Annotated in this window: 60 protein-coding genes and 1 pseudogene (1 of these 61 running past the window's edge); 28 read left to right on the top strand and 33 right to left on the bottom strand. The window is 33.1% G+C overall.

Features of this window, described 5'->3' with window-relative positions:
• The 5 genes from AC23MC_RS07595 to AC23MC_RS07575 form a co-directional block, all read left to right on the top strand.
• A protein-coding gene (locus AC23MC_RS07595; RefSeq protein WP_487567801.1) for an LNS2 domain-containing protein crosses the window boundary here: on the top strand, positions 1-91 show its final stretch. It extends 356 nt beyond the left edge of the window; only the last 91 of its 447 coding nucleotides appear in the window; its start codon lies beyond the left edge, outside the window; it ends in the stop codon at positions 89-91.
• A gap of 100 nt (positions 92-191) precedes the next feature.
• The gene (locus AC23MC_RS07590) at positions 192-983 is read left to right on the top strand and encodes a (Fe-S)-binding protein (RefSeq protein WP_487567800.1); all 792 of its coding nucleotides are present in this window, start codon (positions 192-194) and stop codon (positions 981-983) included.
• Between the two features lies 1 nt (position 984).
• Positions 985-1,596: a hypothetical protein gene (locus AC23MC_RS07585; protein ID WP_487567799.1), complete on the top strand. Its 612-nt coding sequence runs from the start codon at positions 985-987 to the stop codon at positions 1,594-1,596.
• Between the two features lie 12 nt (positions 1,597-1,608).
• A complete protein-coding gene (locus AC23MC_RS07580; RefSeq protein WP_487567798.1) occupies positions 1,609-2,091 on the top strand; it encodes an ABC transporter ATPase in 483 nt (160 codons plus the stop codon).
• Positions 2,092-2,215: 124 nt separating this feature from the next.
• On the top strand, positions 2,216-5,221 hold the full coding sequence (locus tag AC23MC_RS07575) for a serine hydrolase domain-containing protein (RefSeq protein WP_487567797.1): 3,006 nt from the start codon (positions 2,216-2,218) through the stop codon (positions 5,219-5,221).
• On the opposite strand, the gene AC23MC_RS07570 is transcribed toward AC23MC_RS07575, so the two are convergent.
• The 3 genes from AC23MC_RS07570 to pyrE form a co-directional block, all read right to left on the bottom strand.
• Positions 5,218-6,573, bottom strand: coding sequence for a M28 family peptidase (locus tag AC23MC_RS07570; protein WP_487567796.1), 1,356 nt, complete (start codon positions 6,571-6,573; stop codon positions 5,218-5,220). The two genes, AC23MC_RS07575 and AC23MC_RS07570, sit on opposite strands and share 4 nt — an antisense overlap.
• Before the next feature lie 72 nt (positions 6,574-6,645).
• Positions 6,646-7,038, bottom strand: coding sequence for an SRPBCC family protein (locus AC23MC_RS07565; protein ID WP_487567795.1), 393 nt, complete (start codon positions 7,036-7,038; stop codon positions 6,646-6,648).
• Positions 7,039-7,172: 134 nt separating this feature from the next.
• Positions 7,173-7,820, bottom strand: a complete 648-nt coding sequence (pyrE, locus tag AC23MC_RS07560; RefSeq protein ID WP_487567794.1) for an orotate phosphoribosyltransferase — start codon at positions 7,818-7,820, stop codon at positions 7,173-7,175.
• Positions 7,821-7,827: 7 nt separating this feature from the next.
• Between pyrE and AC23MC_RS07555 the strand changes: the two genes are divergently transcribed.
• A complete protein-coding gene (locus AC23MC_RS07555) occupies positions 7,828-8,424 on the top strand; it encodes an NUDIX hydrolase (protein WP_487567793.1) in 597 nt (198 codons plus the stop codon).
• On the opposite strand, the pseudogene AC23MC_RS07550 reads toward AC23MC_RS07555, so the two are convergent.
• Positions 8,425-10,151, bottom strand: a pseudogene (locus tag AC23MC_RS07550) (M14 family metallopeptidase).
• Positions 10,152-10,232: 81 nt separating this feature from the next.
• Here AC23MC_RS07550 and AC23MC_RS07545 point away from each other — a divergent pair.
• On the top strand, positions 10,233-11,579 hold the full coding sequence (locus tag AC23MC_RS07545) for a DEAD/DEAH box helicase (protein WP_487567792.1): 1,347 nt from the start codon (positions 10,233-10,235) through the stop codon (positions 11,577-11,579).
• A gap of 63 nt (positions 11,580-11,642) precedes the next feature.
• Here the strand turns inward: AC23MC_RS07545 and coaD are convergent, their stop codons facing one another.
• Both coaD and AC23MC_RS07535 read right to left on the bottom strand, forming a co-directional pair.
• Positions 11,643-12,095, bottom strand: a complete 453-nt coding sequence (coaD, locus tag AC23MC_RS07540) for a pantetheine-phosphate adenylyltransferase (protein ID WP_487567791.1) — start codon at positions 12,093-12,095, stop codon at positions 11,643-11,645.
• 7 nt (positions 12,096-12,102) lie between these two features.
• Positions 12,103-13,077 (bottom strand): D-alanine--D-alanine ligase, encoded by a 975-nt coding sequence (locus tag AC23MC_RS07535; RefSeq protein WP_487567790.1) that lies wholly within the window; start codon positions 13,075-13,077, stop codon positions 12,103-12,105.
• Positions 13,078-13,182: 105 nt separating this feature from the next.
• Between AC23MC_RS07535 and AC23MC_RS07530 the strand changes: the two genes are divergently transcribed.
• Entirely contained in the window at positions 13,183-13,797 is a 615-nt protein-coding gene (locus AC23MC_RS07530; RefSeq protein ID WP_487567789.1) for a PASTA domain-containing protein, read from the top strand.
• On the top strand, positions 13,790-14,830 hold the full coding sequence (locus AC23MC_RS07525; RefSeq protein WP_487567788.1) for an RluA family pseudouridine synthase: 1,041 nt from the start codon (positions 13,790-13,792) through the stop codon (positions 14,828-14,830). Before AC23MC_RS07530 ends, AC23MC_RS07525 begins: the two co-directional genes overlap by 8 nt.
• A gap of 72 nt (positions 14,831-14,902) precedes the next feature.
• Here the strand turns inward: AC23MC_RS07525 and AC23MC_RS07520 are convergent, their stop codons facing one another.
• The gene (locus tag AC23MC_RS07520; protein WP_487567787.1) at positions 14,903-16,240 is read right to left on the bottom strand and encodes a hypothetical protein; all 1,338 of its coding nucleotides are present in this window, start codon (positions 16,238-16,240) and stop codon (positions 14,903-14,905) included.
• 163 nt (positions 16,241-16,403) lie between these two features.
• Between AC23MC_RS07520 and AC23MC_RS07515 the strand changes: the two genes are divergently transcribed.
• On the top strand, positions 16,404-17,468 hold the full coding sequence (locus AC23MC_RS07515) for a sialidase family protein (protein ID WP_487567786.1): 1,065 nt from the start codon (positions 16,404-16,406) through the stop codon (positions 17,466-17,468).
• Here the strand turns inward: AC23MC_RS07515 and AC23MC_RS07510 are convergent.
• The 4 genes from AC23MC_RS07510 to AC23MC_RS07495 form a co-directional block, all read right to left on the bottom strand.
• On the bottom strand, positions 17,465-17,917 hold the full coding sequence (locus tag AC23MC_RS07510; protein ID WP_487567785.1) for a sensor of ECF-type sigma factor: 453 nt from the start codon (positions 17,915-17,917) through the stop codon (positions 17,465-17,467). The genes AC23MC_RS07515 and AC23MC_RS07510 overlap by 4 nt on opposite strands.
• 12 nt (positions 17,918-17,929) lie before the next feature.
• Positions 17,930-18,343: a hypothetical protein gene (locus AC23MC_RS07505; RefSeq protein WP_487567784.1), complete on the bottom strand. Its 414-nt coding sequence runs from the start codon at positions 18,341-18,343 to the stop codon at positions 17,930-17,932.
• Positions 18,344-18,373: 30 nt separating this feature from the next.
• The gene (locus AC23MC_RS07500) at positions 18,374-18,916 is read right to left on the bottom strand and encodes an RNA polymerase sigma factor (protein ID WP_487567783.1); all 543 of its coding nucleotides are present in this window, start codon (positions 18,914-18,916) and stop codon (positions 18,374-18,376) included.
• A 75-nt stretch (positions 18,917-18,991) separates the two neighbouring features.
• Complete coding sequence (locus tag AC23MC_RS07495; RefSeq protein WP_487567782.1) at positions 18,992-20,053, bottom strand: GyrI-like domain-containing protein; 1,062 nt, start codon at positions 20,051-20,053, stop codon at positions 18,992-18,994.
• 282 nt (positions 20,054-20,335) lie between these two features.
• On the opposite strand from AC23MC_RS07495, the gene AC23MC_RS07490 reads away from it, so the two are divergent.
• On the top strand, positions 20,336-20,839 hold the full coding sequence (locus tag AC23MC_RS07490) for a YybH family protein (protein WP_487567781.1): 504 nt from the start codon (positions 20,336-20,338) through the stop codon (positions 20,837-20,839).
• 75 nt (positions 20,840-20,914) lie between these two features.
• Here the strand turns inward: AC23MC_RS07490 and AC23MC_RS07485 are convergent, their stop codons facing one another.
• From AC23MC_RS07485 to AC23MC_RS07475, 3 genes are all read right to left on the bottom strand, one after another.
• The gene (locus AC23MC_RS07485) at positions 20,915-21,751 is read right to left on the bottom strand and encodes an OmpA/MotB family protein (protein WP_487567780.1); all 837 of its coding nucleotides are present in this window, start codon (positions 21,749-21,751) and stop codon (positions 20,915-20,917) included.
• A gap of 74 nt (positions 21,752-21,825) precedes the next feature.
• Positions 21,826-22,821 carry a glycosyltransferase family 2 protein gene (locus tag AC23MC_RS07480; RefSeq protein WP_487567779.1) on the bottom strand — a complete coding sequence of 332 codons (996 nt, stop codon included), beginning with the start codon at positions 22,819-22,821 and terminating at the stop codon, positions 21,826-21,828.
• Positions 22,822-22,823: 2 nt separating this feature from the next.
• The gene (locus tag AC23MC_RS07475) at positions 22,824-23,279 is read right to left on the bottom strand and encodes a type I restriction enzyme HsdR N-terminal domain-containing protein (RefSeq protein ID WP_487567778.1); all 456 of its coding nucleotides are present in this window, start codon (positions 23,277-23,279) and stop codon (positions 22,824-22,826) included.
• Between the two features lie 45 nt (positions 23,280-23,324).
• On the opposite strand from AC23MC_RS07475, the gene holA reads away from it, so the two are divergent.
• The 4 genes from holA (at position 23,325) to AC23MC_RS07455 (ending at position 28,554) form a co-directional block, all read left to right on the top strand.
• A complete protein-coding gene (gene holA / locus AC23MC_RS07470) occupies positions 23,325-24,329 on the top strand; it encodes a DNA polymerase III subunit delta (RefSeq protein WP_487567777.1) in 1,005 nt (334 codons plus the stop codon).
• A gap of 59 nt (positions 24,330-24,388) precedes the next feature.
• On the top strand, positions 24,389-24,571 hold the full coding sequence (locus tag AC23MC_RS07465) for a CAL67264 family membrane protein (RefSeq protein ID WP_112085772.1): 183 nt from the start codon (positions 24,389-24,391) through the stop codon (positions 24,569-24,571).
• Between the two features lie 20 nt (positions 24,572-24,591).
• Positions 24,592-26,286 carry an energy-dependent translational throttle protein EttA gene (gene ettA, locus AC23MC_RS07460; RefSeq protein ID WP_487567776.1) on the top strand — a complete coding sequence of 565 codons (1,695 nt, stop codon included), beginning with the start codon at positions 24,592-24,594 and terminating at the stop codon, positions 26,284-26,286.
• A 261-nt stretch (positions 26,287-26,547) separates the two neighbouring features.
• Positions 26,548-28,554: a tetratricopeptide repeat-containing hybrid sensor histidine kinase/response regulator gene (locus AC23MC_RS07455; RefSeq protein WP_487567775.1), complete on the top strand. Its 2,007-nt coding sequence runs from the start codon at positions 26,548-26,550 to the stop codon at positions 28,552-28,554.
• Here AC23MC_RS07455 and AC23MC_RS07450 read toward each other — a convergent pair.
• Both AC23MC_RS07450 and AC23MC_RS07445 read right to left on the bottom strand, forming a co-directional pair.
• Positions 28,551-29,798: a DEAD/DEAH box helicase gene (locus AC23MC_RS07450; RefSeq protein WP_487567774.1), complete on the bottom strand. Its 1,248-nt coding sequence runs from the start codon at positions 29,796-29,798 to the stop codon at positions 28,551-28,553. The two genes, AC23MC_RS07455 and AC23MC_RS07450, sit on opposite strands and share 4 nt — an antisense overlap.
• A 75-nt stretch (positions 29,799-29,873) precedes the next feature.
• A complete protein-coding gene (locus AC23MC_RS07445) occupies positions 29,874-30,914 on the bottom strand; it encodes a formimidoylglutamase (RefSeq protein ID WP_487567773.1) in 1,041 nt (346 codons plus the stop codon).
• Between the two features lie 105 nt (positions 30,915-31,019).
• On the opposite strand from AC23MC_RS07445, the gene AC23MC_RS07440 reads away from it, so the two are divergent.
• On the top strand, positions 31,020-31,910 hold the full coding sequence (locus AC23MC_RS07440; protein ID WP_487567874.1) for a hypothetical protein: 891 nt from the start codon (positions 31,020-31,022) through the stop codon (positions 31,908-31,910).
• A gap of 63 nt (positions 31,911-31,973) precedes the next feature.
• Here AC23MC_RS07440 and AC23MC_RS07435 read toward each other — a convergent pair whose 3' ends face one another.
• Positions 31,974-32,321 (bottom strand): hypothetical protein, encoded by a 348-nt coding sequence (locus tag AC23MC_RS07435; RefSeq protein ID WP_487567772.1) that lies wholly within the window; start codon positions 32,319-32,321, stop codon positions 31,974-31,976.
• Positions 32,322-32,332: 11 nt separating this feature from the next.
• Positions 32,333-33,568, bottom strand: coding sequence for an imidazolonepropionase (hutI, locus tag AC23MC_RS07430; protein WP_487567771.1), 1,236 nt, complete (start codon positions 33,566-33,568; stop codon positions 32,333-32,335).
• Positions 33,569-33,637: 69 nt separating this feature from the next.
• Between hutI and corA the strand changes: the two genes are divergently transcribed.
• Entirely contained in the window at positions 33,638-34,714 is a 1,077-nt protein-coding gene (gene corA / locus AC23MC_RS07425) for a magnesium/cobalt transporter CorA (RefSeq protein WP_487567770.1), read from the top strand.
• On the opposite strand, the gene AC23MC_RS07420 is transcribed toward corA, so the two are convergent.
• From AC23MC_RS07420 to AC23MC_RS07385, 8 genes are all read right to left on the bottom strand, one after another.
• Positions 34,711-35,286, bottom strand: coding sequence for a hypothetical protein (locus AC23MC_RS07420; RefSeq protein WP_487567769.1), 576 nt, complete (start codon positions 35,284-35,286; stop codon positions 34,711-34,713). The genes corA and AC23MC_RS07420 overlap by 4 nt on opposite strands.
• An 11-nt stretch (positions 35,287-35,297) precedes the next feature.
• Positions 35,298-35,867, bottom strand: coding sequence for a DUF3575 domain-containing protein (locus tag AC23MC_RS07415; RefSeq protein ID WP_487567768.1), 570 nt, complete (start codon positions 35,865-35,867; stop codon positions 35,298-35,300).
• A 78-nt stretch (positions 35,868-35,945) separates the two neighbouring features.
• Entirely contained in the window at positions 35,946-36,878 is a 933-nt protein-coding gene (locus AC23MC_RS07410; protein WP_487567767.1) for a transglutaminase, read from the bottom strand.
• 21 nt (positions 36,879-36,899) lie between these two features.
• Positions 36,900-37,751 carry a substrate-binding domain-containing protein gene (locus tag AC23MC_RS07405; RefSeq protein ID WP_487567766.1) on the bottom strand — a complete coding sequence of 284 codons (852 nt, stop codon included), beginning with the start codon at positions 37,749-37,751 and terminating at the stop codon, positions 36,900-36,902.
• A 2-nt stretch (positions 37,752-37,753) separates the two neighbouring features.
• Positions 37,754-38,302: a GNAT family N-acetyltransferase gene (locus tag AC23MC_RS07400; RefSeq protein ID WP_487567765.1), complete on the bottom strand. Its 549-nt coding sequence runs from the start codon at positions 38,300-38,302 to the stop codon at positions 37,754-37,756.
• Positions 38,303-38,388: 86 nt separating this feature from the next.
• The gene (locus tag AC23MC_RS07395) at positions 38,389-39,258 is read right to left on the bottom strand and encodes a nucleoside phosphorylase (protein WP_487567764.1); all 870 of its coding nucleotides are present in this window, start codon (positions 39,256-39,258) and stop codon (positions 38,389-38,391) included.
• Positions 39,259-39,362: 104 nt separating this feature from the next.
• Complete coding sequence (locus AC23MC_RS07390) at positions 39,363-39,695, bottom strand: translation initiation factor (protein ID WP_487567763.1); 333 nt, start codon at positions 39,693-39,695, stop codon at positions 39,363-39,365.
• A gap of 134 nt (positions 39,696-39,829) precedes the next feature.
• Positions 39,830-40,780, bottom strand: a complete 951-nt coding sequence (locus AC23MC_RS07385; RefSeq protein ID WP_291094275.1) for an isopenicillin N synthase family dioxygenase — start codon at positions 40,778-40,780, stop codon at positions 39,830-39,832.
• Between the two features lie 189 nt (positions 40,781-40,969).
• Here AC23MC_RS07385 and AC23MC_RS07380 point away from each other — a divergent pair, with 189 nt between their 5' ends.
• The 11 genes from AC23MC_RS07380 to AC23MC_RS07330 all read left to right on the top strand — a co-directional run bounded on the left by AC23MC_RS07380 (position 40,970) and on the right by AC23MC_RS07330 (position 51,147).
• Positions 40,970-42,946: an alpha-ketoacid dehydrogenase subunit alpha/beta gene (locus AC23MC_RS07380; protein ID WP_487567762.1), complete on the top strand. Its 1,977-nt coding sequence runs from the start codon at positions 40,970-40,972 to the stop codon at positions 42,944-42,946.
• A 175-nt stretch (positions 42,947-43,121) separates the two neighbouring features.
• Positions 43,122-43,532 (top strand): methylmalonyl-CoA epimerase, encoded by a 411-nt coding sequence (gene mce / locus AC23MC_RS07375; protein ID WP_487567761.1) that lies wholly within the window; start codon positions 43,122-43,124, stop codon positions 43,530-43,532.
• A gap of 10 nt (positions 43,533-43,542) precedes the next feature.
• Positions 43,543-45,102 carry an acyl-CoA carboxylase subunit beta gene (locus AC23MC_RS07370; RefSeq protein WP_487567760.1) on the top strand — a complete coding sequence of 520 codons (1,560 nt, stop codon included), beginning with the start codon at positions 43,543-43,545 and terminating at the stop codon, positions 45,100-45,102.
• 1 nt (position 45,103) lies between these two features.
• A complete protein-coding gene (locus AC23MC_RS07365; RefSeq protein ID WP_487567759.1) occupies positions 45,104-45,493 on the top strand; it encodes an OadG family protein in 390 nt (129 codons plus the stop codon).
• Between the two features lie 6 nt (positions 45,494-45,499).
• Positions 45,500-45,940 carry a biotin/lipoyl-containing protein gene (locus tag AC23MC_RS07360; RefSeq protein ID WP_487567758.1) on the top strand — a complete coding sequence of 147 codons (441 nt, stop codon included), beginning with the start codon at positions 45,500-45,502 and terminating at the stop codon, positions 45,938-45,940.
• A gap of 6 nt (positions 45,941-45,946) precedes the next feature.
• The gene (locus tag AC23MC_RS07355) at positions 45,947-47,101 is read left to right on the top strand and encodes a sodium ion-translocating decarboxylase subunit beta (RefSeq protein WP_487567757.1); all 1,155 of its coding nucleotides are present in this window, start codon (positions 45,947-45,949) and stop codon (positions 47,099-47,101) included.
• Between the two features lie 120 nt (positions 47,102-47,221).
• The gene (locus AC23MC_RS07350) at positions 47,222-47,839 is read left to right on the top strand and encodes a matrixin family metalloprotease (protein ID WP_487567756.1); all 618 of its coding nucleotides are present in this window, start codon (positions 47,222-47,224) and stop codon (positions 47,837-47,839) included.
• A 28-nt stretch (positions 47,840-47,867) separates the two neighbouring features.
• Positions 47,868-48,395, top strand: a complete 528-nt coding sequence (locus AC23MC_RS07345; protein WP_487567755.1) for a methylated-DNA--[protein]-cysteine S-methyltransferase — start codon at positions 47,868-47,870, stop codon at positions 48,393-48,395.
• 44 nt (positions 48,396-48,439) lie between these two features.
• On the top strand, positions 48,440-49,054 hold the full coding sequence (locus AC23MC_RS07340) for a hypothetical protein (RefSeq protein ID WP_487567754.1): 615 nt from the start codon (positions 48,440-48,442) through the stop codon (positions 49,052-49,054).
• Positions 49,055-49,418: 364 nt separating this feature from the next.
• Entirely contained in the window at positions 49,419-50,702 is a 1,284-nt protein-coding gene (locus AC23MC_RS07335) for a mechanosensitive ion channel family protein (RefSeq protein WP_487567753.1), read from the top strand.
• 88 nt (positions 50,703-50,790) lie between these two features.
• Positions 50,791-51,147, top strand: coding sequence for a bleomycin resistance protein (locus tag AC23MC_RS07330; protein WP_487567752.1), 357 nt, complete (start codon positions 50,791-50,793; stop codon positions 51,145-51,147).
• Positions 51,148-51,343: 196 nt separating this feature from the next.
• Here AC23MC_RS07330 and AC23MC_RS07325 read toward each other — a convergent pair whose 3' ends face one another.
• The 7 genes from AC23MC_RS07325 to AC23MC_RS07295 form a co-directional block, all read right to left on the bottom strand.
• The gene (locus AC23MC_RS07325; protein WP_487567751.1) at positions 51,344-52,093 is read right to left on the bottom strand and encodes a maleate cis-trans isomerase family protein; all 750 of its coding nucleotides are present in this window, start codon (positions 52,091-52,093) and stop codon (positions 51,344-51,346) included.
• A gap of 87 nt (positions 52,094-52,180) precedes the next feature.
• Entirely contained in the window at positions 52,181-53,089 is a 909-nt protein-coding gene (locus tag AC23MC_RS07320; protein ID WP_487567750.1) for a fumarylacetoacetate hydrolase family protein, read from the bottom strand.
• Positions 53,090-53,142: 53 nt separating this feature from the next.
• On the bottom strand, positions 53,143-54,327 hold the full coding sequence (locus tag AC23MC_RS07315) for a retropepsin-like aspartic protease (RefSeq protein WP_487567749.1): 1,185 nt from the start codon (positions 54,325-54,327) through the stop codon (positions 53,143-53,145).
• A gap of 10 nt (positions 54,328-54,337) precedes the next feature.
• The gene (locus AC23MC_RS07310; protein WP_487567748.1) at positions 54,338-55,447 is read right to left on the bottom strand and encodes a cupin domain-containing protein; all 1,110 of its coding nucleotides are present in this window, start codon (positions 55,445-55,447) and stop codon (positions 54,338-54,340) included.
• Positions 55,448-55,536: 89 nt separating this feature from the next.
• Positions 55,537-56,025, bottom strand: coding sequence for a hypothetical protein (locus AC23MC_RS07305; RefSeq protein ID WP_487567747.1), 489 nt, complete (start codon positions 56,023-56,025; stop codon positions 55,537-55,539).
• 7 nt (positions 56,026-56,032) lie between these two features.
• Entirely contained in the window at positions 56,033-56,962 is a 930-nt protein-coding gene (locus AC23MC_RS07300; RefSeq protein ID WP_487567746.1) for an NAD-dependent epimerase/dehydratase family protein, read from the bottom strand.
• A 62-nt stretch (positions 56,963-57,024) separates the two neighbouring features.
• Entirely contained in the window at positions 57,025-57,543 is a 519-nt protein-coding gene (locus tag AC23MC_RS07295) for a nuclear transport factor 2 family protein (protein ID WP_487567745.1), read from the bottom strand.
• Positions 57,544-57,671: the final 128 nt, after the last annotated feature.

Here is a 57,671-nt window from a genome sequence, read left to right as displayed (position 1 = left end):
AGTGAAAGCAACCCGATATAGAGGAAAGTTCACCGATTTGGTTGAAAAAGAAGTAACAATTCAAGTTTTTGATGACGAACACCATGAATAAAAACGATTTTTAGATAATTAGATTTTTGGATTTTTAGACTTTTCGAACAATCCAAAAATCCAAAAATCTAATAATTGAACAATCCAACAATCATAAAAATATGGCAGAAAATCTAACAGTGCCAACCATGGCAGAAATGATGGCTCAAGGCAAACAACCCGAAGTTTTATTTTGGGTAGGATGTGCCGGAAGCTTTGATGACAGAGCAAAAAAGATAACAAAAGCATTCGTCAAGATTCTAAATCGTGCCAATGTTCCTTTTGCTGTTTTGGGTACAGAAGAAAGTTGTACCGGAGATCCAGCCAAAAGAGCCGGAAACGAATTTTTGTTTCAAATGCAAGCCATGATGAACATTCAAGTAATGAATGCGTATGAAGTGAAAAAGATTGTGACTGCTTGCCCGCATTGCTTCAATACGATCAAAAATGAATATCCCGAATTGGGCGGATTGTATGAAGTTATGCATCATACCCAATTTCTAAAATCATTGTTAGATGATGGCAGATTAACTATTGAAGGTGGACAATTTAAAGGAAAACGAATCACCTTTCATGACCCTTGCTATTTAGGAAGAGCCAATAATGTCTATGAAGCTCCTCGTGATTTAATTCAAAAATTAGATGTCGAGTTAGTCGAAATGAAACGTTCCCGTGCCAACGGATTGTGTTGTGGAGCCGGTGGAGCACAAATGTTTAAAGATGCCGAACCTGGGAACAAAGAAGTAAATATCGAACGAACAGAAGATGGTTTAGAAACAAAACCCGATATCATTGCTGCAGGTTGTCCGTTTTGTAATACGATGATGACCGACGGAGTTAAAAACAAAGAAAAAGAAGCATCGATAAAAGTTATGGATGTGGCAGAATTAATTGCAAACGCTCAAGATTTATAGTATGAAAATTAAACACATCCTTTTTTTATTTTTATTTACAACCTCTCTTTTTGCACAAAATACTGATGCAATTTATGACATAATTGCAAAAGAAACTTGTTCATGTATTACCAACAAAAAAATAGACTTGCAAAATGATAATTATGAAAAAATTCAATTAGAGTTTGGTTTTTGCATCATTAATAGTTACTCAAATCACAAAAATGATTTTGATCAACCAACGGATTTAAACTTCAGTGATGGTGAACTCATGGAAAAATTTGGAGAAGATATTGCAATAAAGATGGTAAATCACTGTCCGGATTTTATAATAGCATTGGGCAGTAGAGTTGAAGATACCGAAGAAGTTGAAGAGGAACCAAATCTTTTTGTAGAGGCAGTTTTTATCGAATCAAAAAAGAATGATTTTCAAACAATTACAATCAAAGAAAACAATGGAAGAATTCACACATTAATTGTTTTAACTTTCTTTGAAGATGTAAATTTGATTACAGAAAATCTAATTAAAAAGAATGAAAAAGTTATAGTTGAGTATTTTGAACAAGAATTTTACGATCCAAAAGTAAATGACTTTAGATACTATAAAGTAATTCAGGGAATTAAAAAACAATAATTATTATCAAAAATGTATATACCATTTGAAAATCTTCCTGAAGAATCAAGAATTTGGATTTATCAGTCCAACCGAAAATTTTCGGATGATGAGATTACCGAAATAGAGAGCGATCTTCAAATTTTTGTTGAAGATTGGGCTGCTCACGGAACATCGTTAGAAGCTTCCTTCATCACAAAATATAATCGTTTTATTATTCTTGCTGTCAATCAGGAAGTGCAACAAGCCACAGGTTGTTCGATTGATAAATCGGTTGAATTTATTCAGTCATTAGAACAAAAATATAAAGTAGATTTGTTGGATAAAATGAATGTAACCTACAAACAAGGCGAATTTCTTACGCACAAATCACTTTTAGATTTTAAACGAATGGCTAAAGAAAAAGCCGTTTCTGCCAACACAATAGTTTTTAATAATCTCGTTAATACTATTGAAGAATGGAAAGAAAGTTGGGAAGTTCCCGCAGAAGATAGCTGGCATAGCCGATTCTTCTAAAAACTTTTGATATTTTAATTAAATTTCATTTACTTTATTATTTATTGTTGGTTTAAGTCTATTTTGTGATAGAACTTTAAACCTAGGCACTAAATTTGATGTATATCAAAAAGAAATCATTTTTATGAAATCCAAATTTGTCCGAATTATTCCATTATTACTTCTACTGATTGTTGTTGTCAATTGTGCCACCAACAAAGTCAGACAGAAAACTGTAGTAACTACTGAAAATGATTCTATCAAAACAAATTCGGTTAAATCAATAAAGAAAGAAGTACCAAATTTTGATTACACTTTAAACTCAAACTCTGAAAAAAAATGGGTTGATAGTGTATATAATTCACTCACGTTAGAAGAAAGAATCGGACAACTTTTTATGGTGGCAGCCTATTCTAACAAAGATTCGGCTCATATAAAATCATTAGACAAATTAATTACAGAACAAAAAATCGGTGGATTAATTTTCTTTCAAGGCGGACCCGTTCGTCAAGCTCAAATGACAAATCGGTTTCAAAAACTAACCAAAACTCATTTGTTTATTGGAATTGATGCCGAATGGGGTCTGAGTATGCGACTCGATTCTGTCAACCGTTTTCCATGGAATATGACATTAGGGGCCGTTCAAAATTTAAAATTAATTGAAGAAACCGGAAAACAAATGGCTCTTCAATCCAAACGAATAGGTGTTCATTTTAATTTTGCACCTGTTTTAGACATCAATACCAATCCAAAAAATCCAATTATAGGCAATCGTTCTTTTGGTGAAGATAAAGAAAAAGTAACCGAACGTGCTTTGGCATTAATGGTTGGTTTACAAAGTAACGGTGTTTTTGCAACGGGAAAACATTTTCCTGGTCACGGAGCAACTTCAACCGATTCGCATTACACATTACCGGTTATAAATTTTACACAAGAACAAATTCGAGACATAGAATTATTCCCATATAAAAAATTAATCAATAAAGGATTAGCCAGCGTTATGGTAGCTCATTTAGAAGTTCCTAGTTTTGAGACAAGGCAAGGCTTTCCTTCTTCAATTTCTTATCCAATTGTTACTAATTTGTTGAAAGAAGAATTAAATTTTAAAGGATTAATTTTTACAGATGCTCTTAATATGAAAGGAGCAAGTAATTTTAAAAGTCCCGGAGATATTGATTTAGCTGCGTTTTTGGCCGGAAATGATATTCTTTTATTTCCTGAAAATGTTCCTGTTGCCATTCAAAAGATTAAAGAAGCCTATGATTTATCAACAATTACAGAGGAACGATTGGCTTATTCAGTGAAAAAGATTTTACATTATAAATTTAAAGCAGGATTAAATAATCTAAAACCGATTGATTTAGCCAATTTATCCACTCAAATTAATTCTCAGGAAGATGAAGCTCTACAATATAAATTGTATGAAAATATTATTACTGTTGTAAAAAATAAACTAGCAATTTTACCAATCAAAGAATTAGAAAAAGAAAAAATAGCTTTTGTAAAATTTGGTGATGATTCGCATGAAATATTCATTGAAACATTAAAAAAATATGCAGACATAACTGAAGTTTCAAATGAAAATCTTGATTCATTACAAGCAGAACTGGAAGAATTTAACAAAGTTATTATTGGTTTTCACAAAGCTGACGGAGCTTGGAAAAAACACGATTTTACAGAAAAGGAAATTTTATGGATTTCCGAAATCGCAAAACGAAAAAAAGTTATTTTAAATTGTTTCGTAAAGCCGTATGCATTAAGTTCCATTCCGACTTTTGAAAATATTGATGGCGTAATCGTTTCGTATCAAAATAGTGAAATTGCTCAAAATGTTTCTGCTCAACTTATTTTTGGAGCAGTAGAAGCGAAAGGAAAATTACCTGTTACTATAAATGATGAATTTAAGTTGAATCATGGTTTATCAACAAAAAAAGTAGATAGATTGGGATTCACTCATCCTTCCAATGTGAATATGAATCCGTTTATACTGACCAAAATTGATTTGATTATGCAAAAAGCAATCAATGAAAAAATGACGCCGGGCGGACAAATTTTGGTGGCTAGAAAGGGAAAAGTAATTTATCAAAAAGCATTCGGACATCATACATATGACAATCAAGTTGAAGTAAAAAATTCTGATATTTATGATGTAGCATCGTTAACCAAAATTGTTTCTACATTGCCAAATGTGATGCAATTGTATGATAAAGAAAAAATAACTTTAGATTCAAAATTAGGCGAAATGCTTCCGGTTTTCAAAGGAACCGACAAGGAAAATATCAATTTTAAAGATTTGCTTTCTCATTATGCTCGTTTACAAGCGTGGATTCCTTTTTACAAACAAACATTAGACTCGAGCAATAAACCATCTGAAAAATATTATAGAAAATCATACAGCAAAGATTTCCCTTTTCAAGTTTCCGAAAATTTATATTTGAGAAAAGATTATCAAGACACCATTTTATCACTTGTAGCAACCAGTAAATTGTTGCCTAAAAAAGAATATAAATACAGCGATTTTACGTTTATTATTCTAAAAAATTATATCGAAAGAGCCACCGGAAAGTCATTAGACGAATTAAGTGAAAAGAATTTTTATTCCAAAATTGGAGCAAGTAACACACTTTATAATCCGTTGCAAAAGTTTGATATGAGTATAATTCCGCCAACCGAAGTAGATAATTATTACCGTTACAAAACCATTCAAGGCTATGTGCACGATATGACAGCGGCCATGGAAGGTGGAGTAGGAGGTCATGCCGGAATTTTCTCGAATTCCATGGATATGGCTAAAATTATGCAACTTTATTTGCAAAAAGGAAGTTATGGCGGTCAACGATTTTTTAGTGAAGAAACTTTTGATGTTTTCAATACCTGTTATTATTGTCCGGAAGGAAATCGTCGGGGAATCGGTTTTGATAAACCTCAATTAGGAAAATCCGGACCAACATGCGGTTGTGCTTCCATGACGAGTTTTGGACACACAGGATTCACCGGAACAATGGCTTGGGCAGATCCGGAACAAGAATTAGTGTATATCTTTTTATCCAATAGAACTTTTCCTAATTCAGAAAAAAATACACTTTCTCAACAAAATATTAGAGAAGATATTCAGCAAGTGATTTATGATGCGATAATTCACGAAAATTAATTCGTTCTAAATGTTTTTCGAATAATATCACTCGGAAATACCACCACACTTTCATGACCATTTTTTCCAACAGCGGCAACACCAAAATAGAAGTTATCGATGACGATTCCTTTCAATTCAAAATTATCGACATTGCCAACATAACGACTGAATTCCCATTGTGGCGAAGTAGTGTTTCGCCAATAAATTTTATAACCCACAATCGTTTCATCATTCGACTTTTCCCAACGTAATTTCGTGTTTGGTTCAACAATTCCGCCAATAAGGACTTTTGTTGGAGCTGGTGGAGCCCAAGCCAAATTAGCCAAAACAACAGCATTTACGGCGGTTAATTTGGCTACGTAATCAAAGTTTACACCTTCTAAAACATCACCATATGCAATTCCGTTTTCGGTTCGTAAATTTTGATGTTGACGATTATAATTTTCATGAGCTTCCATGATTCTGATGCCGGCATAACCCAAATCATTAAACGGACGATGATGACCACCTCTGCCAAAACGATCCAATCTGTAAATCATCATCGGATTCATTTCCGGCATGTAAGTTTGAATTTGTTTATGCGTATAACGTGCCAATTGACGTGAAATGCCATCCACTTCGCCACCATAAAATCTTCTTGAATTTCTTTCTTTTTCTGTTTCAGTAGGTGGAGTAGGTTCAGAAAAAATTCTAAAGCTTCGGTTATCAATCACACCATCAACACCTTCGATGTTCCCAATCATATCATTATTCAACACGCCAGTAATTTCCCAGTTGTTTTTCTTAGCAAATTCGGCGAAACCTTTTCCGCCAAACAAACCTTGTTCTTCACCGGATAATCCTAAATATATGATACTATTTTCAAAAGTATATTTTGATAAAACCCGAGCGGCTTCAATTGTTCCTGCCATTCCGGTTGCATTATCGTTTGCACCGGGAGCATCGCCCTCATAATCCATTGTATCGGAATTTCTTGAATCAATATCGCCTGTCATAATAATGTATCGATTGGGATATTTTGTTCCTTTTTGAATAGCAACTACATTGACAATCCAACTGTCTTTTGGAACTCGTTCACCTACATTGGTCGTAACAAAATCTTTTTGATAAAACACTTGAAGACAATTTTTACAATCTTTGGAAATGATTTCAAATTCCGATTTTATCCATCTGCGAGCAGCTCCAATTCCTCTTGTGTTCGAAATTGTATCACTAAAAGTGTTGCGAGTGCCAAAATTGGCTAGAGTAGTGATGTCTTTTTGCAATCGGTTTGCTGAAACAGATTCGATGATATCGTAAATTCGACTATCCGTTTGAGAAAGAGTAACAGTTGATAATAATAAAAGTAATGGAAGAAGGTAAAATTTCATATCCTTTTCTTTCAAAGATACAAAATATGTATTTTTAAAAAGAAAAGGACAGAATAAATAGAACTGATGTACTTATAGTTTGTGCATATTTGCCGCCAACGTTTCAATAAATTTTGAAATTGGCCCTTTGATCATCATCGCCATCATTGGATTAAATTCTCCATCAAAAACCAATTGAACTTCCGAACTATTTTCGGATAACGAATTGATATTGCCTGTTAAGGTAAAAGGTAATTTATCGGAAGCAGCTCCTAAAATAACTTGGCTTGGAGCATTTTTTTCTTTCATTTTCAATTTAATTTCCGGCATTCCTTTTAAACCAAAAATAAACGAATCTTCTCCGGTTACTTCAAATTTTGCAATGCTGTCGGGCATTAATTTTTCAAAATTGCGAACATCACTCAACGATTCAAATAAATATTGAGCTGATTTTTCTACAGTAACTTTTGGACTTTCTAAATTCATTTTTTTCTTTTATCGGTTGTCAGTTTTCGGTTGTCAGTTGTCAGTTGTCAGTTGTCTGTTGTCTGTTGTCTGTAATCCGAAAGCTGATAAATCTATTTTCTATTCTCTTTTTTCTATTCTCTTTTTTCTACTATTTAAACTTCAACACCCCATGTAGAAGGACTTACACGCCATTCCTGCAAAGTGTGTTGTTCTTCTTCGGTGATATATTTTTTGGCTACAGCTAACTCTAATAAATTATCATAATTAGAAAGTGTATGTAATTCTACATTCGCATTTTTGAAGTTTTGAACAGAAACATCAAAACCGTAAGTGAAAATCGCCACCATTCCTTTTACATTTGCTCCTGCAGCTTTTAACGCTTCAACTGCGAGTAAACTACTTCCACCTGTGCTGATTAAATCTTCCACCACAACCACACTTTGACCTTTTTGTAAAAATCCTTCCACTTGATTTTGACGACCGTGCTTTTTTGGTTCCGGTCGAACATACACAAAAGGAAGTCCCATATACTCTGCAACAAGCATACCAATGCCAATTGCTCCGGTGGCAACTCCGGCAATTACGTCAGGTTTTCCGTACTGTTTTTCAATGTTTTTAGAAAACTCTTCGCGGATGTAATTACGAATAGGTGGAAATGAGAGAGTTATCCGATTATCACAATAAATAGGTGATTTCCATCCTGAAGCCCACGTAAAAGGATTTTTAGGATTTAATTTAATTGCGTTTATTTGTAAAAGCAATTCGGATGTTTTTTTTGCTGTATCTTTATTAAAAATCATAGTACAAATGTATAAAGTTTTTGTGAACGACAAGCCACTTTTTTTGACAAATCAAATTCAGAAGGAAACTGATTTTCAGCTTTTTTTGTTGGATAGCGTTGATATAAAGCAACTTATTATCAAAATCTTTAAAAATAAAGTTGATAAAGCTTTTTTGTATCATCCGGACGAAAAGGAAATTCTTAAAAAACTGAAGTCAAAAATTCCGGTGGAAAAAGCAGGCGGAGGTTTAGTTTTAAACGATAAGAATGAAGTTTTATTCATTTTTAGGAATAAAAAATGGGATTTACCCAAAGGCGGAATTGAAAAAGGCGAAGAAATTGAAGATACCGCCATTCGCGAAGTAGAAGAAGAAACCGGCGTAAAAGGTTTAAAAATTACCAGAAAATTGAATAAAACCTACCATATTTTTAAACGAAATGGTCGTTATAAATTAAAAATCACGCATTGGTTTGAAATGAAAACGAGTTATTCCGGAAAAATGGTTGGTCAAGCCGAAGAAGGAATTGAAAAAGTTGAATGGATCAAACAAGAAAATATTCCAGCTTGCTTGACCAATTCGTATGAAAATATTAAATTACTATTTGAAAAGGAATTGATTTAATCAATTCAAAACACGATAAACCGGATAGGTTAGGTGCGAAGACTCATAATAGTCTGAATTTTTATAAATCCAATCCAATTGAGCTGAACCATTTTCTGTAAACGATTTGTCTTCTGATTTTTTCTTTTCAAATTTTTCTTTTAACGTTGGATTTTTTTTCAAAATTTCAACTGCCAAATCTTCAAAAACATAAGCAGAATAACCTTCTTTTTGTTGTAAAACAGCATCAAAAAAGTTCCAATTAAAAAATGAATCGGGTGCTTCGGGTTCTAATGTTTCCATTAAATATTTTACGCCAAATTGTTGGGTTGGAATAAAATAGTCACCTTCTTTAAACACTATTTTTTCAATTGATTTATGAATAGTTGTATTCGAATGTTGATAATGACCTTCGTAAGCAGAAGTAGAAGTTTTATAATCTGCAATTTTATATTTTTCAACTTCAATCAACGTATCTTTTTGAAATTGAACCATTTCCACTTTATTCAATTTTAATAAATCAATGACATTCCACCAGGATTTTGGAATGATATAAGCCGAAGGAATTTCAACTTGTTTTTGAGGTTTATAAAAATGATAATATGGAATTAGCTTTTTAAAAGGTTTCTTTTGGTCGTAAAAAAGTCGGTCTTTTCCAGAAATTTCACTTTTTTTATAACCCGATTCAAAACCTAAAAATTCAATTTGCTCTACTTTTGTACTATCAATTTTCCATTGTAAAGTATATTGACTTCCTGCTTTAAATTCAAATTGATTTTTATTTCTTAAATTTTTTATTTTCAAATAATTTGCATCAGTATGATTAATGGTTTCCAACATAAATTCATAGGTTACTTTCACACGGTCTTCGTATTTTTCAACATATGCGTTTCCGGCATGTACCCAATTGTATGAAAAAGTGAAGCATAACCGGTAGAATAACGTGGCAAATCCATCATTTGAGTAAAACCTTTTTCGGGAGTTGCACCATAAACGGTAACGTACGGAATACTTTCAATCTTCTTTTTCAGTAATTTCGTTCTGATTTTTGGAGTCATTTCATCTTTTAAATAATTCCCTAAATCATTTCCCAATTTTTGATGTTGTGTTTGAATATACGTCAAAACATATTGATAATCAGCACCATTACTCACATGATTGTCAATAAAAACATCCGGATTTACCAAATGAAAAATCTCGGCAAAACTTCTTGCATTTTTTGTATCCGACTTAATAAAATCACGATTTAAATCGAAATTTCTATCATTTCCACGAAAACCATACGATTCAGGACCATTTTGATTGGCTCTGGAAAATGAATTTCTATTTAAGGTTCCACCAATATTATAAAACGGAATTACGGCAATAATTGTGTTTTTTGGAACGCTAATTTTTCCAAACGCTAAATCACGAATTAACATTATGGTAGCATCAACTCCATCGGGTTCGCCGGGATGAATGTTGTTGTTAATGAGTATAATAGCTTTGTTTTGTTTTCTATCTAAATCAAAATTTTTATCATGATTAAAAACTAATAATTGTAAAGGTTCACCTGAATCGGTTAGACCCATTTCCATCAATTTGACAGTTTCAAATTTTTGGGTTAATGAAGTATAGAAATCAATCGCTTCTTGATACGTTGCTGTTTGGTTTTTATTTCCTTTTTCATAAGGAGTTAAAAATTGAGTGGAATTTTGACTAAATAAACCAAAAGAAATGAAAAAAAGAATAAATTTTATGAAACGCATAATTAAATTTTAAAGTTTCAAATGTAAATAAACTTTTTTTAAGTAAATAGTCTGTTCTTTATATTCCACTATCTTTGCAAAATGTACACAAATCCACATTCCAACAATTTACTATTGAATTTAGGTATTGAAAGCTTGAATGAAATGCAAGAAATAGCTCAAGAAACTATTTTAAATGATGCCAATGTTTTGTTGCTTTCGCCAACAGGTTCGGGAAAAACACTTGCTTTTTTATTGCCTGTTTTTCAATTGTTGCAACCTGAAATTAAAGATGTTCAATGTTTGATTCTGGTTCCTTCACGCGAATTAGGTTTGCAAATTGAGCAAGTTTGGAAAAAAATGGGAACCGATTACAAAGTAAATAGTTGTTATGGTGGTCATTCAATTGATACAGAAATTAAGAATCTATCCAATCCTCCGGCTGTTTTAATTGGAACTCCCGGTAGAATTGCCGATCATTTGGAACGTGATACTTTTAAAGTAGGTGCCATTCAAACGCTAATTTTAGACGAATTTGATAAATCGTTGCAATTGGGTTTTCATGAGCAAATGAAGTTCATCATTTCTAAGTTGACAAAATTGAATAAACGTGTGCTGGTTTCGGCAACTTCGGATATCGAAATTCCAAAATATACACAAGTTTTACATCCAACGATTTTAGATTTTATTCCAACAGAAGAAGAAAATTCAAACCTTTCGTTTAAAATGTTGATTTCTAAGGAAAAGGATAAAATCAATTCGCTTTTTAAATTAATTTGCTCTTTAAAATCGCAATCGGCAATTGTTTTTTGCAATCATCGTGATGCGGCCGAACGAATCAGTGACTCGTTATGTGAAAAAGGAATTTACGCCACGTATTATCATGGTGGAATGGATCAAGATGAGCGTGAACGTGCCCTGATTCAGTTTAGAAACGGAAGTGTGAGTTACTTAATCACCACCGATTTAGCCGCTCGTGGGTTGGACATTCCGGAAATGAAACACGTAATTCACTATCATTTGCCATCAAAAGAAGATGAGTTTACACATAGAAACGGTCGTACTGCAAGGATGTTAGCTTCCGGTACCGCTTATATTATTGCTCATGAAAGCGAGAAAAAAATGGAGTATCTAGATTATGGAATGCCTGTTTTAAATATTGAAAACGCATCAACTTTGCCAAAACCACCCGAATTTCAAACCATTTATATCAGCGGTGGAAAGAAAAATAAATTGAATAAAATCGATATTGTGGGTTTCTTTTCTCAAAAAGGAAAACTTGACAAAAGCGATTTGGGTCTGATTGAAGTAAAAGATTTTATTTCGTTTGCCGCTGTAAAATCAAAGAAAGTAAAAGAGTTTTTAGCCAATATCCGTGACGAAAAAATGAAAGGGAAAAAGTTCAAAATCGAAATTGCGAGAAAAGTGATTAAGAAAGAGGAGGAATGAGTTTTCAGTCGCAGTCGCAGTTTGCTGATTAAGTAAACTGAAAACTGCGACTGCGATTGTAAACTATAATTTCACTGAATCAGGAACCAAAACGCTATAATCGCCACCATTTCTAATTACATCACGAACAATACTTGAACTGATATAAGATGTGTTTGAAGCAGTTAATAAAAATACCGTTTCAATTTTAGACAATTTTCGGTTGGTATGAGCGATTGCTTTTTCAAATTCAAAATCAGCGGGATTTCGTAAACCTCTTAGAATAAATTCAGCTTTTTCTTTTTTGCATAAATCGATGGTCAATCCTTCATAAGTAATTACTCGGACTTTTGGAGAATCTTTAAAAGCATCTTCAATAAATTTTTTGCGTTGCTCTAATGAGAACATGTATTTTTTTTCGGCATTCACGCCAATGGCAACAATCACTTCATCAAATAGTGAAATTCCACGTTTGATAATATCGAAATGGCCATTGGTTATTGGGTCAAAAGAGCCTGGGAAGATTGCTTTTTTCATAGTTTTATTATTTAGCTAAAGCCAATTCAATTGCGTTGTTAAATAATTCTGTTAACGAAATTCCAGCTGCTCTAGCTTGTTGCGGCAAAATACTTTCGGTGGTCATGCCGGGAATGGTATTCATTTCCAGCATATACGGTTCGTTGTTTACTATGATGAATTCACTTCTGGAGAATCCTTTCATTTTCAAAACTTCATACGCTCTTTTGGCTACTGTTTCTACTTTTGTTTTCAATTCATCACTAATTCTCGCTGGCGTAATTTCTTGTGATTTTCCTAAATATTTGGCTTCATAATCAAAAAAATCATTTTCAGAAACGATTTCTGTAATTGGCAAAACAGTGACTTTTCCTTTATAATTAATCACACCAACTGAAACTTCTACACCATCTAAAAAACTTTCGATGATAATTTCATTGTCTTCTTTATAGGCATTTTCAATTGCCGGAAGCAATTCTTCTTTTGTTTTTACTTTCGAAATTCCAAAACTTGAACCGGATTTATTCGGCTTTACAAAACAAGGTAAGCCAACCGTTTCAATAATTTTTTCAGCATTAATTTCATCACCTAAATTTAAGTAAAATGAAGTGGCCGTTTTTATTCCATACGGTTTTAAAACCGACAGCAAATCTCTTTTATTAAACGTTAAAGCCGATTGATAATAGTCACAACTCGTTTGCGGAATTCCAAGTAATTCAAAATAAGCCTGCATTAAGCCATCTTCACCCGGAGTACCGTGAATAGCATTAAAAACTACATCAAATGTTATTTTTTGACCATTTACTTCAATAGAAAAGTCATTTTTATTAATTGGGAATTCTGTGTTTGATTCATTTACATAAACCCACTTATCTCTAAAAATATGAACTTTAAATAAATTATATTTTGTTTTATCTAAATACTGATAAACAACACCACCGCTAGTAAGCGAAATTTGATATTCACTGGAATATCCACCCATAATAATGGCAACATTTTTCATTGAATTGCGTTTGTAAGTTTTGGTTTAAGTTAAACAAAATTATCATTTATTTATCGAAACAAAAAACGGTTTATAATTTTATATATTTGCAACAAATAAAATAGGATGAGTTTTAGAAAATATCTTACCAGTAAAGTCTTTTTTCGACAAATTTTGGCCGCATTTGGTATCGTGGCAGTTTTGGCGTTCATTTTTTTCAATTTACTTTCGTATATCACAAATCACGGTGAAGAAATTACTGTTCCCAATTTGAGCAAACTAAGTGTTGAACAAGCAGAAGAAAAACTTGAAAGTTTAGATTTGGATTATGTTTTGCTTGATACGCTGGATTTTAAAAAAGAATTTCCAAAATATGGCGTGGTTGAGCAAGATCCAAAACCAGGTTCTAAAGTAAAAGCGAATAGAAAAGTGTATATCAAAATAAATTCTGATGGTTATGCGTATGTAACTTTACCTGATTTAATTGAAAAAACCTATCGTCAAGCTGAACCGACATTAAAATCGATTGGTTTGGAAATAGGTACAATTACTTACAAGCCTTATTTGGGAAAAGATATGGTTTTGGAAATGAAACATAAAGGTGCTCCGGTGAAACCAGGTGCAAAAATCATGAAAACTTCAAAAATTGATTTGGTTTTGGGTGACGGAAAAGTCGCTTTTGACGAAACAGAAATAGACAGTCTTATGCAACAAGAAGACTTAGAAAATACGGATGAATAACTTACCAACAGTAGAATTAGAATCGGACGACGAATTATTTGAACACCATCGTTTTGATGTCCCCAAAGGACAATCGATGGTTCGGATAGATAAATATTTAATGCAAGTTGTAGAAAATACAACGCGTAACAAAATTCAGCAAGCCGCAACTGCGGGAAATATTTTGGTTAATGATGTTCCTGTAAAATCAAATTACAAAGTCAAGCCATTGGATGTTGTTCGCTATTTGATGTCACATCCTCCTTATGAATATTTGTTGGAACCGGAAGATATTCCCATCAACATTGTTTATGAAGATGAGCAATTATTGATTGTTAACAAAGAAGCCGGCATAGTGGTTCATCCCGGACACGGAAATTATAGTGGAACATTAGTCAATGCCTTGGCTTTTCATTTTGAAAATCTACCTATGAATAGTTCTGAACGTCCCGGATTGGTGCATCGAATTGATAAAAATACCTCTGGATTGTTGGTCATTGCTAAAACGGAATTTGCGATGTCTTATTTGGCAAAACAATTTGCAGATAAAACTTCGGAACGAGAATATATTGCTTTGGTTTGGGGAAATCCTGTAGAAGACGAAGGAACAATCGGTGGCTTTATCGGAAGACATCAAAAAGACCGAATGCAAATGGCTGTTTATGATACTGATGCTTTTGGAAAACCGGCTGTTACACATTACAAAGTGTTAGAACGATTGGGCTATGTAACGCTAGTTTCTTGCAAATTAGAGACAGGAAGAACACATCAAATCCGTGCTCACATGAAACACATCGGTCATCCGTTATTTAATGACGAACGATATGGTGGTCATCAAATTTTAAAAGGAACAACGTTTACAAAATATAAACAGTTTGTTGAAAATTGTTTTAAGATTCTACCACGACAAGCTCTGCATGCAAAAACTTTGGGATTTGAACATCCCACAACCAAAGAATTCATGCGATTTGATTCTGAAATTCCGCAAGATATGGTGGATTGTATTGAAAAATGGAGAAATTATTCGAAATCAAATAGTGTAGAAGAAGAATAGAAATTTTTTATAAAAGTAAAAGCAGCAATCTCAATTATGATTTTGCTGCTTTTTATTTATAAAATAATCTGTTTAACTTCTTCTTGCAGAATTCGATGAACCTCTTGTCCCTGAACTTTCTGATCTCGAAGAACCTCTTGGCGAACTCATTTGACTATTTGAAGAAGAACGTGGAGCAGATTGAACCTTAGGAGCAGATGTGCTTCTTGGCGTACTCATTTGACTCGATGAAGAACGTGGAGTAGATTGTACTTTTGGCACAGATGTACTTCTAGGCGTACTCATTTGACTTGATGAAGAACGTGGAGTAGACTCTACTTTTGGAACATTACTCGAACTTCCTGAATTATACGTATTTGATCGTGGTGTATTTCTTGGCGAAGAATTTATCGAACTTCCTGAAGAAGAATTATTTCTCACTCGTGGAGTAGGATTTTCTAACGTGGCTGAATTGCTATTGCTAAATTCAGCATTTCTTGTACTATTTCTAGGTGTATTAATAGCCATATCTTCAGAACGTGTTGAAGAATTTGCTTTTATTCTTGGTGTACTTTGTGATGTAGTTGAACGAACTCCATTATTTCTTGTTCCTGTGTATGAAGTTTCAGAAAGTTGGTTATTTCTTGTGCTTCTCACAGATGAATTTGAATTAATTCCTTCATTTCTTGTGGATCTTGTTTGAGTTAATTCATATCTGTTATTCACACCATTATTTCTGGTTGAAAACGATCGAGTAGGGTGTTGCACTTCATATGAATTCGCTCTTCTCGTTTGATGCATCGCAATCGCTCTTGTACTTCTTCTATGATTCACATAGTGACAAGTGTTGTTTACATTCACATATACATTCACATGATTTCTATATCGAAATATTGGCCAAGGATTCCAAGCATAATAATAGGTTGGATAATAACCCCAGTACCAAGATGAGTAATACGGACGATAGGAATGTACCCAAAACGTGTTAAAAATGATTGGTCTGTGAATATAAACTGGCTCATAAATATAATTTGATCCATACATATAAACGTCTCCCACAACTTGTACTTGAACATTGTTGTTACGGTCTCTTTCAACTTCAACAGTTGCAACGTCTTGAAACATATCTCTCCCTAAAACAGATTGAACAATGATTAAATGTGTTCCGTTTTCAACTACTTCAATTACACGCAAATAATCTACTTGATTATCATTATTTAAATCTAAATTCGAAATTGGATTTGAAGGATCATTCAACTGTCTTTCAAAATCTTCTAAATTTGATGCTTCACCAAAAATGTGGGCAACAGCTCTCAAATCTAAATTATCACTAATATCAATAGAATTTGCTCGCACAGTTGTTCTATCTTGGGCATTTATACTTGTCATCCCGACAAACAAAACACAAAGGGTTAATAATGTAGTTTTCATAACGTAGAGTATTTAAAGTTTATAGCAAAGTGAACTTTACTTTTTACAGTTATACAATTTCTGTGCCAATACTTTTTTGAGCATTTTTTTTATAAGAATATATTGTAAAATTGTGCTTGTAAAAATCATTTTTGTTTTTATATTTGTAAAAATTCTTAACAAAATGCGTAAAATTTGTGAGATTATTATGTTATTCGTTTTGGTTTCTTGCAATAATGTTGAGAAAAAATCAAAGCCAAATTTAAGAGCTCCTTTTACCGGAGTTGAAATTGACACTCTTTTTGCTGATTCAATGAGCGTAAGAGCCATTACTTTAGAAAAAGATAAAGTTTGGTATGCAACAGATAAAGGCACTTATGGTTATTGTAAATTTGATAAATCAAAAAATTATATTGGTCAGATTACATTAGATTCAGTTAATCCACATTTTAGAGGAATTGCTAAAAATAGCTCATCTATATTTTTGATCAGTACAGAGAAACCAGCGGTAATTTATCAAATTTCAAAAAATGATAATTTGGTCACGAAGGTTTTTGAAGATAAACATCCCAATGCTTTTTATAACGGAATTCAATTTTGGAATGACTATGAAGGAATTGCCATGGGCGATCCTCAAAATGGTTGTCTTTCTGTTTTAATCACCAGAGATAGTGGTCAAACATGGATAAAAATCCCGTGTTCTGATTTACCAAAAATAGAATCAGGAGAGGCCGGTTTTGCTGCTAGCAATAGTAGTTTAGTGGTTAAAGGTGATAATACGTGGATTGTAACCGGAGGAACAAAAGCACGCGTTTTCTTTTCAAAAGACAAAGGAAAAACATGGTCAGTTCATGAAACACCAATGAATCAAGGAAAACCGATGGCTGGAATTTTTACAGCCGATTTTTATAATGATACGATTGGAATTATTGCCGGAGGAGATTATGAAAATCAAGATGAAAATTCTAAAAACAAAGCCTTGACAATTAATAGCGGACAAACGTGGGCTTTAATATCAGATGGAGAAGGGTTTGGTTATACTTCGTGCATTCAATTCGTTCCTGAATCGGGAGGACTTTTGACCGTTAGTGTTGGTCCGCAAGGAATTTATTTTTCAGACGACAGCGGTAATTTCTGGAAAAAAATTAGCGATGAAAAAGATTTGCATACTATTCGATTCATAAATGAAAGAAATGCCATTGCCGCCGGAAAGAATAAGATTGTCAAAATAAAATTTACGTCAAATTAATTTCGTTTTGACGAACGATTTTCGCGGTATTGTTTTAATAAATTTCGATTAAAATCTTCTTCCGCTTTTTTGAGTTTTATAATTTTATGAGAGCTGATAACACTTTTTAAATCTGCAACTAATTTTTTTCTCAATTGATGCGTTTCTTCTTCCACACTTTCCATTTGAGAAAGTAAACTTGACGCTTCTTTTTCAGACATTGAATCTAAATCAGAATCCATTCGTTTCATGTATGATTTCATTTTTTCATGACGAAGTTCAAATTGCTTATCTTCAAAAGCATTGTAAATAGGCCAAAATTTTTCTGCCTCTTGTTGCGTTAAAGACAATTCTGTGGTAATAAAAGCTGTTTTTAATGCTTTAATTTTTTCTCTTTTTCCGCCCTGAGCGAAACTCGTTGACATAAAAATCAAACAAATAAATAAGGTAAAAATGGAACTTTTTTTCATGGTAATTTTCAATTAATCTATAAGATATTGTTCTATCATTTCGTTTTCAAGCAAATATTTTTCAATTGATTCAGATTCTAAAGATTGTTTTTCTTGTAAAGAAATCACGTCTGAATCATCTAAGTGACTTATGATATCTTCCGTATAAACATTTGGTTGATAACTCAAATATTGTTCGATGGATTCGTTGTCAAGAGGAGTAGAGTTGATTTTCCAATTTTGATATAACGGAATACTCACAGCCAAAATCACAACAGCAGCAACTGCAGAAAACCAGTATTTTCGATACGATTTCAGTTGAATGACTTTTGGTTCTTCATTTTCTAATTGACTTAGAATTTTAGATTCAAGTTCGTCAAAATAATTTTCGGGAACTTTAAAGCCTGGTTTAATTTTTGGTTGCTTATGTAAATCTATTGGATTCATGTTTATTTGACTATAAAAATTATAAATGGTTTAATCTTGTGATAGATATTCTTCAATTTTTTTAACTGCTATGTGATAAGAAGCTTTCAAACCTCCAACTGTGGTTCCTAAAATCTCTGATATTTCTTCATATTTTAATTCTTCAAAATATCTCATTTTAAACACTAATTGTTGTTTTTCAGGAAGTAAAGCAATCGCCTTTTGTAATTTTAACTGAATTTCATCACCATCAAAATACTCATCGGCTTGCATTTTTTCAGTTTGTTGCTGCAAATATTCTTCGCTGGTAGTTTGAAATCGTTTTGATTTTTGTTGCAAAAAAGTCAGTGCTTCATTGGTTGCAATACGATACATCCATGAAAAGAGCTTACTTTCACCTTTAAATCCGTTTAAATTTCTGAAAACTTTGATAAAAGTATTTTGTAAGACATCATCTGCATCATCGTGATTTAAAACTAAATTACGAATATGAGCATAGAGCGGTCGCTGATAGTGAGATACCAACTCCTGAAAGGCACTTCGCTGCGTTTTGGGGTTTAATAACGCATCTATAAAAGCTTTTTCGTCTTGCAAAACCGTGTTTATCGATTAGACTGTGAATGTACAAAAAGGTTTAATAGAATTCGTTTAGAAAATGACTAAACCAATTTATTCAATAGGAGTAGGGTTTGCAGGAACTACATTAACTGGCTTGCTACTTTGTTGTTTTACAGGAATATAAATTTCTGTTAACCATTGCGAAGGTTGTTTTACTTGGGCTCTGTTTTTGACATAAACCTCTCGAAAAGCTCCATTGAAGTTTTGCTCTAAATTATTTTTTTTGAGGTAGTCAAGTCCTTTGTCCCACGCTTCTTTGCTATGTGAATAATCACCTTTTAGAGTGATTTTTAACGCTTGATGAGGCATTATACTATCTACTGTAAACTCACTTTCTGCAGTTGTATAGATTATTTCTTTGAGCGTTGTAGCAATTGAGTAGGAAACAGAATTTTTGGCTACGTCATAGGTATCAAAAACAACAAATTTTTGATTATTGGTTTTAAGATTGTTCTCCTCAACAAAATTATGTATCAAAGGCATTGTTTTTTGAAGAATAGTATAAAAATCAGAAATTTTGCTTTGTCCTTTTCTTTTAAGATATTTTTGATGAGAAACATTCACAATTCCATCTAAATCTATCGAATAAGTGGAAATTTCTTTGCTTAGAACTTTTTCTAATGCATCCAAATTATTTTCAAAATTTGATCCTAATTTTTTTTCAAATCCGCCGGAAAAAAGAGATTCTAATTTTCCCATAAAATTAAGTTTTCCGGATGAGTTCCATGTTACTTTTGTTCCACCTGTTGTATCTTTAAATGTAATAAATGCTGCTGCTGTTTGACCGTTCCAAGAAACTTTTTGAGCAATACTATCGTTTTCTTTTAAAAAAATGGTTTCAACAAATCCATCTCCATCTGAACTCGTCCAAGTAAACGAGCCACCAATGCCAACTGTATTTACTGGAAAAGTTACTTTTCTATTTGTATCCTTTAAATTTATAAATGATTCCCAATTTTGATAATCGTTTATGTATTGAAAAAGTGTTGATTTATCGATGTTGATTACCTTATTTTTAGTAACAGAAAAATCACCCTCTTTAGTTGACAAATAAACCGAGAAAGCGAGTAAAATCAACAAAATTAACAATAAAATATATTTTAGTATTCTCATTACAATTGGATGTTTTAAAACGACTAGGTAAAGGTAGGAAATTTATTTTAGTTTTAACATAAACGAATTTTTCTCATGCAAAAGATTTTAATTTTTGATTTATATTTTAACAGTGTAAGAATTATGACACTTGAATTATTCAAATTCAATCTTATTTTATATCAATTATTAATTTTTAAATGATTAAAAAAAAAGATGTTCCAATTTTTTGTAAATTTAATATAAGCTATTGAAAAAGAATTAGTTAATTACCAAAACATTAAATTCTAAATTCAATTAAATATGAAAAAATTTGTTAAACTGATTATGGTTTTTGGTATGATTGCTTTTCTTTCCTTTTCTTGCAAGGAAAAAGCGTCTGAGCCAGTTGAAGAAGCTCCCGTTGCTCTTGATGTAGAAGCAATTAAAAGTGAAATTCAAGAACTTGAAAATATGTATGCGGAAGCTGCAAATTCAAGCAATGTTGATGCTGTGATGACCTATTATGCAGATGATATTGTGAGTTATCCAACTGATAAACTACCAATTTCCGGTAAAGCAGCTTTACGAGAATCACTAGCAAAAGATTTTGAAGAAGGCAAAGACTTTAAAGTTTCATTTCAAGTTAAAGATATTTTTCCTTCAAGCGATGGAGTTCAAGTGGTAGAATTAGGTGAGTTTACAGTTAAAGACAGCACGACAACTACAATTTATCACGGTCATTATATGTCTTTGTTTGAAAAACGTGATGGAAAATATGTCTGCATTAGAGACATGGCCGCTTCCGACATGCCAAGAAAAAAGTAAACATAATTCAACTAAAATGAAAAACGCCCCGAAATTCGAGGCGTTTATTTTTTATATCCATTCACATTCAGAAAATTATTTTCCTGATTGTTTTTTCATTTCCGTTTCAATCATTTGATAAAACTGATCGATTTTTGGCATCACAATAATTCTTGTTCTTCTGTTTGCCGCTCTGTTTTCAACGGTATTATTTTCAACCAAAGGTAAAAATTCACCTCTACCGGCCGCAATTAACTGGCGTGGATTTACTTTGTGAGTATTAGTCAATACTCTAACAACAGCAGTAGCACGTTTTGCACTCAAATCCCAGTTGTCCACTAAAACACCATTTTTATACGGAACATTGTCTGTGTGGCTTTCCACCATACATTCAAAATCCGGCTTGTCGTTCACTACTTTTGCAACTTTGCCTAAAATTTCTTTAGCACGGTCGCTAATTTCATAACTTCCTGATTTAAAAAGTAATTTATCGGCAATGGAAATCATTACAACTCCTTTTTCAACATTAATTTGAATATCCGGGTCAGAAATTCCAACAGCTCCTTTTAAACTAGTTACTAAAGCCAATGTAACGCTATCTTTTTTAGTTAAAGCATCTTGCAAACGTGAAATTTTTAAATCTTTTTCTTTTAAACTTTCCAACGATTTCTCAAGGTTTTCTGCACCTTTAGTAGTTAAAGTTGTCAAATTACCCATGTTATTGATTAGGTCAGAAGTATTTTTCTTTAAATCACTAACCTGATTAGCTAATAGTTCCTTTTCAGACAAACAGATGTTTAATTTAACCGTGGTTGAATTCAACAAGTCTTGGCATTCTTTGTTTTGTGCCTCCAAGGCTGCAATTTTCTTTTTTGTACCACAAGAGCCCAAAGTTAAGGCAACAACTGATAGTAATAAAACTACTCTTCTCATAATTATTTCTTTTTTATTTTACAAAATTAACGCCATTCTATCAATAGAATTACATTTTGATAGATAAACTAATGTTAAAATTTATCTACAAATATCGTGCAATTTTTAACAAAATAGGCATATACAATGCTGTTTATTTTATAATAATTACTTTTTGTTTCTGACTCTCTTTTATGTATTGTTTTGATTAACAGTGAATAAAACGAAAAATGAGCTTTAAGAATGGCTAAGAAGTGATTAAACTTTCCTTTAATTAAAAATTGAATCCCGGCTATTGCGTCTAACATCATTCGTCCGATAATGATAATAAATAACTGATTACTGGGAAGATTTTTAGTGAGCATCAATAACGAATTCCTAAAATTTAAAAATGTTTTCTTAGGATTTGATGTTGCCAAAGTTGCTCCTCCTAAGTGATAAACTGTTGACAATCCACAATAAAACGTGTCATAATTTCGATTGAAACTTCTCCAGCACAAATCGATTTCTTCTTGATGGGCAAAAAAATCGGCATCAAAACCGCTTAATTCTTTGTAAACTTCTTTTCGAATAAAAAAACAAGCACCGGAAGCCCAGAAAACTTTTGCAACATCATTATATTGACCATTATCTTTTTCAATAGTATCAAAAATGCGTCCGCGACAAAAGGGATAACCGAATTTATCAATAAAACCACCGCCAGCTCCGGCATATTCAAAGTAAGCTTTATTTTTATAATCCAAAATTTTAGGTTGAATAATGGCTGTGTTTGGATTTTCATCAAATAAATTCAAAATAGGAGTGAGCCAGTTTTCGGTTACTTCAATATCTGAATTTACTAAACAATAAATTTCTTCTTCAATAAATTGTAAACCTTCATTATAACCTTGTGCAAAACCAAAATTAGATGTGTTTTGAATGATTTTAACAGACGGAAATTCTTCCTTCAAAACCAATAAAGAGTCATCGGTAGAAGCATTATCAACAACATAAACAGTGGCTTCCTGCGAATAATTGACGACTGAAGGCAAAAACTCTTTCAGTAATTTTGCTCCGTTCCAATTGAGAATAACAACTGCGATTTTTTTCAAGATTATTTTACTATTGAGTTATAATTCGGAATATCATTTAAAAACAAATAAGTTTCCTTTTCAAAATCCATTTGACAAAAATAGTGATTCAATCCATTGGTTACCATTAAATATTTGGCTTTTAAAGTAAGATTATAACGTGCAATTTGATCAAATACAGTTTGTGAAATAGGAACGTTTGGTTGCTTACATTCCACAACTAAAAATATACTTCCATCTGGTTGAAATACAACCACATCATATCGTTTTATTAAACCATTAATTTTAATCATTTTTTCAACATTAATCAATGATTTTGGATAATTTTTTTCTATCATCAGAAATTGCACAACATGAATGCGAACCCATTCTTCGGGAGTGAGAACAATAAATTTTTTCCTGATTTCATCAAACACCAACACTTTATTTTCACTATTTTTGAAGCGAAAGGAAAAGTCGGGAAAATTCAGTTTTTGCATACCGCAAATTTAATTATTTAAAACGAACTGCCAACAGTTAGTAGAATGGACGAAATTGTAAAAATCATCAACGATATTAAAAATGGTAATATCAAACCTATTTATTTTTTAATGGGTGAAGAACCTTATTATATTGATAAATTAACCGAATATATCGAAGATAATGTGCTGTCGGAAGACGAAAAGGGATTCAATCAAATGGTTTTGTACGGAAGAGATGTTTCTGTGGAAGATATTATTTCGAACGCCAAACGCTATCCTATGATGGCCGAAAGACAAGTTGTGATTGTAAAAGAAGCACAAGAACTTTCGCGAACAATAGAAAAATTAGAAAGTTATGCCGATAATCCACAACCATCAACGGTTTTAGTTATTGCCTACAAATATAAAACTTTAGACAAACGGAAAAAATTAACTAAAACAATCGATAAAATTGGACTGCTGTTTGAAAGTAAAAAATTATATGAAAATCAAGTAGCAGCTTGGATTTCAAGGGTTTTGAAGCCGAAAGAATATTCAATTGAACCAAAAGCTTCAGCTATGTTAGTAGAATTCCTAGGAACCGATTTGAGCCGAATTAGCAATGAATTAGACAAATTGCAAATCATTTTACCAAAAGGAACTGTCATCAACCCAAATCATATAGAAGAAAACATAGGATTTAGTAAAGATTTTAATGTATTTGAATTTCGAAAAGCAATTGGCGATCGTGATCAGTTGCAAGCCTACCGAATAGCCGATCATTTTGCTCAAAACAAAAAAGAATATCCAATGGTTTTGACTACGGGAATGGTTTTCTCATTCTTTTCGCAAGTACTGCAATACCATGGTTTAAAAGATAAAAATCCTAAAAATGTGGCAAGTGTGTTAAAGATAAATCCTTATTTTGTAAAGGATTATGACGTGGCTTTGAGAAATTATCCAATGAAAAAAGTCAGTTCAATTGTAGGAACTTTACGTGACATTGATATTAAAAGCAAAGGAGTTGGTGCGAATCAATTACACGAATCAGATTTATTGAAAGAAATGTTAGTTAAAATCTTTAATTAGTCTTTAAAAAATCTTTAAATATTACCGATATTTGCCACTCCAAAACAAAAAACTAAATTATGGGAATGAATAAAAACACGGTCCTAGCTTGGGCAACTTTTATAATGATTTTAATGGGTTTGATTTTAATCGGATTAGGAATTTACCGATATGCCGATGTTGCCGGATGGGGATTTGCCACCGTAGGCTTTGGTTTTTTTGCCATCGCTTGGGTTTTTAATGCGTTAAAAGGAAGAGTATAATTTTATAAATAAACACAAAAATGTCAGACGATAAAAAAGTAATATTCTCGATGTCTAAAGTAAGTAAAACTTACTCAAGCACGAACAAACAAGTTTTAAAAGATATTTATCTGAGTTTTTTCTACGGAGCAAAAATTGGTATTTTAGGTTTAAATGGTTCAGGAAAATCATCGTTATTAAAGATTATTGCCGGAATTGATAAAAATTTTCAAGGTGATTTGGTTTTTGCACCGGGCTACAAAGTAGGTTATTTGGAGCAAGAACCACAATTAGACGAAACAAAAACAGTGATTGAAATTGTTCGTGAAGGAGCAGCTGAAATCTTTGCTTTATTGGAAGAGTTCAATAAAATCAACGACATGTTTGGTTTGCCTGAAGTCTATGAAGATGCCGATAAAATGCAAAAATTGATGGATCGTCAAGCGGAATTACAAGACAAAATTGATGTAGCCGGAGCTTGGGAAATTGACAATAAATTAGAAGTAGCAATGGATGCTCTTCGCACTCCTGATCCTGAAACACCAATTAAAGTATTATCGGGAGGAGAAAAAAGACGTGTCGCTTTATGTCGATTATTACTTCAACAACCGGATGTTTTATTGTTGGATGAGCCTACCAACCACTTAGATGCCGAGTCGGTTCTATGGTTGGAACAGCATTTACAACAATATCCGGGAACGGTAATTGCCGTAACGCACGACCGTTATTTCTTGGATAATGTAGCAGGTTGGATATTAGAATTGGATAGAGGTGAAGGTATTCCGTGGAAAGGAAATTATTCTTCTTGGTTAGACCAAAAATCGAAACGTATGGAATTGGAAGAAAAAGTAGCTTCCAAACGCAGAAAAACACTAGAACGTGAGTTAGATTGGGTTCGTCAGGGAGCAAAAGGTCGCCAAACCAAACAAAAAGCTCGTTTGCAGAATTATGATAAATTATTGAACGAAGATCAAAAAGAGTTGGATGAAAAATTAGAACTTTACATTCCAAACGGACCTCGATTAGGAACAAATGTGATAAATGCAAATGGCGTCTCTAAAGCGTATGGCGATAAACTATTATATGAAGATTTAAATTTCACCCTTCCTCAAGCCGGAATTGTTGGAATAATCGGTCCGAATGGTGCCGGAAAAACCACCATTTTCAAAATGATTATGGGAGAAGAAAATCCGGATAAAGGCGAATTTACGACCGGAGATACAGTAAAAATTGCTTACGTAGATCAATCGCATTCCAACATTGATCCTGAAAAATCTATTTGGGAAAACTTTTGTGATGGTCAGGAATTGATTATGATGGGTGGAAGACAAGTAAATTCAAGAGCCTATTTAAGCCGATTCAACTTTGGCGGAAGCGATCAAAATAAAAAAGTAGCCACACTTTCAGGTGGAGAACGTAACCGTTTACATTTAGCAATAACGTTAAAAGAAGAAGGAAACGTTTTGCTTTTGGATGAGCCAACCAATGATTTGGATATTAATACTTTACGAGCTTTAGAAGAAGGTTTAGAAAACTTTGCCGGTTGTGCTGTAATTATTTCGCACGACAGATGGTTTTTGGATAGAGTTTGTACGCACATCTTAGCTTTTGAAGGCGATTCGCAAGTCTATTTCTTTGAAGGAAGTTTCTCAGAATACGAAGAAAACAAACGAAAACGATTAGGTGGCGATTTAACACCAAAACGTATTAAGTACAAAAAATTAGTAAGAAATTAATTTTAATTAAAATCCTGAGAAATCAGGATTTTTTTTTAATAAATAGTTTATATTTGATAAAATAAAAAATTTAGGATGCCCCCAAAAAACCTGCTACAATTTTTATTTATATTATGCACTTTTGTGTCTTTTTCTCAACAGAAAAATGTAACACAAAAAGAGGTTTTACAACTTTTAAATTCTTCGGATAGTTGCTTATATAAATCGGATTACAAAAATTCTTTATCTTTTTCTAGCAAAGCATTAAATTTTGCTTTAGAAATGGAAAACGACAATCTAATTGCTCGTTCTTATAATTCTATTGCAGGAAATTATGAGGAAATAATGGAGATTGACAAAGCATTAGAATACTACGACAAAGCCATCTTTCATTTTGAAAAAGCCTCAAATGACACCTTAAAAGCAGCTGTTTTTAATAATATTGGAAATATCTATTTCTTCAGAAAAAAGGAACTTGATAAAGGAATTGAGTTTTATGATGAATCCATCAAAATTTCTGAAAGCATAAATAATGTTTATTCAATTGTTTTATCAAAGTTAAATTTAGCCTCGCTATATTTTGAAAAAAATGAATATGAAAAAGGTATTTTTCATTTGAATTATGTTGAAAAAAACCGTGATTTTATCAAAATTGTTGCTGTTCAAGGTTATCTGAATATTTTGTTAGGTAAAAAGTTTAGTTATTTGAAACAATATGATAAAGCAGAAAATTATTTTAAAGAAGCTATAAAAGTAGGTGAGGAAAATAATTCAAAAATCTATTTATCAGATGCTTATAAAGATTATTCCGAATTTTTATTCAACATAAAGAATTATAAAGATGCCTATGTATACCTAAATAAGCATGAAATTCTGAAAAATGAAATTTTTGATTTGGAAAAAATTAAAAATGCAAAAATTATTGGGATGGATATAGCTTTGGATGAAACTAAACGCCAACTCAATATTATTAGCAAAGAAAAAACGTTACAAGCAGATAACCTCAAAAAGACAAAGATTATTGTTGCTCTAATTCTCGTTTTTCTTTTCATGATGATGTTTTTGCTTTATGTTTTATACCGAAATAATATTTTCCGAAGAAAAATCAACGACTTTTTAGAAACAAAAAATGAAGAACTAAAAATAGCAAAAGAAAAAGCTGAAGAAGCCTCCAAACTCAAAACTCAGTTTATTTCAACCATAAGTCATGAATTGCGAACACCGCTTTATGGAGTTGTTGGAATTACTAATATGTTATCCGATGAACACAAAGAGTTGGCCGATAGTCCGCATTTGAACTCTTTGAAGTTTTCTGCTCGTTACCTTTTGTCACTAGTAAATGATTTGCTTCAAATTAATAAGATTGAAGAAAACAAAGTGGTTTTAGAAAACCTAACGATGAATATTCATGATGAAATCAATATGGTTTCCAATTCACTTTCGTTTATAGCTAACCGAAATAGCAATAAAGTGGTAACTATAATTGACGAATCTATTCCTGATTATTTGGTTGGAGATAAATTACGTTTGTCGCAAATTTTGATGAATTTAGTTTCAAACGCACTTAAATTTACACAAAACGGAGAAGTTCGAATCAAAGCAAATTTAGAAAAAAAAGAAGGTACTTTTTGCTATGTTAAGTTTGAAGTTGAAGATACCGGTGTCGGAATTGCAGAAAAAGATCTTTCGAAAATATTTGATAAATTCGTTCAAATTGATCGAAAAGAAGACGATTATCAAGGTGCCGGTTTAGGACTTTCCATCGTAAAAAAATTAGTTGCTATCTTTAAAAGTGAAATTTTTGTTGAAAGTGAAGAAGGAAAAGGAACAAAGTTTACATTTACAATCGCTTTTGATTCTGATATGACCAAAGTAAATGAAATTATCAACGACATCAAAGTCGATTTGTCCAGCGATATGGTTTACAAAGTTTTAGTGGTAGAAGACAACAAAATAAACCAAATGGTTACGCGTAAAATTATGGAAAAAAATAATTTCAAAACCGTAATTGTAGATGATGGTTATGCCGCAATGGAAGCGTTGTCAAAAGAACAATTTGATGTTGTTTTAATGGACATCAACATGCCACTAATCAACGGATTTGATACAACCAGGTTAATCAGAAAAAAAGGAATTACCATTCCAATCATCGCTTTAACAGCATTTGCCAAAGATGAAATTTCTGAAGAAGCAATTTCTGCCGGAATGAATGACGTGTTAATCAAACCATTCGAACCATCAAAATTGATTTACAGTATTGAAACGTTAGTAAAACGAAATAACGATTAGTACCAGCGTTTTTTGTTCTTTTTAGAAGCATCCGATTTTCGTGACGGAGTTGCTTTCTTAGTATTTCTGTAATCTTTTTTCTCAGGTTCAATAACTGGTTCTACATCATTCCAAGGATACGGATGATCTTTGATTGTTTTTACATTCACTTTCACCAACTTTTGAATGTCTTTCCAATATACTTCTTCGTCTTTTCCACAAAAAGAGATGGAAATTCCGCCGTTTCCGGCACGTCCTGTTCGACCAATTCGGTGAACATAGGTTTCAGGAATATTTGGTAAATCGAAGTTCAAAACATATGGTAAACTTTCAATGTCAATTCCACGAGCAGCAATATCGGTAGCGACTAAAACGGAAATTTCATTCTTTTTGAATGCTTCCAAAACGCGTTGACGAGCGGATTGCGATTTGTCTCCGTGAATAGCTTCGGCATTTACGCCGTTTTTCTTCAATGCTTTTACAACGTTATCTGCTCCGTGCTTGGTTCGGCTAAAAACCAACAATTGTTTTAAGCCTTCATTTCGAATTAAATGATATAATAGTTTTCGTTTGTCTTCTTTATTTACAAAGTAAATGTGTTGTTCCACTGTTTCTGCCGTAGATGAAATGGGTGTAACCGAAACATATTTTGGCTTGGTCAAAAAACTATCGGCTAATTCTCTTATTGCAATTGGCATGGTAGCCGAAAACAATAGAGTTTGTCTGTTATCAGGAGTTAATTTGATGATTTTCTTTACATCATTGATAAAACCCATGTCTAGCATTTGATCGGCTTCATCTAAAACCAACGTATGCAAATGGTCTAAATCAATATAACCTTGTTTATGTAAATCCAATAAACGACCTGGTGTAACAATCAAAACATCAACACCTTTTTTCAATTGATCTACTTGCGGAACTTGGCTTACACCACCAAAAATAGTGAGTTGACGAATGTTTGTATAACGACCATACGTTTCAAAACTTTCACCAATTTGAATGGCTAATTCTCGTGTTGGAGTAACAACTAACGCACGAATATTTTTGCGTTTTTGAGCAGAACCTACAATTCTGTGCAATGTGTTCAGAATCGGAATAGCAAAAGCGGCCGTTTTTCCGGTACCGGTTTGAGCACATCCCACCAAATCATTTCCTTCTAAAATTACCGGAATAGCTTGTTGTTGAATTGGAGTAGGCGTTGTATAGCCTTCGTCAGACAAGGCATGCTGTATATTTTGAAGAAGATTTAAATCCTGAAAAGTCATAGTATTTTATTTGCCGGCAAAGATAGGGTAAAATTTTGAGTCTTTGTACAAGGTCAATAAATAGGAGATGAGCGATTAAACCTCTAACACACTCTTAGCTTTCATAAAATCAGTTATCAAATAACCAATTAATTTACCAATCAATTGCGGATTTTTTTCATCCGATAAATCAGGAGCTCCCTCACAAATATGGAGATAAGCCGCATTGGCGTGTTGCCCAAAATGATGTATAAATTGACGGGTTTGTTCTACCGAAAATCCACTTGGCGTCATCGCACTGCTGGCAATATTTGGTAAAGAATCTAAATCAATTTCTATCCCAAAAAAATCATTTTTAATAAAAGTCAAGGCTTGATTTAATTCCTGCTCAAAGTTTTTAACTTTTCTGATGGCAATTTCATCATACGTATTAAAACGAACACGATCTTCTAAATCTTTTAATTGAATAAGTACATTTTTGGAAGTATAACTTTCGTGTAAGCCATAAATGAAATATTTTTTCAAGAAACCTTCATCAAAAGCATATGAAAATCCGTTGCCGCTGTGTCTTCCTTCCAGAATTCTAAAATCGGAATGAGCATCTAAATTCACAGCATTAATTGGTTTCCCTTTAGCTAAAGCAGTTCCTTTAATATTTCCGTAGGCATTATTATGTCCTCCACCAACTATAATCGGAATTTTTCCTGCTTTAACAATGTTGAATATAATATGTGAAACTTCTTTATCAATTTTTTCAACTAAAGTGGAAAAGGTTTTTCGATCATCAACATTTAAAAAATCAAGTTTCTCGGCTATTTTCAAATCTTCAGCCACGTCTAATGAGCCTAAAATCAATAGCTGACTACCTTTGCAAAAACGGTTATGTTGAATGTTGGCAATGCTTCTGATTGCACTTTGCCAAGCCGAAGCAGCTCCGGGACGACCAAAATTTGCACGCACACCAATGTCTTCCGGAATTCCGAATAATACAAATTTGGCTTTACTTTCGGTTAAAAACGCTATTGGATCAACTCCTTTCGGAATAGTAAGCATTTTTTCGCCAAATTTTATTTCACCGCTTCTGTGATTGGTAATTTTTCCCAAATCAATGGAAGTAAACGGAATCAGATTTTCCATAAAAAAATAATTGCAGTCAAAAATACTATTTTTATATAAAATAACGTTATGCTAATGCAAAACGAATCTAAAATAAATTTAACTTTGCCTAAAATCAACTTAACAATGGAAAACGAAAACAACAACAACAATTCAAAACTAAAAGCGATAATCCTAGTATTATCACTTTTGCTGTTAGCCAGCTTGGGCTATATGTTTAAAATGAGTTCAGATGCTAAAAAAGTAGAAACTGAATTATCTTCTGTATCAACAGAAAAAGAAACAGCTTTGGCAGAATTAGCTCAATTGAAAACTACCTACGATGCAGCTATTGCTGAAAACACATCGATGTCTGAAGAATTAATCGCTGAACGTGACAAAGTGGTTAAATTAATGGAAGAAGTAAAAAAAGCAAAAGGCGATGCTGCTTCAATGAGCAGATATAAAGGTCAAGTAGCTGAATTACAAACTAAAATGAATGCTTTAATTCAAGAGAATGATGCATTAAAGAAATTGAATCAAGACTTAACTACTGAAATTGACAGCACTAAAACTATTTTAGTTGAAGCCCAACAATACAACCAAGTATTGACTGGTCAAAATGAAGAGTTATCTAAAACTGTAGAAAAAGCATCTAAACTTTCTATTTTGAATTTAAAAACAGGAGCTTTTAAAGTAAGAAATTCAGGAAAAGAAGTGGCTACAGAAAGAGCTAGTAGAGCAGATATTTTAAAAGTTAGTTTTACAATTGCTGAAAACAAAGTGGCAAAATCAGGTGATAAATCGTATTATATTCAAGTAATTGACAGTAAAAACAATGTTTTAGGAGAGAAAAAACTAATTGAATTTGGTGATCAATCATTAACGTATAGTTTTGTTTCTACCGTTCAATATGAAAATAGTACTGTAAATGTTTCTGAAAACCTTCCTGGTGAAAACTTTGAAAAAGGAACTTACTTTGTAAACATTTTTGACAAAGGAGAATTAGTTGGAAAAACAAGTTTTTCTTTGAAATAAGAATTAATTTAATAGAATATAAAAGGAGCAATGTGATGTTGCTCCTTTTTTTATTGAATCTATTTAATAACTTATATTAAAGTAAGTTTCAATACTCGTCATTTTATAATTGAATGTATCAATTTCTGTCGCTTTTTCTTCAGTAATTAAATAATATTTTTCATTTGAATGAAGATAAATTTCATTTTTATCAATAAAGCAAATGCTATCAATATTTTCAATTATAACTAAACCTGCATTATCATTTTGACGGTCTTTTTTAATTAAACAGAAACTATCATGTAAATATTCCTCTATTAAATAACTTTCATTAATTTCCTCGCTGAATGGTTCACCATCAATATATGATGGTAAAATGAATTGACAACTAGACAGTGTCACTAACAATAATATTGAAATATAGTATTTCATAGTATATATTTTTAAATAACTTTCCCTTCAATAATAACCTCATCAATTAAATTACTTCCAAATTCATACGGCAATTGATAAAACGAATGAATAGGTTTGGTAATAATTAAATTCGCTTTTTTACCTTTTGTTATACTTCCGTGCGAATCTGAAATTCCCATCGCATAGGCACCATTGATTGTTGCGGCATTAATGGCTTCTTCCGGAGTCATTTTCATTTTAATGCAAGCAGTTGCCACCACAAAATTCATATTGCCAGACGGAGTTGTTCCCGGATTATAATCAGTTGCTAAAGCTAATGGCAATCCGGCAGCCATCATTTTTCGTGCTGGTGTGTATGGAATGCTGATAAAATAACTGCACGACGGCAAAGCGACCGGCATTGTTTGAGAGTTTTTAAGTATTTCAATATCTTCGTCGGTTACAATTTCAAGATGGTCAACTGATAAGGCATTGTGCTTCACACAAGCAGCAATTCCGTTAATGGCTGTAAACTGATTTACGTGAATTTTAGAAATTAAACCGTATTTTTTTCCGGCTTCCATAATTCGTTCGGTTTCTTCTACAGAAAAATACCCAGTTTCGAGAAAAGCATCGATATAATCTGCCAAATTTTCTTCAGCAATTTTTGGTAACATTTCATTGATTATCAAATCGATATAACCGGAATGATTTTCTTTATATTCTTTCGGAAAGGCATGAGCTCCCAAAAAAGTAGCTTTTATTTTGATGGGAAAATTTTCTGCTAAACGTCTGATTACACGAAGCATTTTGATTTCGCCTTCAACCGTTAAACCATATCCGGATTTAATTTCGATGGCTCCGGTTCCTAATTTCATCACTTCTTCAAGACGAACTTTCGATTGTTCGTAAATTTCATTTTCATCTGTCTCATTGAGTTTTTGAGCCGAATTAAGAATTCCGCCACCGCGATTAGCAATTTCTTCGTAACTCAAACCATTAATTCGATCTACAAATTCCTGTACACGATTACCTGCATAAACCAAATGAGTATGACTGTCGCACCAAGTTGGCAAAACCACTTTTCCTGAAGCATCGATAATTTTTGCATTCGGTAGAGTGGGGCAGTTGCTCATCAAACCAAAATCGGCAATCAAATCATTTTCAATCAATAAAAAAGCATTTTTCAATAATGGTAAATAGGCCATTTCGGTACCGGAAACTTTCTGAATTCCAATTTCTCTAATTTGAATGAGTTCTTTTATATTGATGATGAGCGTTTGCATAATAAAAAATATTTTCTGTAAAAATAGAATGAAAAAATTAAATCACTTAAATTTATAAAAAATAAAACCGTGAAACGATTAAAATACAAAAAAGGCAGAAAAGTTCAACCAAATTATTTTGAATATACAGGCGAACACAGAAATCAGCCGGTAGAAATGCAGTTGTTTGTTTATAATTCTGAATCGTATACCGAAAATAAGAATCTAGAATTAGGAGAAAATGAAATTGAAAATTTACTTCAATCTAATGATGTTAAGTGGCTCAATGTTCATGGTTTACATGATATTGAATTAATTAAAAACATTGTTGAAAGATTAGGAATTGATGCTTATATAGCCGGAGATATTTTGAATGTGGCTAAACGAACAAGAATGGAGGAATTAGGCGACGTTTTATTTTTTAGTATCAAATCGATTTTGCCTGAAAATCAAGATAATAGTGTTCATGTAGAGCAAATTAGTTTTTTATTAAAAGATAATTTATTGGTTTCTTTTCAGGAAAAAAGAGGCGATTTTTTCACCCATATTCGCGAACGCATCAAAACAAATTCTGGAATTGTTTGTAAAAAGAAGAATGATTTTCTGTTGTATTTGATGTTAGATGCGGTGATGGAAAATTTTTACATTACAATAGAAAAATACGAAGAATTGATTGAAGAACTCCAAATTGAATCAAAAATTAATGAAAAACAAGATGTTTTAATTCGAATCGAAAAATGCAGTGATGATTTGAACTACCTCAAAAGAGCAATAATTCCGCTTAAAGATTCACTTTATAATTTAAAATCGATGCAAGATGATGATGATTTTAATGGTATTGAGAAATCTAATTATACTTTTTTTGCCAGATTGCATCAAAAAAGTTTAGAACTCTTGGATCAAATTGATTATGATATGAATTCGCTTGACAGTGCTTCCAGTTTTTACTTTTCGGCACAAAGTCATCGGATGAATGAGATTATGAAAACACTTACGATTGTAACTGTCGTATTTATTCCTCTAACATTTATTGTTGGTGTTTACGGAATGAATTTTGAAAACATTCCGGAATTAAAAAACCCCAACGGATATTTCATCACATTGGGAGTTATGTTTTTTATTGTTTTAGGAATGATTTATTATTTCAAACGAAAAAAATGGTTTTAGTTTACAGTGAAAGTATAAAATCCATTTGTAACATTATTGGCAGTAGTAGCTATAGTTAAGAAGGTTGAATTATTTGCACTATCAGAAATAATATCAAAATTAGAACCGTTATAACCACTGAAAAACCCAATTCTATATTGTCCGGCTTCTGTTAATCGTAATCCACCACGGAATTCATAAGCTTCTGTAGTTGAATTATAAATAGCATTAGCAGTTATATAGTTTCCGATGCTCATTTCTCCTTCATCTAATACAGTATTATTACCAACGGAAACAATTTCCCAATTTCCGGCTACTTGTCTTTCTAAACGGTAGATAAAACTAAATTTTTGTGAATTAGTTGTGCGATAAACATCTAAAAGTGTAGTTTGATTTGGTTCGGATAAATACCTAGAAAAAGCATTCGTATTCAACCAAAGCACATCGTTTACTGCGTAATTCGGTTGCACTTCAATAGAAACTAAATTCGGAATTGTGGTATAAACGGCGTTATAAAACTCTTCATCTTCCTTACTACAGGAAATTGAAAGTGTAATTAAAGCAAGAAATAATGTATATTTTATTGTTTTCATATCAAATTTTATTAAAATCGGTAACCTAAATTAACACCCACACGAGAAATTATATCCGGACTTTCGCCACTGCTGAAAAGGTTTTTTCCCATTCCAACAAAAATATCAATGCCTAACTTTTCTTTGATATAAAACTTGTGTCCAACAGCTGCACCCACCGCATAATCGGAATAATCTTTTTGAACTGCTTCATAATAGCCGATATTGTTTTGGTCAACTAATCGCTCTAATTCACGAAATTTTCCTTGGTTTGCTGAGACAAAAACTTCCACAAAATAATAGCGAATCTGACTTTTGGATAACGAATAACGCACAAACGGAATAATTTGATATTCTTCTAAGGTGCGGTTTTTGCCGGTTTCAAAGTCGTCTTCTCTCGATTTACTTTGGTTAAAATTACCACTTATTCCGACTGAAAAATCCTTGCCTAGGAATCGCTCATAACTCACATGAATTTTTCCTAAAGCAACTAGTGAAACGATATCAAACTTAACTTCATTTTTCCCTAGATCAAAAGAATTATTTTCTTGAGCAAATGAAACCTGTGTGAAAACTAAAAAGATAAAAATAAATTTTTTCATTTTTTGGGGTTTATTTGATGTAAATATATAAAAAGCATGGTTGTAAAGAAAAAATTTAACCAAAATCTCGATAAAGTATTAATTCAAAGTCAAAGCTCCAAGAATTTCTTCCGACATAAATGGTCCGCCGGGGTATCTTGCTGTATAATCTAAATTTAACCAAATTTGACCACGTTCATCAATGTGATAGTGAATTTCTTTATTTTTACTTTCGGTAACAAAAAGCAACTCTTTGATAAGGTAAACGGAAGCTTCCAGCTCACTTCTTTTACCCACAAGCATTTCCGGATAAATGTGTCCGCCAGTGTGAATGAGGCGTGGAGTTCCACCGACTGAACGAATACAGGCTGCCATCAAAATAGCATGATCATCACAATCACCGGAAAAGTGAATTAAACTTTCTGTCGCATGAGCTATATATTCTTGACCTTTTGGATCATTTACATAATTCCAACGGTTTCTGATTTCTTTGAAAACTGCAAAACATTGAATCATTTTTCGATGTTCTTGCTGACCTTTTATATCTTTAAAGTGCAAAGTTGTTGCCGTTAGAGCAAAATTACGAACTTGCGGATTATCATATTCAATGGCTTTGAGAATCTGATTTTTATTTGGAAAAGGGAGTAATTTAGAAATAACAATATCTTGAGGGTTTGGATCATCTGACATCGAATAAATCATATAACCGTAATCTTGAAAAACGGATTCAAATCCATATCCACTAAAAGCAGTTCCGTAGATTAAAATTATTAAATAGACAGCAATTCCGAGAATTAATATGGTTCGTATAAGTCTAAGAATAAGCTGAATAATTACTAAAAGAACAATTGCGATAAGAATTCTGTCAATATGAAAATACCATTCAGGATCTTTTAAATTTTGATGAATAATTATAAAAATCGGAATAGCTATCAAAATATTAAGTACAAAAATAATCACTTCATCCCACGGTTTTTTGACCTGGAATTTAGTTTTTAATTCTTGATACTTAAGTGTTCCGAATAAATTCATTTATATAGAAACGGCAAAATGCTAAAAGGCGTGCACGATTTCTGCAAAAGTACTTTTTTTATCGATAAGACTTAGCTCAAATAGCTGATTTTGAATTTTGTTTAACGTTTCCGAAGTTATATTTTTTTGCGACCATTTGGTTTGAAGTAACCAAGAATCAATGTCTTCCGTCTTTTGATTAAATCTACTAGCCAATGTTCTGTTGATACTCGGAATATCTTTGAATTCTTCTGTGGTTGTGTTGATTATTTCTAAAATCAATTCGATAGTTTGTGGATGCTTTTCGAGAATTTCATTACGAACAGCAATCACAAAACACGGCCATGGCGTAGGGCAGTCGGCAATTCTACGGAAAGTTCCGTTGTCAACCAATGGTTTTGTCATAAACTTTTCCCACATAAAATAATCGGCTTTTCCATTGGATAACGCTTCAACCGCACCATCAATTGTGTTGACGATTTCAAACTGCAAATCATTTGTTTTCCAACCTTGATTTTGAGCGTTTACAATCGCCATTAAATGAGATCCTGAACCTAATCGACTAATGGCAACTTTTGTGTTTTCTAAATCAGAAAGTGAAGTATAATTTGATTTTGCATCAACGTGAATTCCCCAAATGAGGGGACTTTCCACATAAATTTGAACGATTTTGGATGGATTTCCGGCATTGATGTCTTTTACAATTCCTTCAGAAAGAATCACGGCAATATCGGTTTCTCCATCACGAAGAAGTTGGCACATTTTTCCTGTTCCTTCGGGAACATCCGTCCATTGTAAATCGATTCCGGCTTCTTCAAATTCACCGTTTTCAATGCACAAATGCCAAGGTAAGTTGAAATGTTCGGGAACGCCTGCTATTTTGATGGTTTTCATAATTATAAATTCTGATTTCTAAATTCTATATTTTCCAACTTCCACCACTTCCAAATCACGCCATCTTTATCCGGATAATTTTCCATAAAATTAAAGCCAACTTTTTGTAAAACGTGATTGGATGCTCCGTTTTCAGCGTGAGTATAAGCGTGCATTTTTTCGATATTCATTTGATTAAAACCATAGTCTAACCAAGCGGTTGAAGCTTCGGTGGCATAACCTTTGTTCCAGAATTTTTCATTTAAACGATAACCGTAATCATAGAAATTGGTGTTGCCGTTTTCTTCGTGGTCGTTTACGAATTTAATCCCTGTCCAACCAATGAATTCGCCGGTTTCTTTGAGAATTGTTGCAAAACGTCCAATTTTATTTTCAAGATATTGCTGTTGAACGTACTCGATTGTTTTTATCGTTTCACTAATATCTTGTGAAGGCTTTTGCCAAAGGTATTTGTGAACACTCGGATTATTATCCATTTCAAAAAAAGCATTTGCATCACTCAATTCAAGTGGTCGAAGTAGGAGACGTTTGGTTTCGATTTGTAAATTCATTTATTTTTTTTTGAACACAGATTTAAGAAATTAAAATAATTTTAAAAATTTCCCGAATTTTTGAAATCCGTGTTCTATGCTCAATATTATTTTTCAGCCAATTTATCCAACGCATATTCAATCAACGCATCCACCGCTTTGTACGGATCTTCGCTAAATGTTCCATTCGCTCGGTTGGCAATAATTGCATTCAACGACAAACATTCATGTCCTAATAATTTGCCTAAACCGTAAATGGCGGCTGTTTCCATCTCTAAATTAGTCATTTGAATGCCTTTGTAATTGAAAGAATCCATTTTAGAATTTAAGTCCGCATCTTGAATATTTAATCGCAATACGCGGCCTTGTGGTCCGTAAAATCCGCCTACAGTTCCGGTAAAACCTTTATGAATTTGGTTACTTTCAAATTTTTTGGCTAACGATTCACTTCCTTTAATTACATACGGGCGACCTTTTCGTAAATCCCAATTTGTTTGATTGATAAACGCATCTTCGATGTCTTTTTCGGAAACAGCATCGATTAAATAGGAGCGAAGCATGTTGTCTAAACCTAGTCCGTACGAACTCATCACAAAGCTATCTACTGGAATATCAGCTTGCAATGAGCCGGAAGTTCCTATTCGAACAATGTTTAACGAAGTTAGTTTTTCTTTAATGGTTCTGGTTTTTAAATGGATATTGACTAACGCATCGAGTTCGTTCATCACAATATCAATATTATCTGGACCAATTCCGGTTGACATTACCGACATTCGTTTGCCTTTATAGATTCCGGTTTGTGTTTTGAATTCTCTCTTTTGTGTTGAAAATTCAATGGAATCAAAATGTTTAGTGATTTTTTCTACCCGATTTTGATCACCCACAAAAATAATGTCGTGAGCAATATGTTCCGGCAATAAATTTAAGTGGTAAACACTGCCGTCGGGGTTTAGTATTAATTCTGATGATTTTATCATTGTTTTTTTTATTGTTTAAGATGGTTTAAAAGTTTAAATTGTTTAAAAGTTTAACAGAACAACAGTAAACCATTTTAAACAAAATTGAACAAATTAAACCAATTTTAACCTCCTACACGTTTGGTTTTAAATCCTTTTTCTTGCAGAAATTTCATTATTTTATCACGGTAATCACCTTGAATGATGATTTCACCGTCTTTAAAACTTCCGCCAACGGCAAATTTACTCTTTATTTCTTTGGCTAAGATTTTGAAGTCTTCATCGGTTCCTTCATAACCTGAAATAATTGTAGTTGGTTTGCCTTTTCGCTTTTCATATTGACAAATCATAGGTTCTTTTTGAACGTATAATTCGTGCGGTGTTTCATCAACTTGTTCCGGTTCGTTGGAAGGTTGATGGTCGGGGAAGAGTTTTTTGAGTTGTTCGTTTAAATCCATTTTTCTGAGTGGCTGAGAAGCTGAGATTCTGAGTAACTGAGAAAAAACTCAGCAACTCAGTAACTCAGCAACTTTAAATTAAAAAAAGACATCAAGCCAAAACTCAATGTCTTTCCTATATGAGTTAATAAAATTTATTTCTTAATCAATCCCAAATCAACTAAACGTTCGTGCAGAAATTCTCCTGCAGAAATGTCTTCGTATAATTTTGGGTTATTTTCATCAATACAATCTTCCAACACATCCAAACGCATATCGCTTACCGGATGCATAAAAAACGGGATAGAATAACGGGAAGTTCCCCACAATTCTCTCGGTGGATTTACCACTTGATGAATGGTAGATTTTAATTTATTGTTTGTATGACGTGACAACATATCACCCACATTGATAACCAGTTCATCAGGTTCAGCAATCGCATCAATCCAATCGCCATTGTGGTTTTGTACTTGCAATCCTTTTCCTTGAGCACCCATTAAAAGCGTAATCAAATTAATATCGCCGTGAGCAGCCGCACGAATAGCATTTTCAGGTTCGGAAGTAATTGGTGGATAGTGAATTGGTCTCAAAATTGAGTTTCCTTCTTTACCGTATTGATCAAAATAAAATTCGTCTAAACCTAAATGCAAAGCCAATGCTCTCAACACATAAATACCTGTTTTTTCAAGCATTTGATAGGCTTCTTTGCCTACTTCGTTAAAGCGAGGAAGTTCTTTTACTTCCACGTTGTCCGGATATTCAGAAGCATATTTTGAATCTTTGCTCACATACTGACCAAAGTGCCAAAATTCTTTTAAATCGCCTTCTTTTTTGCCTTTTGCGTGTTCTTTTCCAAAGGAAACATAGCCTCTTTGACCACCAATTCCCGGAATCTCATAACTGTATTTGGTTTCTAATGGCAGAGCGAAGAAATTTCTAATTTCGCCATACAATTCATCAACCAATTTGTCATCTAAAAAATGACCTTTAAGTGCTACGAAGCCAATATCTTCGAAAGCTTTTCCGATTTCATTTACAAATTTTTGTTTACGTGCCGGTTCATCCGACAGGAAATCACGCAAGTCAACACTAGGAATGTTTTGCATACTAAAATTATTATTTGTTAATAACTCAAAGTGAGTTGAATGCTTGTAAATACAAATGTAAATAAATATTTCGTTATGCAAAATTGAAAGTTATCAACAGTGGCGAAAACGTTTTATAAAAAAGTATCACAAAACGATTAGAATTTGTTATTTTTTGTACTTTTGGGAGCGTTTTAAAACATCCAAACTATGCTTTTCGACAGAAAAAATCTTTCCGACACTACTCTTCTTGATTTATATATTCGATTACTGAAACCACGTTTAATTGAAGAAAAAATGCTCATCTTGCTTCGTCAAGGTAAAATTTCTAAATGGTTTTCAGGTATTGGTCAGGAAGCAATTTCGGTAGGAATTACTTCGGCTTTAGATAAAGATGAATACATTTTGCCGATGCATCGTAATTTAGGAGTTTTCACCACAAGAGATATTCCTTTGCAACGTTTATTTGCTCAATGGCAAGGGAAGAAAAGCGGTTTTACCAAAGGGCGTGATCGTTCGTTTCACTTTGGAACACAAGAATATAAAATCATCGGAATGATCTCGCATTTGGGTCCGCAATTAGGTGTGGCAGACGGAATTGCATTAGCCAATAAACTCCAAAAGAATGGTAAAGTTACTGCGGTTTTCACAGGAGAAGGAGCTACAAGCGAAGGCGATTTTCACGAAGCATTAAACATTGCCGCCGTTTGGGATTTACCTGTTTTGTTTGTGATTGAGAATAATGGTTATGGACTTTCAACACCAACTAACGAACAATACCGTTGTATAAATTTGGCAGATAAAGGAATTGGTTACGGAATGGAAAGTCATATCATTGACGGAAATAATATTTTAGAAGTTTTTACGAAAGTATCCGAATTAGTCGCTTCACTTCGTGAAAATCCGAGACCGGTTTTATTGGAGTTTTTGACGTTTAGAATGCGTGGACACGAAGAGGCGAGTGGTACAAAATATGTTCCGCAAGATTTGATGGATGAGTGGGCTCAAAAAGATCCTATCGATAATTATAGAGAATATTTGAAAGAAATCGGATTGCTCACTAATGATTATGATGATGCAATTCGAACTGCTTATAAACAAGAAATGGACGAACATATTCGTTTGGTTTTTGATGAACCGGATTTTGTAGCTGATTTAAGTGAAGAACTAAATGATGTTTATAAACCGTATGATTTTGAAGAATTTACACATTCATCTACAACAGAAAATATCCGTGTAATTGATGCGATTACGCAAAGTTTGAAGCAATCAATGGAACGTCATCCCAGCTTGGTGATTATGGGTCAAGACATTGCAGAATACGGTGGAGCTTTTAAAGTTACCGATGGTTTTGTGAATTTATTTGGAAAAGAACGTGTTCGCAATACTCCGATTTGTGAAAGTGCCGTGGTTTCAGCCGGAATGGGTTTATCGATTAACGGGCATAAAGCGATTGTAGAAATGCAGTTTGCCGATTTCGTTTCTACAGGATTTAACCCGATTGTGAATTTATTAGCAAAGCAACATTACCGTTGGAATGAAAAAGCCGATGTTGTAGTTCGTATGCCTTGTGGTGGCGGAACGCAAGCCGGACCGTTTCACTCGCAAACGAATGAAGCTTGGTTTACCAAAACACCCGGTTTAAAAGTGGTTTATCCTGCTTTTCCTTATGATGTGAAAGGTTTACTGAATACCGCTATTAATGACCCTAATCCTGTCATGTTTTTTGAGCATAAACAATTATACAGAAGCGTTTATCAAGATGTTCCGACAGATTATTATACAATTCCGTTTGGTAAAGCAGCTTTGCTGAAAGAAGGTTCGCAAGTCACTATCATATCTTTTGGAGCAGGCGTTCATTGGGCTTTGGAAACATTATCTAAACATCCTGAAATTAGTGCGGATGTGTTGGATTTACGTACGTTACAACCATTGGATAAAGAAGCCATTTACATATCCGTTAAGAAAACTAACAAATGTATTATTTTGCAAGAAGATACTATTTTTGGCGGAATTTCAAGCGATATTTCATCAATGATTATGGAGAATTGTTTTGAGCATTTAGACGGTCCGGTTCGAAGAGTAGGTAGTTTAGAATCACCGATACCTTTTGTGAAGGCATTGGAAGATCAATATTTGCCGAAAGAACGATTTGAAAAGGAGTTGTTAGAATTGGTAGCTTATTAATACAGAAAGAGACTTAGGTCTCTTTTTTATTTAAAATATTTTATTATTATCTCAATCGATATAGTTCATAACTAATCTTCTTTTCTTTTAATTACTATCATTTACCTGATATTTATCAGATTTTAACATTCATTAACAATCTAACTTTGTTGTATATTTTAAATACAATAAGGTCATGAATTTATCACACATAGAACATATTGGAATTGCTGTTAAAAGTCTTGACGAAGCTATTCCCTTTTGGGAAAACATGCTCGGACTTAAGTGCTACAACATTGAAGAGGTAAAAGAACAGAAAGTTAAAACTGCTTTCTTTCAAATTGGACAATCAAAAATTGAATTGTTAGAATCCACAGATCCTGAAGGTCCAATCGGGAAATTTATCGAAAAGAAAGGTGAAGGTATTCATCACCTTGCTATTGCTGTAAAAAATATTCAACAAAATTTAACGGAGTTAGAAATAAATGGTGTTCAGTTAATAGACAAAATGCCCAGAAAAGGAGCAGAGGGATTAGATATTGCCTTCTTGCATCCCAAAGCAACGCACGGTGTGTTGCTAGAACTTTGCCAAAATAATAATTTGTAAATCTAGACTAATGGAAAGTACAAACCAACTTAAAACCTTATTAGACAAACGTGCTGAAGCTAAATTAGGTGGTGGCCAAAAACGAATTGATACCCAGCATGCCAAAGGAAAATTAACCGCTCGTGAGCGAATTGAACTCTTGCTGGATGAAAACAGTTTTGAAGAATTTGATATGTTTGTCACACATCGTTGTACCAATTTTGGTCTGGAAGATCAGAAATATTTAGCCGATGGTGTTGTAACCGGATTTGGTACGATTGATGCCAGATTAGTCTATGTTTTTTCACAAGACTTTACTGTTTTTGGGGGTTCATTATCAGAAACATTTGCTCAAAAAATTTGTAAAGTGATGGACATGGCTCTCAAAATGGGAGCTCCAATTATTGGTATAAATGATAGTGGCGGAGCCAGAATTCAAGAAGGAGTAACAAGCTTAGCAGGTTATGCCGAAGTTTTTCAACGCAATATCATGGCTTCTGGAGTGATTCCGCAAATTTCTGCTGTATTCGGGCCTTGTGCTGGTGGAGCGGTTTATTCGCCAGCGTTAACCGATTTTATTATGATGACAAAAAAGAACAGCTATATGTTCGTTACCGGCCCAAAAGTTGTAAAAACTGTTACCGGAGAAGTAGTTACCGATGATGAATTAGGTGGTGCAATGGTGCACGGAACCAAATCGGGTGTAACGCATTTTATTGCCGAAGACGAACAAGAAGGTTTATTACTTATTCGAAAATTATTGAGCTACCTTCCTCAGAATAATCTCGAAGAACCACCTCTTTCAGTTTGTTTAGATCCGATAGATCGATTTGAAGACAGTTTAAACACAATCATTCCAGAAAATCCAAATAAACCGTATGATGTAAAAGATGTTATTCATGCTATTGCCGATGACAATGAATTTTTTGAAGTTCACCGTCATTATGCACCAAATATAGTGGTGGGCTATGCCAGGTTTAATGGTCAACCGGTCGGAATTGTTGCCAATCAGCCAAGTTATTTAGCCGGTGTGTTAGATATCAACGCCTCCCGAAAAGCAGCTCGATTTGTACGCTTTTGTGATGCATTTAATATTCCAATTGTTACGTTGGTGGATGTTCCGGGATTTTTACCTGGAACAACCCAAGAATACGGTGGCATAATTATTCATGGAGCTAAATTACTTTTTGCTTACGGCGAAGCAACAGTGCCAAAAGTGACGATTATTTTACGAAAAGCCTATGGTGGAGCCTATGATGTGATGAGTTCAAAACATTTACGTGGTGATATCAATTATGCTTGGCCAAATGCAGAAATTGCTGTAATGGGACCAAAAGGAGCCATCGAAATTTTGTATCAAAAAGAATACATGCAAATTGAAAACCTGGAGGAAAGAGCTCAATTTATTGCCGACAAAACAGAAGAATACAAACAAAAGTTTGCTAATCCTTATAATGCGGCAAGTTACGGCTATATTGATGATGTAATTGAACCTCGAAATACTCGATTCAGAATCATACGTGCTCTCCAATCATTAGCTACGAAAAAAGTGATTAATCCGCCCAAAAAACACTCTAATTTACCATTGTAACATGAACAATCTATTCATTTTAGCACAAGTTAGTTCGCACAAAGATGCTGCAGAGTTTGCCCGATTAGATCCATATGGGGTCGGGATGACTTTGGTAGCTATGACAGTTGTTTTTCTCTCGCTCATAGTTTTGTATATAATGTTTAAAAACATTGCAATGCTGTTTGCTTATGATTTTAAGAAAAAATTTTCTTCTACAACAAATAAACCAATTAAAATCAAAGATAACGCTGCCACATTAGAATTAGGTGCAGCGGTTGCAATGGCTATTTATTTGTATCAGCAAGAATTACACGATCATGAAGCCACTTTGTTAACCATTAATAAAATCAACCGAAACTATTCTCCATGGAGTTCAAAAATCTATGGAATGCGTAAGGAATTAAAATAAAAAGTGATGAAAAAATTTAATTTTAAAATAAACGGAAACAGTTACGAAGTAAAAATTGACAGTTTAGAAGATGATATTGCGAATGTACAAGTCAACGGAAATGCCTATGTGGTTGAGTTGGAAAAAAAATCATCGGTTGCAAAAACACCTAAATTGGTTCGTTCCGTAGCAGTTCCTACAACAGATTCTACTCAATCCACTGCAAAAACAAGTAGTCCTACGGCTCCAAAAGGTGGTGGAACTATCAAATCTCCACTTCCTGGCGTTATCCTGAAATTACATGTAAAAGTAGGTGATCAAGTAAATCTTTCGCAAGAATTAATTACACTAGAAGCTATGAAAATGGAAAATAGTATTCAAGCGGATAAAGCTGGGGTTGTAGAAGCTATTCATTTTAATACTAATGACGCAGTAATGGAAGGCGATGTTTTAATTACCATAAAATAAGAAATCATGAATGAGTTTTGGAATTTTTTAGTAGAGCATTTAGAACTTTTTTTCACCTATACAGCTTTTGCCAATTTTACGATTGGTCATGCTTTCATGATTTTAATCGGATTGGTCTTTATTTACTTAGCTATTTTTAAAGAATATGAACCGATGTTATTAGTTCCAATCGGATTTGGAATTTTAATTGGAAACGTACCTTTTTTTCCCGGTCTTCAAATAGGAATTTATGAAGAAGGCAGTGTGCTTAATTACCTTTATTTTGGTGTAATGAAAGGTATTTATCCTCCGTTGATATTCCTTGGAATTGGGGCGATGACTGACTTTTCTGCCCTAATTTCCAATCCTAAATTGATGTTAATTGGTGCTGCGGCTCAATTTGGTATTTTTGGAGCATACATGGCTGCTTTGGCATTAGGTTTTTTACCTGAACAAGCGGGTGCAATCGCTATCATTGGTGGAGCAGATGGTCCAACAGCTATCTTTTTATCTTCAAAATTAGCACCGGAATTAATGGGTGCAATCGCCATCTCAGCCTATTCATATATGGCTTTGGTGCCGGTTATTCAGCCTCCAATCATGCGGTTATTAACTACACCTAAAGAACGATTAATTCGAATGAAACCACCACGCGTTGTTTCCAGAAATGAAAAAATCATGTTCCCAATTTTTGGTTTATTGCTCACCACATTCATTGTTCCGAGTGGTCTTCCATTATTAGGTATGTTGTTCTTTGGAAATTTATTAAAAGAAAGTGGCGTTACCAAACGATTAGCCGATACAGCCAAAGGGTCTTTAATCGATATCGTAACCATTTTAATAGGTTTAACCGTTGGAGCTTCTACACAAGCAACCACTTTTTTAACCGGTAATTCGGTGGGTATTTTTGCCATTGGAGCAGTTTCTTTTGTTATAGCTACAACAGCTGGTGTATTGTTTACTAAATTTTTTAATATATTTTTGAAAGAAGGTAATAAAATTAATCCACTTATTGGAAACTCTGGTGTTTCTGCTGTACCGGACAGTGCAAGAGTATCCCAAGTTATTGGTTTAGAATATGACAAAACCAATCATTTACTCATGCATGCGATGGGACCAAATGTGGCAGGTGTAATAGGAAGTGCTATTGCTGCAGGGGTTATGTTGAGTTTTTTAGGGTAAGTTAAATAAGTTTTATTTGCTAAATATTCTGTTTTCTACAGTTTTTAAAACTACTATTTTATTTTTTAAAAAAATAAATATCCTACAAACTAATATAGTATTTTTATAAAAAATAGAATCATGCGATTAATTACTCTTCTTTGCCTATTAATTGTGTCGGTTGGATGTGAAGAAATAACATCTGATGAAATTAAAATTGGCATTCAACCTTATGCTGATTTTCCAAAATCTAAAACAGACACAATCGCGAAGATCATTCATACATTTTATGGTGTTGAAACGATTATTTTACCAAATAAGCTCCATCACATTTCAACATTTACTAATGAGAAATCGCCACGTTATCGAGCGGATAAAATTATTAAACTTCAAAAGGATGAACTTGCTGATTCATTAGATTATATAATAGGTTTAACAGAAAAAGATATTTCAACTTCTAAAAAAGAAAGCGGAAAAATAAAAGAACCTATTCACAAATACCAAGATTGGGGAATTATGGGTTTGGCTTATTGTCCGGGAAAAAGTTGTGTGGTTTCTACCTTCAGAATTCAACATAAAAATAAAGCAGTTAATTTTATGCGATTAAAAAAAGTGACTGTTCATGAATTCGGACATAATTTAGGTTTACCACATTGTCCTGATAAAAAATGTGTGATGACAGATGCTGTTGAAAGTGTTGCCACTATTGATAATGCACAACTTAGCTTGTGCAATAATTGTGAAAGTAAATTGAATTAAGTATTTTTATCTTCTTTAAAATACTATAATGCAACCCAATATCATCCAAATTCATTATTATCATTCACCTGTTGGAGAACTGGTTTTGGGTGATTTCAACAACCAACTTTGTCTTTGTGATTGGCGTTATCGTAAAATGCGTTATGAAGTAGATAACCGAATTCTAAAAGGATTACAAGCCGAATTTGTTGAAGAACTAACACCTTTACTTACCGAAACTCAAAACCAATTGCAAGCCTATTTTGACAAAAAATCCGAAACGTTTGATTTACCACTTTTGTTCGTTGGCACCGATTTTCAGCAAACCGTTTGGAAAGCGTTGCAACAAATTGATTATGGAAAAACACAAACTTATTTGGGTTTATCCAAACAATTAAACAATCCAAAAGCCATTCGGGCAGTAGCTTCGGCAAATGGTGCAAATGCTATTTCAATAATTATCCCTTGTCATCGAATTATTGGAAGTAATCAAGAATTAGTGGGTTATGCCGGAGGATTGTCTGCTAAGAAAAAATTATTAGCGTTGGAACAAGGCAGCCAGTTGGAGCTGTTTTGATATAGTATGTAAAAAAAAATAATTAAAAACTTATACTTAACACTATGAAAAAATTTCTTAAAATTATATCTATACTTATCTTATTAATGTTTTACAGTTTCGGATTTGCTCAAACTGATTTAGATGGTGTTCCAAAAAGATTTCATAAAGATTTCGCTCAAAATGGATTAATAGTAGGTTCAATTACATTTCCTAAAGAGAAAGCGAGATTTAATGGTTATTTTATTCAAATTAAAAGCGATACCGATTCTAAATCAAAAAGTATAACAGAAATCCATATTTCCCCAGAACAATTCTGGAGAGTTAGGCATGATGGACATTTAGATGACAAGAGAACTTATTTGTTTGTATTGGAACTTCCTGTTGGATCCTATTCAATTGTTGGAATTCGTTTATTCTCAAATAGTGGTATCGCCATTTTGCAGAGAACCTATAATAAAGGCGGTTTTTCAATTCCATTTGATGTAAAAAAAGGAGAAATAACTTATGTTGGTAATCTTTTTTTTAATGAATATGCATCTGAAAATGAAGCAGTTGTCTCTTATGAAAACAATTATGAAAAAGATATCAATAAACTAAAAGAATTAAAACCTTTAATTGATTGGAGCCAAACTGTTAATTATCCGGAAATGAAAATTGAATATTTAAATGAAAAGTAAATTATTTTGCATTTGTAATTAATTTATGTAAGCCAAATTATTTAATCTATGACTCGCAAAATAGTTCATCAAAAAAAGCATTGTACGCTTTTGTTTACAAAAAACATCTTTCTAAATGATTCGAATTTAATTCTACATTGTATGATTATTTTTCCAAAACAATTATTTCATTTTGCTGATAAAAAAATAGAATACATTTATACTCAAATCAAAGCACACAAAAACGTTAACATACACCAATAACATGTTAAACTACCTGTTTTATATTTTAATAATGTGTAATTTACTAAAAAATGAAAACGACTTGTTCTAGCAATTTTTTTTCAATTTTTTAAACATAAAATATTCGCTAAAAAAAAGTAACATGGTAGGATTTGACTACATCGAAACGTGGGTAGATGATTTACTAATTGCAGGAGGTGTTGCTCATGAATGGGCCATTTATCTTCGTTTATTCTTGCTTATTATTGCTTTAATGATTTTTTCGGTGATTGGCTTCTATTTTACCAAAAAAATAATCATCAATTATTTTTACAAGATTGTTAAAAAGTCATCTGTAAAATGGGATGATCTTTTGGCGGATAAAGAAGTTTTTCATAACCTAGCTCATGTTGTACCTGCTGTTTTTGTTAGACTACTCGCTCCAAGCATTTTTGATGATTTCAAATTGTTACTGCCGTTTATTATCAAGTTAACAGATATTTACCTGATTATTGTGGCAATAACTATTATAATTGCGTTAATAAAAGTAGCTGAATTTGCTTTTTCGTTGCTTCCGGCGTTTAAAAATAAACCGCTTACGAGTTATTTTCAATTGATTAGGATTTTATTTTATATTGCTACGGCCATTTTACTCTTTTCAATACTTTTAGGAAAATCGCCTGTTTATTTTTTAAGTGCTTTTGGAGCAATGACGGCTATTTTGTTGTTAATCTTTAAAGATACCATACTTGGTTTAGTTGCTAGTGTTCAAATGTCTACCAATGATATGGTTAGGGTAGGCGACTGGATTGAAATGCCCAAATTTAATGCCGATGGAGATGTGATTGCCATCAATCTTAATACGGTAAAAGTGCAAAATTTTGATAAAACTATTACTACCATTCCCACCTTTTACTTTATTACAGATAGTTTTAAAAACTGGCGAGGAATGGTACAAAGTGGCGGAAGAAGAATTAAACGCTCTCTTTTTATTGATGCCAATTCTGTTCATTTTGTAGATGCTGAACATAGAGAGGAACTTAAAAAAATTCATCTCATTTCAGGATTTATGACTGATAGACAACAAGATATAGAAGCTTCAAATGATCAACTTAATATTGATACTTCAGTTCTAATTAATGGTAGAAGAATGACCAATATTGGTGTTTTCAGACATTATATTGAATTATATCTTAAATCACATTTAGGAGTAAGCAAAGAAATGACCATTATGGTTAGACAATTGGCTTTGGAAGACAAAGGAATTCCGTTAGAAATCTATTGTTTTGCAAACACAACAGAATGGTTGGATTATGAAAGTATTCAAGCGGATATTTTTGATCATTTATTTTCGGCGACAAGATATTTTGATGTAAGTTTATTTCAACAACCAAGTGGAAAAGATATTTCAAAAGCTATTCAAGATTTGCAAACTGTTCAACATTAGAATTTTTGAGGTTGCTTATTGTGTAATTTCCGTTGTTTGAAATTTAGAATTTAATTACTAATTTAGTTGATAATAAAAATCAAAAACTATGCTTGCAGCAATCCATCCAAAATTACCCATGCGGAATAAAACTATCACAAAACGATATTATATAGAACAATTGGGTTTTAAAATCTTTGGAACTGCCGATTATCCTGAATATTTAATGGTGGAAAAAGATGCTATTCAACTACATTTCTTTCTCTTTGCTAATCTAGATCCGGAACAAAATTATGGTCAGGTTTACATTCGAGTAAAACGCATTGACGATTTTTATCAAACCTTATTGGACAACAAAGTTCGAATTCATCCAAATGGTTTTTTGGAGAATAAACCTTGGGGACAAAGAGAGTTTTCACTATTAGATCCGGATGGGAATTTGTTGACGTTTGGGGAAGATTATTAAAAAGTAACGTAATATTTAAAAAAGTAGCCACATTCTATTTATTGATTAAGAATGTTCTATTTGTTTTTTATGATTACAACAAATACAATCATCAAAACCGGAACGCAAAACACAAAATTTAACCCAAACCACTTAAGCATCACAAATCCGAATAGAAAAAACAATGCAAATGCAATTTTATATTTCAGGTTTTTTATCAATATTTTCCACTCAATAATTCGCCACCAATACTTGATTTAGCTTCTATTCCTAATTTTTTCATCATTTCATACGTTGTACAAACTGCTGCAGAAGTCACCGGAATACCGCATTCTGCCTGAATTAAATCGATAGACTCCAACGAAGGCATTTGTACACAAGCTGAAACAACTAACACATCAACATCAGCTAAATCCAGTTGCTTATATATTTCCAATAAATTCATCGGATTTTGAGCAGCTACTTCCAAATTATCCGGAATTTCAAGAGCAATACTTTCTTTCACTTTAATACCTTGATGTTCAATATAATCTACAACCATATCTGTGAGCGGACGCATATATGGGGTTATAATCGATATTTGTTTGGCTCCTAAAACTTTCAAACCATTAATTAATGCTCCGGCAGAAGTTACAATTGGAGTAGGGAAGTCATTTGCCACAGTTTCTTGATGCAAATTCACTTCGGAAACACAATGATAACCTCGACCCATACTCATAATGGCCACTAAACAAGCATAGCCCATCACATCCACATGAGCATCTGATAATTCTTGTGCACATTTTAGACTCATCGCATCCATTGCTTCGAGTTCTTCTTTCGTTACTTTTTTCATCCGCATTCGGCTTGAATGAAATGTAAATTTTTCAGGAAGAATGGTTTCCCGTGCTCTGAAAATGGCTGGGATTTCTGTTTCCATTGTTATGTTGGAAGAAGGGACGATTTGGCCTATTCTGTATTTTTTCATGTTTGTTTTTTTTAACCGCGAAGAGCACAAAGATTTACGCAAATTTCGCGAAGGTGATAACTGATTACTGAAAACTGAGACTGTCTACTAGATCTCTTTCACAGTATTTACAATCGTTCCAATTCCTTCCACAGTGGCTTCAACCACATCGCCATCCCACATCCATTCTTGCGGATTTCGACCGGCACCAACTCCTGCAGGTGTTCCTGTAGCGATTATGTCACCGGGTTCAAGTGTGAAAACAGTGCTTAAATCTTCAATCAAATCATTGATATTAAATAGTAAATACTTGGTGTTGGAATTTTGTTTTTCAACGCCATTAAGTTTCAATGATAGGTTCAAATTATGCGGATTCGGAATTTCGTCTTTTGTCACCAAATAAGGCCCCATCGGAGCAAAAGTATCTTGTCCTTTAGAAACAATCCATTGTCCTTCTCTGCGGCAATCTCTCGCCGAAATATCGTTAATAACTGTATAACCAAAAACATAATCTAACGCATTTTCTTTCGGAACATATTTACCATATTCGCCAATAACGACAGCCAATTCCACTTCCCAATCTAATTGTTGAGTTAATTTTGGATTTAATAATATTTCTGTATTTGGACCGGTAACAGCTGTTGGTGGTTTAGAAAAGATGATTGGTTTTTGAGGTAATTTTCCTGTAGTATCAAGTGTTCGGGCACTTTCTGCTACATGTTCGGTGTAGTTTAAACCAATTCCGATAATGTTTTTCCTTGGACGTTGGATGGGTGCCAAAATTTCTACTTCATCAAACGTATAACCAATTTGTTCGAAGTCGATTTCACGAGTTTCTTTTATCATTTCGGTAATTTCTTCAATAATTTCAAATCCCAAATCAATTAAATCTAACATATCAATTGGTAATGGGAAATTGGATATTTCTCCAAAATCTTCCATATCAATGATTAGGTTGTTATGAAGAAATCCTAGGCGAGGTTCTGTGTCTTTTGTTTTGTAGGTGAGTAGTTTCATGTATAAAGGTGATGATTTTCTAAGTTACTAAGGTTATGTGTACAAGTAAAAAGTTATTGTTCAATTTTTACAATTTGAGTGTTTGAATTATCTTTAGATTTAACTTCCAATTCATACGATTGATTATCTTTTCTGAAGTTTTTTATTTTAACAATATCACAAAAGTCCATTTGATCAAGTACAAATGAATCTACTCGGATGATTTCGTCTCCGTAGCTTAACTTGTCTCTAAAAGATTCATCCCAAACAAAACCAATAGAATATTTGTTATCAATAATGGTTGCACTGTAAATTGGCGGTTTTTTATCTAAAACGATATTTTCAATAGCTTCAAAATAGAATTTCTTTTTTTTAAAGTCGATTATTATATCTCCATGTTTCAATAAATCTAAACCAATTCTGGAATTATTGTCGTCTGTTGTATTGGAAATTAAATTTTCAAACGTGGTACCATTTAATTTTAAAAAAGTAGCTTTAAATAGAATTTGTTCTTTCAATGGAGCTGTTCCAAAAAGCCCGATGCTACTTGAACCGGTGCTTCTAGATAATTCTTCAAATATATTTTCAGTTGAAAAGATATTAAAAGCTCTGTTTGACATTTCATAAAAACCGTCCATTCCTGTATCAATCAAGACCTCTTCAGAAACAACATGTTTTTTTTTGTCTAAAAATTTAATTTTAACGTAAGGAGATTTTTGTTCGCCAAATAATATTAATTTTGAAGGCTTTGCTTTTGTTTTAAGATTTTTAACATCATCTGTAATAATGATTTTTTTATCTTTTAAACTAATTTTTATAACCGAATTTCGTAAAAGATTACTCCCAATAAAACCATCCATTTTAAAACATTTCAATATAAAATGGTTGTCTAAATCACTGACCAAAGCCGTAGTATTATCAAAAGTAAGATTGCCTAGTTTCATCGATTCGATGGCAACCATTTCCATTTTATCACTTTGATTATTGGCATCGGAAACGTTTATTTTTCTGCTGTTTTGGACGTTTATTTCCGCTAAAACTGTTTTTGAAATTACGTTAGGTGCACCAGTATCTAATAAAAATTTAAAGGTTTTATTGTTAATCACAACAGGCAGAATGATTTTATCATTAACCAATTCAAAACTGATTTCTTCGTAGTAATTCTTTTGATTGATTTTTCCCTGATCAAAAACTAATTTTTGAGAAAATAATAGACTTGTTGCAAATAAAAATAGAATCGTTATATTTAATCTTATCATTTAATTAATTTTAGTTATAAGATTGAAAACCATTATTTTCTGAATAATTTTTTTCTTGATATAATCCCAATTTTTCAATTACAGGTAAATCATTAAATGCAAATAAACACGCATCTTCAGATTCAGAAAGATTATGATGTTCGTGCCAAGCCCATGATGGAACGCAGAAAATATCTCGTTCTTTCCAGTCAAAACGCTGACCGTTTATGATGGAATATCCTTTACCTTTTGCACATTGGTACACAAAAGATCCGGTATGTTTATGAGCTTTTCCATTGAAACCGGCAGGCAATAATTGTATTGAAGCACCCATCGTTTGCATAACGTGACCACCAGTAAGAGGATTAGTATAATTCATAAAAATCCCGTCATAAGGATTTACTTCACTCACTTTTTGCGTTTCTAGTAAAGCCGGATAAACATTCGACCAAGAATATTTGAAAAGTGGAGAATAGGGTTTGTCCCACGATTTATCGGCTGGAATTAATCCGGCACAACCATAGGAAATAGGTGAGTAATTTAAAGGAGCGATCAATTCTTGTTTACCATCTAAAACGGCATAATCGTTCGCTTCTAACGCATTAATTAAAGGAATATCGAGACCATCTTGCCAAATGCAGGTTTTTCCGCCTTCTTCCACACCGTGTTCATGCCAAGTAGAATTGGGTGTGATGACGAAATCATTGACTTCAAGCATAATCTTATTTCCATCCACAACAGTGTATCCTTTTTCGCCTTCCATGATAAAACGTAGGGCAGAAGCACGATGGCGATGAGCAGACGTAAATTCGCCCGGACGAGTCACCTGAATTCCGGTATATAACCAACCAACAGCAGCAGAAACGTCTTTTCGTTTATCATTCACTAAATAGACCACACGACGACCGGCTTGTTCAGGAGTTACGAGGTCTGACGATTTAAGGACTAATTCTCTCAAATCGTCATATTTCCAAAGCATCGGAATAGAAGAGGAGCGAGGTTCCCACGGTTCGATATCATTAGCAACCGTCCACAGAGCACCGGCACCCAAGTTTTCCAAATCTTTGTAATATGCTTTTAGTTCATCGGAATCTTGTACTCTTGCTCTTCCGTAAACGTCGTCTGAATGTTTTGCGTCCATGTTGAATTTTCAAAGTATAAAACGGTAAATTTACAATTATTCTTTGAATTTTTCAAGGGTGAAATTCTCAATATAGTAGCCTGAATTAATTAATTTTTAACTGCGATTCCATCAGATAATAACCACGAATTCTCAATTTTTATCCACGTATGTGAAAAACTAAATGTTTCACTTTTGTGGATGTTATGCTGTTTGTCTGTCCAGAATTTATCAACATCATAGTGAATTGTGACTGTGTTTTCGGTTATTTCGATTGCCTTTTTATGAAGAGCACAACTGAATTCCAAACTACTATCTTCATTGATTTCTTTCATCCAATACGAACATTTTTTTACATCAGAAATAGTCAATTCATCCGCTTGGTAATTGATTTGATTATGAATCCAAAGTTTTTTATAGGAAGTTGAATCGTTTCTTTCAAGGTAATTCCAATAGCGATTTTCTAACTGCCAAATTTCTTTTTCTACTTCACTTTTCTGAGCAAATACTGAATTAGTATTTAATTGAAAAATTAGTACAAATACTATGAAAAACCGTTTTTTGAGGAATATCTGATTATTTTCGAATAAAAAATTCATTTCAACTTTATTGTGTTAACGTTTCCAAAACGGGTCTGAATGACATATTCAACTCTTTTTCAGCCAAATCATTTTTATAAATTATCTCTGCGGGTGATTTAGGTTTTCTGTCATTCAACATTTCGTGAACATCTGATACTTTGTAGGTTTCACTGGTTAATAGATAATCTTTTCCGTGTAAATTGTTTGTCGTTGCTGCTTTAAAAGTTGCCAGTGCCACATCTTTCACATCTACAATGGCAAAAGGCACATCATTATCAAATAAAGATTGAACAAATTCATCGGGTGCGATTTTATTTTTGATTAAAAATTGCATTCCGGTTGAAGTAGAATCTTCTCTATCCGACATTGATTTTCCCATTACCATAACGGGAGAAACGGAACTAATTTCGAACGAAAGGTTTGGATTATCTTTTATAAATTGTTCCACCACTTGATTAGCGATGAATTTCGCTTGACAATACGGATGACTCATTTCGCTGGTGAAACGTTGATCGTTTTCATCAAACGTATCCGTAAAACTTTTGCCATCCGCCGGCATCGGAAAATTAGTATTCCAAGCCGCAACGGAAGCAAGAAGAACCACTTTTTTTACACTTGGTGTTGCTTTGATGACTTCCAAAAAGTTTTCTGTGCCTTTGATAGTAGGAGTGAAGAGTTCTTTTTCCGGATCGTTAATGGTTAGTTGAAACGGCGTTCCGCTGTGAATCACAATATCACATTCACTTACAAATTCTTTGAGTTGTGCTTTATCTTCAACATTTAATTCTTCGATGTATAAGTGATCGGAATTTTTCAGATTCATCAAATGACGGTATTTTTCTTCTTTTGAAATATTGGTTGTAGAAACTTTTACTTCAAAACCATTATCTAAAAATTGTTTGGTGATAAAACTTCCAATAAATCCGGAACCACCAATGATACCTGCTTTTTTCATTTTGATTCATTTTAAAGAAACCTGCAAAGCTTTTGAGTTCCTTGCAGGTTTTGAATTAATAATTATTTTGTTGAAGTACTATCGACCACGGTTGTGGCGGCAGAAAGTTTTTGTAAATCCAAGGCTATTTTTGCGTTATTCCAAAAACCTACTTCGCGAACAATTTTACCGTTTACGAATTGAGCTGTGATGGCACAAGGTAAAGTATATTCTTCTCCGGTAGCTTTTAAAGTGCCTTTCCAGTGACCCCAAAAATTTACCCAAGTTTCACCGTTATCGGTAACTACCATTTCATATTCTGATTCGGCGTCAATAAAATCTATATTCGAAAAAAGTTCTGCGTCTTCTTCACTTACTTCGATTAATTTATCTACGCTAACTGCTTTGTCTTTTGTGACATTATGTTCAATTTTTGCAGTATCCGCATAAAATGATTTCATTGTTGCCCAATCTGCTTTTTCATAGGCTTCGATTGATTTTTTAAACGAATCGATTTCCGGCGATTGTTGGGTGTAACGTTGCTTCTCTTGACAGGATGCCAAAATAAATAATCCAATAGCTACAATTAATATTTTTTTCATGATTACATTATTTTTAAGTTGATTAGTTATGGTACACGCGTCAATAAATTGTAATTAACGTGAGTTCGATATAAAATTACTGAAAAAGGATCAATTGTTTAGTGTCCACGAAGTTGTTTTTTAGAGAT

The sequence above is a fragment of the Flavobacterium sp. T50_26 genome (assembly GCF_057652995.1).
This window is presented reverse-complemented; position numbering and strand designations above follow the sequence as displayed.

What these genes read in the sequence shown, in the direction of transcription:
- AC23MC_RS07445 (WP_487567773.1), bottom strand. Translation starts at nt 30,914, where the DNA reads ATGGAAAATCTGATTCCGTTTACTTCCATTGATTTGGGAAAAATTACC.
- AC23MC_RS07335 (WP_487567753.1), top strand. Translation starts at nt 49,419, where the DNA reads ATGGTAGGATTTGACTACATCGAAACGTGGGTAGATGATTTACTAATT.
- coaD (WP_487567791.1), bottom strand. Translation starts at nt 12,095, where the DNA reads ATGAAAAAAGCAATCTTCCCAGGCTCTTTTGACCCAATAACCAATGGC.
- AC23MC_RS07360 (WP_487567758.1), top strand. Translation starts at nt 45,500, where the DNA reads ATGAAAAAATTTAATTTTAAAATAAACGGAAACAGTTACGAAGTAAAA.
- AC23MC_RS07325 (WP_487567751.1), bottom strand. Translation starts at nt 52,093, where the DNA reads ATGAAAAAATACAGAATAGGCCAAATCGTCCCTTCTTCCAACATAACA.
- AC23MC_RS07465 (WP_112085772.1), top strand. Translation starts at nt 24,389, where the DNA reads ATGGGAATGAATAAAAACACGGTCCTAGCTTGGGCAACTTTTATAATG.
- AC23MC_RS07535 (WP_487567790.1), bottom strand. Translation starts at nt 13,077, where the DNA reads ATGAAAAATGTTGCCATTATTATGGGTGGATATTCCAGTGAATATCAA.
- AC23MC_RS07355 (WP_487567757.1), top strand. Translation starts at nt 45,947, where the DNA reads ATGAATGAGTTTTGGAATTTTTTAGTAGAGCATTTAGAACTTTTTTTC.
- AC23MC_RS07585 (WP_487567799.1), top strand. Translation starts at nt 985, where the DNA reads ATGAAAATTAAACACATCCTTTTTTTATTTTTATTTACAACCTCTCTT.
- AC23MC_RS07340 (WP_487567754.1), top strand. Translation starts at nt 48,440, where the DNA reads ATGAAAAAATTTCTTAAAATTATATCTATACTTATCTTATTAATGTTT.
- hutI (WP_487567771.1), bottom strand. Translation starts at nt 33,568, where the DNA reads ATGCAAACGCTCATCATCAATATAAAAGAACTCATTCAAATTAGAGAA.
- AC23MC_RS07305 (WP_487567747.1), bottom strand. Translation starts at nt 56,025, where the DNA reads ATGAATTTTTTATTCGAAAATAATCAGATATTCCTCAAAAAACGGTTT.
- AC23MC_RS07490 (WP_487567781.1), top strand. Translation starts at nt 20,336, where the DNA reads ATGAAAAAATTTGTTAAACTGATTATGGTTTTTGGTATGATTGCTTTT.
- AC23MC_RS07590 (WP_487567800.1), top strand. Translation starts at nt 192, where the DNA reads ATGGCAGAAAATCTAACAGTGCCAACCATGGCAGAAATGATGGCTCAA.
- AC23MC_RS07385 (WP_291094275.1), bottom strand. Translation starts at nt 40,780, where the DNA reads ATGCAAAACATTCCTAGTGTTGACTTGCGTGATTTCCTGTCGGATGAA.
- AC23MC_RS07580 (WP_487567798.1), top strand. Translation starts at nt 1,609, where the DNA reads ATGTATATACCATTTGAAAATCTTCCTGAAGAATCAAGAATTTGGATT.
- AC23MC_RS07390 (WP_487567763.1), bottom strand. Translation starts at nt 39,695, where the DNA reads ATGGATTTAAACGAACAACTCAAAAAACTCTTCCCCGACCATCAACCT.
- AC23MC_RS07415 (WP_487567768.1), bottom strand. Translation starts at nt 35,867, where the DNA reads ATGAAAAAATTTATTTTTATCTTTTTAGTTTTCACACAGGTTTCATTT.
- AC23MC_RS07475 (WP_487567778.1), bottom strand. Translation starts at nt 23,279, where the DNA reads ATGCAAAAACTGAATTTTCCCGACTTTTCCTTTCGCTTCAAAAATAGT.
- AC23MC_RS07520 (WP_487567787.1), bottom strand. Translation starts at nt 16,240, where the DNA reads ATGAAAACTACATTATTAACCCTTTGTGTTTTGTTTGTCGGGATGACA.
- ettA (WP_487567776.1), top strand. Translation starts at nt 24,592, where the DNA reads ATGTCAGACGATAAAAAAGTAATATTCTCGATGTCTAAAGTAAGTAAA.
- AC23MC_RS07515 (WP_487567786.1), top strand. Translation starts at nt 16,404, where the DNA reads ATGCGTAAAATTTGTGAGATTATTATGTTATTCGTTTTGGTTTCTTGC.
- AC23MC_RS07400 (WP_487567765.1), bottom strand. Translation starts at nt 38,302, where the DNA reads ATGAATTTACAAATCGAAACCAAACGTCTCCTACTTCGACCACTTGAA.
- AC23MC_RS07405 (WP_487567766.1), bottom strand. Translation starts at nt 37,751, where the DNA reads ATGAAAACCATCAAAATAGCAGGCGTTCCCGAACATTTCAACTTACCT.
- AC23MC_RS07380 (WP_487567762.1), top strand. Translation starts at nt 40,970, where the DNA reads ATGCTTTTCGACAGAAAAAATCTTTCCGACACTACTCTTCTTGATTTA.
- AC23MC_RS07395 (WP_487567764.1), bottom strand. Translation starts at nt 39,258, where the DNA reads ATGATAAAATCATCAGAATTAATACTAAACCCCGACGGCAGTGTTTAC.
- AC23MC_RS07435 (WP_487567772.1), bottom strand. Translation starts at nt 32,321, where the DNA reads ATGAAATACTATATTTCAATATTATTGTTAGTGACACTGTCTAGTTGT.
- AC23MC_RS07450 (WP_487567774.1), bottom strand. Translation starts at nt 29,798, where the DNA reads ATGACTTTTCAGGATTTAAATCTTCTTCAAAATATACAGCATGCCTTG.
- AC23MC_RS07525 (WP_487567788.1), top strand. Translation starts at nt 13,790, where the DNA reads ATGAATAACTTACCAACAGTAGAATTAGAATCGGACGACGAATTATTT.
- AC23MC_RS07420 (WP_487567769.1), bottom strand. Translation starts at nt 35,286, where the DNA reads ATGAAAACAATAAAATATACATTATTTCTTGCTTTAATTACACTTTCA.
- AC23MC_RS07575 (WP_487567797.1), top strand. Translation starts at nt 2,216, where the DNA reads ATGAAATCCAAATTTGTCCGAATTATTCCATTATTACTTCTACTGATT.
- AC23MC_RS07510 (WP_487567785.1), bottom strand. Translation starts at nt 17,917, where the DNA reads ATGAAAAAAAGTTCCATTTTTACCTTATTTATTTGTTTGATTTTTATG.
- AC23MC_RS07495 (WP_487567782.1), bottom strand. Translation starts at nt 20,053, where the DNA reads ATGAGAATACTAAAATATATTTTATTGTTAATTTTGTTGATTTTACTC.
- AC23MC_RS07530 (WP_487567789.1), top strand. Translation starts at nt 13,183, where the DNA reads ATGAGTTTTAGAAAATATCTTACCAGTAAAGTCTTTTTTCGACAAATT.
- AC23MC_RS07565 (WP_487567795.1), bottom strand. Translation starts at nt 7,038, where the DNA reads ATGAATTTAGAAAGTCCAAAAGTTACTGTAGAAAAATCAGCTCAATAT.
- AC23MC_RS07330 (WP_487567752.1), top strand. Translation starts at nt 50,791, where the DNA reads ATGCTTGCAGCAATCCATCCAAAATTACCCATGCGGAATAAAACTATC.
- AC23MC_RS07310 (WP_487567748.1), bottom strand. Translation starts at nt 55,447, where the DNA reads ATGGACGCAAAACATTCAGACGACGTTTACGGAAGAGCAAGAGTACAA.
- mce (WP_487567761.1), top strand. Translation starts at nt 43,122, where the DNA reads ATGAATTTATCACACATAGAACATATTGGAATTGCTGTTAAAAGTCTT.
- AC23MC_RS07455 (WP_487567775.1), top strand. Translation starts at nt 26,548, where the DNA reads ATGGAAAACGACAATCTAATTGCTCGTTCTTATAATTCTATTGCAGGA.
- pyrE (WP_487567794.1), bottom strand. Translation starts at nt 7,820, where the DNA reads ATGATTTTTAATAAAGATACAGCAAAAAAAACATCCGAATTGCTTTTA.
- AC23MC_RS07295 (WP_487567745.1), bottom strand. Translation starts at nt 57,543, where the DNA reads ATGAAAAAAATATTAATTGTAGCTATTGGATTATTTATTTTGGCATCC.
- AC23MC_RS07485 (WP_487567780.1), bottom strand. Translation starts at nt 21,751, where the DNA reads ATGAGAAGAGTAGTTTTATTACTATCAGTTGTTGCCTTAACTTTGGGC.
- AC23MC_RS07570 (WP_487567796.1), bottom strand. Translation starts at nt 6,573, where the DNA reads ATGAAATTTTACCTTCTTCCATTACTTTTATTATTATCAACTGTTACT.
- AC23MC_RS07300 (WP_487567746.1), bottom strand. Translation starts at nt 56,962, where the DNA reads ATGAAAAAAGCAGGTATCATTGGTGGTTCCGGATTTATTGGAAGTTTT.
- AC23MC_RS07410 (WP_487567767.1), bottom strand. Translation starts at nt 36,878, where the DNA reads ATGAATTTATTCGGAACACTTAAGTATCAAGAATTAAAAACTAAATTC.
- holA (WP_487567777.1), top strand. Translation starts at nt 23,325, where the DNA reads ATGGACGAAATTGTAAAAATCATCAACGATATTAAAAATGGTAATATC.
- AC23MC_RS07315 (WP_487567749.1), bottom strand. Translation starts at nt 54,327, where the DNA reads ATGATAAGATTAAATATAACGATTCTATTTTTATTTGCAACAAGTCTA.
- AC23MC_RS07320 (WP_487567750.1), bottom strand. Translation starts at nt 53,089, where the DNA reads ATGAAACTACTCACCTACAAAACAAAAGACACAGAACCTCGCCTAGGA.
- AC23MC_RS07545 (WP_487567792.1), top strand. Translation starts at nt 10,233, where the DNA reads ATGTACACAAATCCACATTCCAACAATTTACTATTGAATTTAGGTATT.
- AC23MC_RS07555 (WP_487567793.1), top strand. Translation starts at nt 7,828, where the DNA reads ATGTATAAAGTTTTTGTGAACGACAAGCCACTTTTTTTGACAAATCAA.
- AC23MC_RS07505 (WP_487567784.1), bottom strand. Translation starts at nt 18,343, where the DNA reads ATGAATCCAATAGATTTACATAAGCAACCAAAAATTAAACCAGGCTTT.
- AC23MC_RS07345 (WP_487567755.1), top strand. Translation starts at nt 47,868, where the DNA reads ATGCAACCCAATATCATCCAAATTCATTATTATCATTCACCTGTTGGA.
- AC23MC_RS07365 (WP_487567759.1), top strand. Translation starts at nt 45,104, where the DNA reads ATGAACAATCTATTCATTTTAGCACAAGTTAGTTCGCACAAAGATGCT.
- AC23MC_RS07440 (WP_487567874.1), top strand. Translation starts at nt 31,020, where the DNA reads ATGGAAAACGAAAACAACAACAACAATTCAAAACTAAAAGCGATAATC.
- AC23MC_RS07370 (WP_487567760.1), top strand. Translation starts at nt 43,543, where the DNA reads ATGGAAAGTACAAACCAACTTAAAACCTTATTAGACAAACGTGCTGAA.
- AC23MC_RS07350 (WP_487567756.1), top strand. Translation starts at nt 47,222, where the DNA reads ATGCGATTAATTACTCTTCTTTGCCTATTAATTGTGTCGGTTGGATGT.